The organism is Ignavibacteria bacterium, assembly GCA_016873845.1.
In the GTDB taxonomy this organism is placed as follows: Bacteria; Bacteroidota; Ignavibacteria; order Ch128b; family Ch128b; genus JAHJVF01.
The window spans coordinates 1-44,543 of the sequence record VGVX01000015.1 but is presented as its reverse complement, the minus strand read 5'-3'; the positions used below and the strand labels follow the sequence as shown (position 1 = coordinate 44,543).

Sequence of the window (44,543 nt, the reverse complement as noted above, 5' to 3'; positions counted from 1 at the left end):
TAGTAAAAAAAATGGAACAACGAGTTCTTTTAAATACAAATAAAATAATTGTCTATACCAGACAGCTTAAAGAACATTTGTTGATCAATTATCCCTTTTTATCTTCGGAGGATATTAAAATTATTCCACATGGATTTGATGAAGAAGATTTTCAATTCGAGTTTCAATCCACAAAGCCAAAAGATAAAATGCGAATAACTTACAGTGGAGTATTTTACGATGAGAGAACCCCGAAATATTTTGTTGAAGCAGTTAAGAGATTATTTTATGAATATCCCGAATTATCCAATAAAATTGAATTCTGTTTCGTCGGTAATTTTAAAAAGAAATATGATAAGTTGATTAATAATGTAGACCTTAAAAATTCTTTCAACATTGTTGGATATATAGATCACAAAGATTCAGTGAAATATTTGCTCGACTCAGATATTCTTTGGCTTATTATTCGTCATTCGAAAAATCCTCATCTTGTCGCAACGAGTAAATTGTATGAATATTTTGGGACCAGAAAAACAATTCTTGGCTGTGTGCCAGATGGAGCCGCATCTCAATTGCTCAAAGAATACCAATCTTCATTCATAACCCATCCTGAGGATATTAACGGAATTAAAAGTGCAATATTTTCTATTTACCAGCAATATTCGAAAAATCAACTACCTAAGCCAAAAGATGATTTTGTTAATAAGTTTAACCGAAAAACTTTGACACATGAATTAGTCAAAGAATTTCAATTTCAGCTAGAGGCATGAAGTTAAACGTTGCTGTTATAGGTTCGGGCGGTAGAGAAGATGCACTTTGTTGGAAGTTATCTTGTAGTCCATTACTCAATAATTTATATGCGCTTCCCGGCAATTTTGGCACATCGCGATGGGGAGAAAACTATGACATCGATGCATTGGATTTAAAAAAAATAGTAGGATTCTGTAGTGAGAAAAAGATCGATTTAGTTATTGTGGGACCTGAAGTTCCGCTTGTGCATGGAATTAAAGATGAATTAGATACTCATGGGATAAAGGTTTTCGGGCCGAGTAAACTAGCTGCAGAGATTGAAGGAAGTAAAGCATTCGCAAAAAACTTCATGAAGAAATACAATATTCCTACTGCAGAGTACACAATCTTTTCAAACGGACAAAAAGACCTTATTGATGATTATCTAGAAAAAATAAAATATCCAACTGTGATTAAAGCAGATGGATTGGCTGCTGGAAAAGGTGTGATAATTTGCGATGATAATAAAAATGCAAAAGATGAAGTAAATCAAATCTTTTTAGAGAAGAAATTCGGTAGCGCAGGTGAAAAAATTGTCATCGAAGAGTTTTTATCCGGAGAAGAAGTTTCAGTTTTTGTAATAACTGATGGAGAAAATTTTGTTCTGATGAATCCAGCTCAGGATTACAAAAAAATCGGAAATGGAGATACTGGTAAAAATACTGGTGGAATGGGAGCTTTTTCATTCGAAAGCATTTTAACACCGAGTGAAAAAGATGAAATTATTGCAAACATAATTAAACCGACTCTCGAGGGAATGAAGCGAGAAGGAAGAAAATATACAGGATGTCTTTATTGTGGATTGATAAAAACGAAAAGTGGAATAAAAGTAATTGAATATAATTGTCGATTCGGTGATCCTGAAACCCAAGCTGTTCTGCAAACACTTGAGTCTGATTTACTCCAATTATTTTATGAATCTACTATTGGAGGACTTAGCCAAGTTAAAGTGCAAAACATTGGTTCTGCAATCTGTCTTGTACTTGCATCTGAGGGCTATCCTGAAAAATTCGAGAAAGAATTTGAGATTAGCGGAATTGAAGAAGCTGAGAAACTCGAGAACATAAAAATATTTCACGCCGGAACCAAAAGAGTTAACAATAAAATTGTTACTAATGGCGGCAGAGTTTTGAACGTTACTGCTACGTCGCAATCTGAAAATTTTGAGAAGCTGATAAAGCAAGTATATGAAGCTGCCTCTATAATAAGTTATAAGAATAAATACAATCGTAAGGATATTGGAATCAAAGGAATAAATAAATTTCTATGATCTTAGAACTATTTCGCAAAATTAGTTCATGATCATGTTGAGAAGAATCTTCCTTGTAACTGAAATACTTTTATCCTGGAGGCCATGCCATAACTCGGCCGCCGATTAAATGCAAATGAATATGAAATACAGCTTGTCCTGCATCTTTCCCATTGTTAAAAACTAATCTATATCCATTTTCAATTAAGTTAAGTTTTTTAGCATACTCCTTCGCATGAAAAACAAGTTCTCCAATAATTGAATGATTAATGGGAGTCAAATCATCCATTTTTTCTATGTGATTTTTGGGGACGAATAGAACATGGTGAGGTGCTACTGGATTAATGTCGTTAAATCCGATCAAGTTGTCATTTTCGAACACAACAGTTGATGGAATATCATGCTGAATGATCTTGCAGAAAATACACTCTTTCATTTTTCCTCCTTTTCGATTCCATATTTTTTGATTTTGTTATAAAGATGGCTTCTTTGTATACCTAAAATTTCTGCCGTACGGCTAATATTCCAATTATTCTCGTTCAATTTTTTCAAAATGAACACTTTCTCAGATGCATCTTTGAAATCTTGAAAAGAGTCCATCGAATATTCTAATCCTGAAGATTCTTTGGAGTAGGTTACGATCTGAGATTTAACATCGTCTAGTTTATAGATCGAATTGGAATTCATAATCAAAATTCGTTCTATTAAATTTCGTAATTCACGCACATTACCTTTCCATTCTTGATTTACTAAAAATTGAACAGCATCATGAGAGAATTTGCGTACAGGGAATTTATTCTCAACACTGATCAATTTAGCGAAGTGCTCGATGAGAATTGGAATATCTTCTTTCCGTTCTCGCAATGGCGGGACATGAATTGGGATCACATTTAATCTGTGATACAAATCTTCTCGGAATTTATTTTCAGAAATTTCTTTGTTCAAGTTTTTGTTTGTTGCAGAGATTATGCGTACATCAACTGGAATTTTATTTTTCCCGCCGACTCGTTCAATCGAACCATCCTCAATGCTTCGGAGGACTTTTGCTTGAGCACTCAAAGACATGTCACCGATTTCATCGAGAAAAAGCGTTCCGAAGTTTGCTTGCTCAAATTTTCCAATTCGCTGACTTGTAGCACCAGTAAATGAACCTCTTTCATGTCCGAATAATTCTGACTCAATTAATTCATTAGGAATGGCTGCACAATTAACTTCAACAAATTGTTTATCTCTTCTTGCACTTTGATGATGAATCGATTTGGCAACTAATTCTTTGCCAGTTCCATTTTCACCGGTTATTAAAATTCGTGAATTCGTCAATGCTACTTTTTTAATAACTTCCAAGATATCAAAAATAGCTTTGCTCTGACCGATGATTTCAACTTTGCCCTCAACTTTTTCTTTTAGCATTTTATTACTAAAAAGTAGTTCGGTCTGACTTACGGCATTTCGAGCAGTGATTATTAGTTTTTCGCGGTCAATCGGTTTCTCAATGAAATCAAAAGCACCTTTTTTGGTGGCTTCAATTGCATTACCAAGACTTGCATGAGCTGATATCATAATTATTTGAGTAGCGTCGTTGATCTCGCGGAGTTTGCTGATTGCTTCAAGTCCATCCATTCCTGGCATTTTGATATCAAGGAAGATTGCACCGTAATTCTCATTTTTAATTTTCTCTATCCCTTCAAAAGCATCGTGAGCGATATCAACTAAATATTTTTCATATTCGAGAATCATTTTTACTGATTCGCAAATATTTTTATCGTCGTCAATTATTAATATCTTTTCCATAAACTAAACTCTTGTCTTTTAAAATAATCTCACTCGGCATTACTAGTCTCTCCGTCAAGAAAGCACCGAATTTTATTCCAATTTGATTTGCAGCAAGATCTCTATTGTCCACATTCGATTGGATTTTAAATCCTTCCTCAAAATGTTCAACAAATGTACTTATAATGTAAGCTGCATTTTTATTGGTTACATAGGACCAAAAAGCTGAAGAAAAAATATGTGTGATTTTGTCTTTATCCCCAAAATCATCTTGAGGTGAATCCCAAAAAATTCGTACTGGTAAATTTCTTTTCATTCCTTCAAAATCAGGTTCACTTATTTGATTAAATATAAAAACTTTAATTGGAAAATTTAAGGGTAGTAATTTTATTGAAAATTCTGAATAGGGAACTGTACCAATACTGCAGAAAAGCAACGCGTCAGAGATATTTCCATCGGAGAGTTTTAATGAATGAATAAAAATGGAATCGAGGAATTTATCAGGATGTGCTTGGCAAAATTCATAATCGAGTGAAGCTGCGTATTCAATTAATTTTCCACCAAAAAAAAACATGTCTTTATTTTGACCTAATATCGATGAAAAAGTAAACAATAAAAAAATCAGTATTAAATATCTCAAGTTTGAATCACACCGGTTATGAATGGTCTGGTAATGGGGGAGTGATTTGCAGTTTCTATTCCGAGGGAAACTATTTCACGCACTTCACTCGGATTTACGATTCCATCAACCCACAATCTTGATGCAGCATAAATCGGTTGACTATGCTCACCATACTGAGTTTGAATTTCGTTTAACAGCTTTTGTTTCTCATCCTCGGAGATTTTCTTACCTTCTTTTGCTAGCTGATTCACTCTGATGTTTAACAATGTGTTGCTTGCTTGTGCACCACCCATTACAGCAATTAAGGAATTCGGAAAAGAGAAGATCAAACGAGGATCATAAGCTTTTCCGCACATACCATAATTTCCAGCTCCATAACTATTTCCAACGATAAAAGTAAATTTTGGCACAATACAATTAGCAACTGCATTGACTAATTTAGCCCCATCTTTAATGATCCCGCCATGTTCAGCACGTGAACCGACCATAAATCCAGTTACATCTTGAAAAAAGATCAATGGAACTTTTTTCTGATTGCAGTTCATTATAAATCTAGTTGCCTTATCTGCGCTATCCGAATAAATTACTCCACCAATTTGGATTTCGCCTGATTTTGATTTAACCGGAAGTCGTTGATTCGCAACAATTCCGACTGCCCAGCCGTCAATTCTTGCATAGCATGTAATCAGCGTCTTACCATAATTTTCTTTGTACTCATCAATGTCGCCATCGTCAACGATGCAGCTTAATACATCGTACATGTCATAAGGACTTGTAGTGTCTGCAGGAAAAATTCCAAGCACGTCACTCGGCAAATTAATCGGCGGTTTAGATTCAACTCGATCGAAGCCTTCAAATTTTTGTCCTGAAATTTTGTCAATCAATCCTCTGATTTGGTTAATGCATTCTTCATCATTCTTTACTTTGTAATCAGTGACACCGCTGATACTGCAGTGAACATCAGCACCGCCGAGTTGTTCATTATCTATATTTTCTCCGATGGCTGCTTTTACCAGATGGCTGCCAGCCAAAAAAACGCTTCCTGTTCCTTCAACGATTAAAGCTTCATCGCTCATAATTGGTAAATAAGCTCCACCGGCAACACATGGACCCATAATAGCAGAGATCTGAGGAATTCCCATCGCAGACATTACGGCATTGTTTCTAAAAATTCTTCCAAAATGTTCTTTGTCAGGGAATATTTCTTCCTGCATAGGTAGAAAAACTCCGGCGCTGTCAACGAGATATATAATTGGAAGTTTGTTTTCGATCGATATTTCTTGAGCTCGGAGATTTTTCTTACATGTAATTGGAAACCACGCTCCGGCTTTTACGGTGGCATCGTTTGCCACAATCACACAAAGCTTCCTGGAAACTTTTCCAATTCCGACAACAGTTCCAGCAGCAGGGATATAATCATCATACATTTCATGACCGGTAAAAATTCCTATTTCGAAAAATTTTGTACCTGGATCAATTAGTTTATTAATCCGATCTCTGACAAACATTTTCCCTTTTTTCAGGTGGGATTCTAATGCTGATTTTCCACCGCCAAGTTTTATTTTTTCTTCTTTCGAATGAATAATTCTTAGTAGGTTCTTATGATGATCTTCCCTTTGAAAAAAAGATACATCTTTTTGAATTTTTTTTAATTTTTTCATAAAGTTTCCAAGATGCTTCTGGAAATAACAATCCTTTGAATTTCGGATGTTCCTTCACCGATTGTAGTCAATTTAACATCGCGGTAATATTTTTCAACTGGAAAATCTTTGGTAAAACCATAACCGCCATGAATTTGAATCGCTTGTTCGGTTATTTTCACCGCTGCTTCACTTGCAAATAACTTTGCTTGAGAGGCAGGTAAATTGATCGACTGACCGTTATCTTTCATCCACGCAGCTCGAAATACTAATAATCTAGAAGCTTCAATTGCGGTTTTCATATCTGCTAATTTGAATTGTATCGCCTGAAAATCTGCCAGCGGCTTTTTGAATTGAAATCTCTCCTTTGCGTATTTGACAGTTGCTTCGTATGCGCCTTGTGCAAGACCAAGCGCCATCGCGGCAATAGAAATTCTTCCGCCTTCAAGAACTTTCATTGCATTATGAAATCCTTCGCCTTCTTCACCTAGTAAGTTTTCGAATGGAACTTCTAGATTTTCAAAAGTTAGTTGACTGGTATCACTTGCACGGCATCCAAGTTTATTTTCTTTTTTCCCAATTAGGTATCCTGGATAATCTTTCTCAGCGATAAAAGCAGATATATTTTTTTTCTGTTTCTCCTTATCTGTTTTTGCCATGATCACTGCAATTTCACCGACAGTGCCGTGAGTTGCGAACGTTTTACTCCCATTAAGAATAAATTTATTTGCCTTCTTCTCTGCGTATGTTAATAAGCTGCTTGCATCACTGCCGGAAACTGCTTCAGTTAAGCACCAAGTCCCAATTTTTCTACCGGAGGTGAGGTCGGGTAAATATTTTTTCTTTTGAGTTTCACTTCCGAAAAGTAAAATATGATTAGTGCATAAGCCATTATGTGCAGCGAGAGAAAGTGAGACAGATGGATCAACTTTTGCGAGCTCTTCAACAATTAAGGCATATTCAGTATAGCCGAATCCGCTTCCGCCATATTCCTCCGGTACAAGAATTCCCAGAAAACCCATTTCACCTAACTTTTTGAAAATATCAATTGGAAATTCTTGAGTCTCATCAAATTTCATTACCACCGGACGAATTTCTGCTTCAGCAAAATCACGGATGGTTTGTTGAATCAGTAACTGCTGTTCATTTAGTTTAAATTCAAACATGTTATCCTCTAATAAATTACTGATGATTTAAAGTCGTCTATTAAATCTTTAACGACTTTTGCAGGAGATACTTTCCCCTCTAATACATTTTGAACTTTCGATTCCAAGATTAACTTTCGATCATCGTTCCAGAATTCTTTCCGTAAATTGCTAACAACGAGATCTTTAATTTTATTTTTTAATCTCTCAAGTCTTCTTGATTCGAACAATTTTTTTTCAGTTAGATGTTTTTTGTGTTTTACAATTTGCTCATTTAATAAATCGATACCTTTATTTTCGGAAGCAACAGTTTTTACGATTGGTGGGATCCAAGTATTTTCATCATGATTTCTCATAGACAGAATTACCTGCAGCGCAGTAACGGCCTGATCTGCACCAACGCGATCAGATTTATTAATTACAAATACATCACTGATTTCCATCAAACCGGCTTTCATTGCTTGAATTGAATCACCAGATTCAGGAACAAGAACTACAATCGTTGTATCAACAGATTTGGCAACATCAAGTTCAGATTGTCCGACTCCAACGGTTTCAAAAATCGTAAAGTCAAATTGAGCAGCATCAAAAATATCTCCTGCATCAGATGCTTTTTGACTTAAACCGCCAAGACTTCCTCGAGATGCCATACTGCGAATGAAAACATTTTGATTTATACCGATTTCACTCATTCTGACTCTGTCGCCGAGCAAAGCACCCCCCGTGAAGGGAGAAGTCGGATCAACAGCCACTATTCCAACTTTAAATCCTTTTTCGACTAAAAGTTTTGTTAACTGGTTCGTTAAAGAACTTTTTCCAGCCCCAGGCGGCCCGGTTATTCCGATGCGGTAGGAATGCCCGATTCTATATGCTATTCCTTCCAAAATCTTTTCACCGGTAGGAGTAGAATTTTCTACTTCCGATAAAGCGCGGGAAATCGCTCTTCTTTCCCCAGATAATATTTTTTCAAGTAATCCGTTAAAGTGCATTCGGATTTGTATTTTTAAAAAATTCTATAGTAGCTTTAATTCCACCTGAAAGTTGAGTGGAAGGTTTCCAACCAAATTTCTTGAACATTTTCTCAGATGTAATTACACTTCGCAGCTGTTCGCCGGCTTTTGCATCGCCATGAACTTCTTCAACTTTATTGCTGAAATTATTATTTATTAAATTGAACAACTGATTTACATCAGTTTCAATTGCTGTCCCAACATTATAAATGTCTGAGGTAGTATCCTCCAGAGTCATAAGATTTGATTTTACGACGTCTTTAACAAAAACATAATCTCTCGTTTGTTTGCCATCGCCGTTAATAATTGGCTGCTGATTTGCCAAGATTTTATCCAAGAAGATTGAAATGACGCCAGCTTCTCCGAGCGGATTTTGACGCGGACCATAAATATTCGCATAACGGAGAATTGTATAATTCAATCCGTGAGTTTGATTATAAAAGAATAAATATTTTTCCACAGAGAGTTTTGAAATGCCGTAGGGAGAGCATGGCTGCGCATTGTGAAGTTCATCGGCTGGAAAATAATCTTGCTCACCATAAACAGCTCCACCTGTGGAGGCAAACATAAATTTTTTCACTCCATACCTCACGCAATTTTGGAGAAGATTAATACTACCGAGGATATTGATATTCGCATCGAAAATTGGATCGGAAACTGATTTGCGCACATCAATTTGAGCCGCATGATGATTAACGATGTCAAACTTTTCTGCCCCGAACAATCCACCCAAGTCATCCGTAATGCTTCCTTTTATGAATTTTGCATTCCGATTTACGTTTGAAATTTTTCCAGTAGAAAGATTATCTAAAATTACAACTTCATGCCCAGCTTCGATTAAAGAATCTGCAACATTGGAGCCGATAAATCCAGCTCCGCCAGTAACTAAAATTTTCAAATATTTCTCCTCTTAGTATAAAGTTTATTTTTAATAATAAAATTTTCAATTTCCCTTTGGACAAGATACTTTATGGACTTTTTAGAAGCAATTCTCTGCCGAATGTCTGAACTTGAAATTTCAATGTTGGGAATTTGGCACTGCAAAATTTTTTTGCCTAAAAGTTTCTTTGGAATGTCAGTTTCAAAACCGCCGCGATTTGTTACCACAAGTTCAGCGCGTTTCAAAATTTCATTCGGCTCTTTCCAGCGAAAAAAGTCTCTGACATTGTCTGCACCAATAATAAAATAATATTTCGAATTCTCATTTTCTAATTCACGCAAAGTATCAATAGTATACGAAGTTCCCCGCCGAGCTATTTCAATTTTTGATACTTCAAATTTGGGATTTGACTTAATCGCCAAACTTAACATTTTAAATCTATCTTTCGGTTCAGCAAAGTTTTTGGAAGATTTTAAAGCAGGCAAATAGCAGGGAATGAAAAGGACTTTATCAAGATTCAGTTTCTCTAAAACTGTATTGGCAATTATCAAATGTCCCATGTGAACAGGATTAAATGAGCCGCCTAAAATTCCTATACGTTTCAAGATTGAAGTATGTTTTTGTAGTTTTCGGTTAAATGATTTATAAGATTATGCGTATAGCTGCCGAGAAATTTTTGCTGAGTGGATTTGTATTTGTTGTAAATGGTTTTAACATCTGTCAGATCGAAACAAATATCTGAATCTGCTTGCAATAATATTTCAATCTCTTCGTTAGAGAAGTGTTTGAGCAAATACTCACCCGATACGTTTTCTAACTTAAGCTCATTGAGATTACTTTTTTTCGGCATACTCATGCCAATGTAACAAACGTTATCTCTTCTATCAGTTCCAATAATTATTTTTTCGCTTTCCGAAGGCAAGGCATTAAAAATCGACTCAATTTTTTTATCATATATGTTGTACACATTTGAAAAAAGGATCAAGACTTTTTTGTATTCGTTTTCAGCGCTAGATTCAATTTGTCTTAAAATACTATCCATTGAATCTGGATTGGAATTTACATGAATTTTAGTAGTTATCGTATTATAGGAAGCGGGAATATAATCAATATCATTTTCGCTGAGGGAGAGATGAGTGTCGAACTTTTTGTTCTGGTGAATTATTTGGAAATTTTCGTTCAGGAGAGTTGAGAATAGGATTCTAGAAGAATTTTGAGATAATCCATCGATGATTAATCTCGGATTGGAATCTGAGAAAATATTCCATTTAGAGTAAAGAATAACAATTGGTTTCAATTATTTTTTTCCTCGATGATATTGTCCATCTGATCGATTTTTTCTCTAAGAAATTCAATTTCGTATTTACAAAGTTCTTTTCGCCAGCCAGATTTCAATTGTTTCCATTGCATTTTTCTGAAAGCTAGCATTGTTGCTGCTCTAATATATTCTTTTCTAAAACTTTCGTCAATCCAACCTTGTTTTCTTCTTACAGAATAATACGGAATGACCGACAAAAATTTTGAATTAAACAAATTATTATCAGCTTCTTCACGAAGCTCTCTTAAAATAATTTTTCGCTCCAGATAAATTGATGATAAAAACAACAAGAACATCAATGTTATTACACAAACACCGTAAACAATGCCCAGTATAAATGTGTTTGAGAAGCTCACAGATGCATTCCAAAATGCATGTAATAGTACTGCGCCAGCCAAACCACAGAATGCGATCAAATATTTTTGCGGAGTCGATCTAAATTTAGCATAGCCGAGGGCCAATCCAAACAAACCAGTTGAAGAGCAGTGAATCAGTGCTGTTAGAAATGTGCGAACGATTACGAGGTAAATCCATGATACGTAATCAGCTTGATATGAAATAAAATAAAGGAAATTCTCGGACATGCCGAATCCTATTCCAATCGCTCCTCCGTACACAAACCCATCGGTGACATTGTCGTAACTTTTATATGAAATCATGATTAAAAGGAAAATCCCTTTAGTAATTTCTTCCACGATTGGCGCAATTAATATTGTACCAGTTAATTCGTGTGCTGCTTCGTTTGGAATGTATAATTTCAAAATTCCATGAAGACTAATGCTCCAAATCAATCCCAAAATTACAGCCCCAACTGCACCCCAAATAAAATGAATAAACACAAATTTTAATGGTTCTCTCTCATTTCTATCCAACCACCAAATGATGATCAGGTAGGTTATCATTGGAATTACAGAAGCGAGCAGTGAAGCTAAGTAAAACATACAATCAAATTATTTACTTGCAATCCAATGAAAAATTTCTTTCAGCTTCGGAGCTTTGCCATAACTTAAAATTGCAACACGGAAAATTTTTCCTGCGATGAAAATTACAATTACGATACCCAAAATCATTATTCCAATAGTAAGAATAAATTCAACCAGACTGGGCTGAACGATGTGGATTTTCATCGTCATGATTGGTGCAGTTGTAAATGGGATGTACGAAAGTATTCTCACCAAGTTAGAGTTGGGTTCATTCATGATTTGAATTGAAAGCATAATTGGTATGACCAGAATTAAACTTATGTAACTCGTATACTGTTGAGCTTCCTGTTCGGTACTGGCAAGAGAACCGATTGCAACGAAAATCGCCGCATAAAACACATAACCGAGTGCAAAATAAATAAAAATTAAAATTAGATTCTCAAAATTGATGAAAGAAGCCCCGATTGGCCCGGAGAGTGCGATTCCAAGTAAACCCCATACAACAACTTGAGTCAATCCAAGCGCGCTTAAACCAATAATTTTTCCTGCCATTAATTGATTTGCTGTGCAGGATGAAACAAGAACTTCGATTATCCGATTTGATTTTTCTTCTACAACGCTTCTGACCAGCATACCGCCAGTGAAAATGATCATCATCATCAATAGAAGAATAAAAATGTACGACGACCAAAATGTTTCCATAAATGACGTCTCTTTTTCTTCTCCCGATTTAGATATTTTAACTGCTCTGATTTCGAATTTTTTCTTGAAGCTTTCGACAAGCTCGGGTGAGAGACCTGCGGCAGTGATCTTCCTTTCAGCTAAAATTTCATTTAGTTTTTTCTCAAATCTATTAATGTCCTTAATATTTGAAACATTTTCTCCCCGGAATTCTATCAATACAGAATCAGCAGAAACTTGTTTGATTAACACATAACCATCGATTTTCTGTTGAAATACAAAATTATCTGCTGTCGATTTGTTCCGCTCACATTCGCCATCTATCGAATCAAACTTTCTGAAAATATAACTTGGTTGGTTATTTGTTGTTTTATAATTAGCGAGAGACTCAACAAACTCAGCATAAATAGAAATATTGCATTCGAGGAATCCAAAAGCTTTTGTTTCCGATTCTTCGTCTGAATTCAAAAGAGCAGGAATAAAAGCCATTCCAACAATAATGACCGGAAATAAAATCATGAATATCAGGAAAGCTTTTGTTTTAACCTTTTCAAGATACTCCCATTTAGCCACGGAAAAAATTTTTTTCACTTTTTCACTCCTCCATTTATGTTCGAATTGGAGACTGTTTCAATAAAAATCGAATTGAGAGACGGCTCTTTTAAATCGAATCCTGTTATTTCATACTGCTCAATGAGCTGTTTAAGTAGGCGCTGCGAATCAATTCCAGGATTCAACACTACTTCAGAATAATTTTCATAAACATCTGCGCTTGAGACTTCGGAGAAATTCAAAATATCTTTTCCAATCTGAGGTGATTTAATTATAAGCGAAACTTTTCCGAAATTTTTCTTTATCTCACTTAATTTTCCTTTTAGAATTTCTTCACCTTTATTGATCAATAAGATTTGGCTGCACAATTTTTCTGCAACCTCCATTTGATGAGTAGAAAGAAGAATGATTTTTCCTTCATCAAGAAATTCGTTAATGAGATTTTTAATTAACTGCTGATTAATTGGATCCAATCCAGCGAAAGGTTCATCTAGTATTAAAATCGTTGGATTATTGATCACCGAAGCAATGAATTGGATTTTTTGTTGGTTGCCTTTTGAAAGCTCATTCACTTTTTTGTTAATGGAATGTTCAATCTCTAATTTTTTCAGATAGTATTTTGTTTGGCTTCTCGCGTGTGAAGCAGAGAGTCCGCGAAGTTCTCCAAAATAGCTAATTACATCTATCACTCGACTCTTTGAATAAAGCCCTCTTTCTTCAGGCAAATAACCGACTTTGTTGCGGAAAATTTCATCTGCTAAAATACCATTAAAATGAATTTCACCTCGATCTGGTTTGATAATGTCGAGAATACATCTAATTGTAGTAGTCTTTCCAGCTCCATTTGGTCCAAGTATTCCAAATATTCTACCCGGCTCAACATCAAATGAAACATCATTTACTGCAATTACATTTTTGAATTCTTTGTGGAGATTTTTAATGCTTAACATGGTGTTCAAATTAGGAGTTAAGATTGTTTATTTCAACTTTAATCTCCCTTCGCGTTCCGCTCCGGCGGACGATAAGATAGGGTTAAAGTCCCCGCAGCTTGCAGCGGGGAGGTTCATCTTCATTATTAAGGAAATAAGAGTAAATAAAATTGGAACTAAGTAGTCTTGTAGTTATTCTAGGTTTGAATTTGAACTTTTCAAGTTAAATTTTATGTTAGGGAAGTGTGAACACAAGTAAATTAGGAAATACGCAAAATGCCGAACCCAAACCGACTTATAAGTGAAACTAGTCCATACCTTCTTCAGCATGCTTATAATCCCGTCGATTGGTTCCCTTGGTGTGATGAAGCATTTCAAAAAGCAAAGCTGGTAGATAAACCAATTTTATTAAGCATTGGTTATAGTGCTTGTCATTGGTGTCACGTGATGGAAAAAGAAAGTTTCGAAAATGAAACGATTGCAGGCATAATGAACGACAACTTTGTGAATATTAAAATTGATCGAGAAGAAAGACCAGATATTGATAACATTTATATGAATTTTGTTCAACTAACAACCGGAAACGGCGGCTGGCCTATGACTGTTTTTCTTACTCCCGACAAAATCCCCTTTTATGGTGGGACGTACTTTCCACCAGAGGATAGATATGGCAGAGCGGGTTTCAAGAAAGTATTAAATTGGATCAATAAAATTTATCAGGATAAACGAAAGGAAATAGATGACAACGGTTTTGCGATACGAGAATCTCTTCAGCAATTGAATAATGTCAACCGAGCGAGCGATTCGTTTTCAAATGAATTTTATAAAGAAATAATAGACACAATCAAAAAAAATTACGATAGTAAATTTGGAGGATTTGGTTCGGCACCCAAATTTCCGAATTCGATGGTTTTAACTTTTCTTTTAGATTTTTATTGTATACAAAGAAATAATGAAATCTTGGAAATTGTTGAAACAAGTGTTCAACGATTGTCTAATGGTGGATTATACGATCATTTGGGGGGTGGATTTCATAGGTATTCCACTGATTCGAAATGGCTAGTACCTCATTTTGAAAAAATGCTTTATGATAATGCTCTTTTAGTAACCCTGCTGTCGAAACTTTTTATGATCACTCAGAATTTATTTTATAGAAATAAAACTGAAGAAACTCTCGAGTATATTCTGAGAGAAATGACCGGCGCTGAAGGAGAATTTTATTCAACTCAGGATGCAGATTCCGAAGGAGAAGAAGGAAATTACTATACTTGGACAAAACAACAAGTATTTGAAATCCTCAATCCCAAAGAAGCTAACATTATTACAAGTTATTTTGACATTACAGATGAAGGAAACTTTGAGGGGAAAAACATTTTACATGTTAAAAAGAAGATTAAAGATTTTGCAGCTTCCATTAATGTGAACGCTGAGATAATTGCTACGGTAATTGAAAAATGCAAAATTACTTTGTTGAAGGAGCGAGGAAAAAGAGTTAAACCACTCACTGATAATAAAATTTTAGTCGATTGGAATGGATTAATGATTACCGCTTTTTGCTATGGATATAGAATAACCAATAACAAAAAATATCTGCAAGCGGCAAAAAAAAATGCCGAATTCATTTTGAATAATTTGCAACATCAAGGAAAGCTTTATCACACACATCGGATGGGACAATCTAAAATCAATGGATTTCTTGAAGATTATGCAAATCTTTCACTTGGATTAATAAGTTTATATGAAGTTTCTTCCAAAGTTGAATATCTTATGGAAGCTTATAAATTTTCGAAGATTGTATTAGAAAAATTTTATAATGATAAAGAAAAATATTTTTATCAATCAAGCCTTCATGCAAATGATTTAATTATTCGCCCAACGCAATTATATGATAATGCTGTTCCTTCCGGCAATTCATCATCTGCTGCTCTCTTTTTCAAATTGGGTAAGATATTCGAGAATGAAAAATACATTAGAATATGCGAGGACTTAGTGAGAACAATGACTGAAAAAATGAAAAAAAATCCATTGGCATTCGGTTGTTTGCTGAGCGAGTCTTTATCTTTCACACAAGGTTCACGGGAAGTAATTCTTTTTGGAGGTGCTGATGAAAGGGAATCAAGAGAATTTCAGAAAGTTATCTTAAATAATTATTACCCGAATGAAATTTTAATTCATGCCGATGTACTGCTCGATCAAAAGTTTAATTATCTTAAGCATAAAGAAACAATAGAGAATAAAACCACCGTTTTCATTTGCAAGGATTTTGCTTGTCAATCGCCAATTGATAATCTGGAAGAATTGAAAAAAGTTTTTTTGTTTGCTCCGAATTAAAGTTGTAAATTTTTCTTGTGAGTCTACTTGAAATAAAAAATTTATCATTCAATTATCCTTTTCCGTCAGTTAAAGGAGATGTATTGAATAATATTTCCTTCCATGTAGAAAAAGGGGAATTTCTCAGCATCATCGGACCAAATGGTTCGGGCAAAACAACACTACTAAAAATTCTCGCAAAATTGTTAAATCCTGTAAAAGGAAATCTGAAATTAAATGAGCGGGATTTCGCTGAATACGATTTGAAGAAATTTTATAAGCTTGTTGCCTATGTGCCGCAAAAATTTTATTCAGTATTTCCTTACAGTGTGTTTGAAATAATTTTAATGGGGCGAACGCCGTATTTTAGTATATACGGATTTGAAAATATTCAAGATATTCAGTCAGTTGAAAATGTGATTAGAATTTTACAGCTCGATGAGTTGAAAAATAAGAGCATAAACGAAATTTCAGGAGGAGAACTTCAGAAAGTAATACTTGCGCGGGCACTCGCACAGGATTCTGAAATATTATTACTCGATGAACCGAGCACTCATCTCGATCTAAAACACCAAATTTCGATTTTTAATTATTTGAAGAAAATCAATGAGAACGGTAAGACGATTATCTCCGTTTCACATGATATTAATCTATCTGCCCTATACAGTAATCGAATAATTTTTCTGAAAGAAGGAAAAATATTAAAAGATGGACTAACTGCCGAAGTTTTCACCGAGGAATTGATTCGAAAGACTTTTGAAATAAAGAGTAAAGTAGTTTGGGAAAGAGGCGGCACGCTTCCGCAGATATTTTTGAATCCATTTGAGGCAGCAGATTGAAAAAAAGTAAAATTGATAATTCCCTCCGGAAAAAGTTCCTGTTCTTGCTTATGTGTGCTCTCGAAATATTGAATCTTGTTTATCTTTATTCTATAAAATACCGATCGCAGGGTTTAACATTATCAAACCTTGATATTGGCTTCACTGGAAATTTGTTGAATCTAATTATATCGTGTTCAATCATATTACTGATTCTTTTCCTGTTCTTTTTTGGCTCCCGAATAGAAATGTTTAGAGTGCAGATTTTATTAAATCTTTCCCTCTTTTCGTTTGTACCTCTTTTGTTAAATGACTTTTTCATTCAACTGGATTTACATAAGGTCCTAATTTATACTTTAGGTTTTGCACCTGACAAAATTTTTCGAGCATTGTTCTTTTTATTTTTTCTTATAGTAAAATTCATTCTCTTATTTAATATCATTTTCTTCACATTTGGGAAAACTCGAAATCCAATTTTTAAAAGTTTTATTTATTCATTTTTACTTTTTGTCCTTATCATGTTGTTTTCATTCACTTCGACTCTATCGATGAAAGATGAATCTACTAACATTATAAAACCGGGGGCTAAATATGATGCTGTTCTAATTCCCGGCGCTGCAGTGTGGAGTAAAAATCGCGCAAGCCCCGTATTTGCCGGAAGATTACGTAAAGCGAATAAACTTTATAGAAACAGAATTTGTAATAAAATAATTATTACCGGAGCTAATGCACCTGGTGAGATGACTGAAGCAGATGTAGCCGAAAGAGAATTGCTCAAAATGGGAGTTTCAAGTTCGGATATTATAAAAGAAGAACGAACAACGAACACACTTGAGCAAATCAGTTTTCTGAAAAATAAAGTTCAACCTGAACAAGCTTTTTCGAAGGTAATAGTCGTTTCGGATCAATTCCATCTAAGAAGAATTTCAGAAATCGCAAATTTTCATAACATGAATTTGACTTTAGTTCGTTCTGACAACAAATTAGATTTCATCTCTGAAATTTGGTTTAGGATAAGAGACACTGTTTCTTTAACTTTGTACTGGTTATTCGGAATCTAGAGAACCTTTGCAACGCTTATAAAGAATTGAAATTTGAAATAGATGACATCAACAAGACGACAATTACGAGAAAAAGTACTTCAAATCCTTTATGCACATGAACTCTCAAACGAATCATTAGATTTTCTTTTCAAAGAACTCACTCAGGATGTCGATTCCGAAGATACCATCAATTTTATAAAATCCCTCACATTAAGAACCATAGAACATACTGCAGAATTTGATGAATTGATAATCGATACTGCAAAAAATTGGGACATAAACCGAATTGCTGTAATTGATAAAATCCTTATTCGAATGGGTATCTGTGAGATGCTATATTTTCCGGATATTCCAACAAAGGTTTCGATTAATGAAGTTCTTGAGATCGCCAAGAGATTCAGCACAGATCACAGCGATAAATTCATTAATGGTGTTCTCGACGCAATACTTAAGAGGTTAAAGAATCAAAATAAAATTAGTAAAAAGGGGCGGGGATTAGTAGAAAATAATATAAATCCTAAAAATTGAGTATTAAAAAACTTTTCTCTAAAGCTTACCGAAAAATTTTTGTTTGGACTTTATTCGATTTTGCTAACACATCGTTTTCCATAACCATCGTTACTTTTGTTTTTGCGGTCTATTTTAAGGAGACTATTGCCGAGAATAAACCAATTGGGGATTTCTATTGGAGCTTAGGAACAAGTATTTCAATGTTAATTGTTGCATTGATTTCACCAATTCTCGGTGCAATCGCAGATCATTCTGCCGGCAAAAAAAGATTTTTACTTTTCTTTACTTTGCTCTGCATTCTCTTCTCTTCACTCCTCTATTTTGTTGAAGGAGGAATGATACTTACTGGTATTATTTTATTCATAATAGCAAACATTGGATTTGAAGCCGGTCTGGTATTCTATGATGCCTTCCTGCCAGAAATTACAGAGGAAAAGAATTTTGGAAGAACTTCGGGTTACGGCTATGCAATGGGTTATGTTGGTTCACTTGTTTCGCTCTTAATTGTTTATCCGCTAGTCGCCAATGAATTAGTCCGAATTACTTTTCCTATCTCAGCAGTCTTTTTTCTAATCTTTGCCATACCATTGTTCTTGTATTTGCACGACACTAAGAAACCAATTGAGGTCCAGAAATCATATTTCAAAATAGGAATTGATCGAGTTAGATTTACTTTAACTCACCTTAAACAGTATAAAAATCTGGCTGCATTTTTAGTTGCTTTTTTCTTTTACATCGAAGGAGTAAATACAGCAATTTATTTTTCTGGTATCTACGCAAAGACCACGCTTCAATTTTCTTTGACAGAGCTGACAATATTTTTTATGGTCGCTCAAACGACAGCAGTTTTTGGTTCGGTTGTGTTTGGTATCGTCGCTGATTCAATTGGACAGAAGAGGACAATCTTTATTACTCTTTTTCTTTGGCTTATCGTAATTGTAAGTGCGTCAGTAGTTGATTCTAAAGAAATATTTTTCGTTGTAGGAGCAGCAGCTGGCTTAGGAATGGGCTCAACTCAATCAGTCAGCAGAAGTTTGATGAGTAAACTTACTCCATCTGACAAAAAAACAGAATTCTTTGGTTTCTATTCTTTCTTCGGAAAATCTTCAGCTGTTTTAGGTCCGCTGGTCTTCGGTTTAGTTTCATGGTCAAGCGGCAGTCAAAGATTAGCTATTCTGTCAGTCGCTGTATTTTTTGTTTTTGGGATGATTTTATTAAAGCGAGTTAAGGAAGAATAAAAATATCTGAACTGCAAAAACTACCGTTGCCATGGAATATTTAATAATGCGAAGCAAAAAGTGATCTAATGTTATGAAATTAATTTCATTTACAAAAATGACAGGTGCAGGGAATGATTTTATTCTCTTCGATGATGAATCAATAGAACTGACTCCGGAAAAGATAAAGATACTTTGCAGCAGAAATTATGGAATCGGAGCTGATGGTATTTTGACAATTCACAAATCTCAATTAGTGAATTTTAAAATCCTTTATTACAATTCTGATGGCTCCGGAGGTGCACTCTGTGCAAATGGCGCTCGGTGTGCAGTAAAATATCTTTATGAAAAAGGAAGAATTGGTAGAAAAACTCAATTCGAATTTGTAGGGCAGATATTTAGAGCTGAAGTGCTCAACGAGCATTCTATACTGCAGTGGATTAATCCACCGTATAGTATCAAACTAAATTTCAAAGTTGAAGCAGCTGGGCAATTATTTAATGCAAATTATGTTGATATCGGTTCCAAGCATTTAATCATTGTTGTTGATGACATTCTCATTAATACATCATACAAACAATCTCTTGCAAAAGATTTAACTCAAGTTGATGTCAATTCACTCGGTAAAGAATTAAGGTATCATTCTGATTTCGCCCCCGATGGACTGAATGTGAATTTCATACAGATGATTGACAAAGACCAGATATCGATCAGAACCTATGAGCGTGGAGTGGAAGCCGAAACTTTGGCTTGTGGATCCGGCTGTGTATCCTCAGCCATAATTGCATTTTTAGTGAAAAATCTTAATAAACCAATAAAGGTAAAGACTTTTGGCGGGGAGGTTTTGCAGGTGGATTTCAAATATGATGAAGGAAAATTTACCAACATTTCTTTAATCGGACCTGCAAAACAGGTATTTGAAGGCAAAATAGATTTTTCCACTATTTAATTGGAGTTGAGGCAATACCTTCGTAAATTTGTTGCCAAAAAGGGGGAAAACAGAAGAAATATGGAGAATATATGGCTCGAGTAATTTTTAGTGCAGAATATCAGGTCAGTGATGACAAAATCGAAATTTATTTGGAAAAAATTTCGAAACTTAAAACCTTGATGGCGGGACGCGAATACGAATATGTAGTTTTTCGAGATGAAAAAAGAAAAAATTACTTTGAAGAAATTTACATATTCAAGAATTCTGAAGACTTTGAAAATTTTGATGATGTTCCGACTGAGGAAATTGGAAATTTAGTTTATGACATTACATCAACTTGTATTGCTGATAAAAAAGTACAATACAAAACTTTATATGAGGTCGATTAAAAAAAATGAAATTCAACTTTAAATATGTTTATATAATTGTCGCTGTTTTAGTAATCGCACTTTTAACGTACATAATTATTTCTAGATCGGATACACCGGGGGAAAAAGAATTTTCTGAGAGCAATATGCCAGAGGATGATATCCACGGCAATATGAAAGCACCGCATGGCATGCCTGGAAAAGCAAATGTTGCTCAATCTTTCCTTCAATTAATTGATTCTTTAAAAACTTACACAGAAAAAAATCCAAAAGATACTGCAGCTTTAGCTGAATTAGCCGAACTTTATACTGAGGCTCATAATATGAGTGAATCTGCAATCTATTTTGAAAAGATTTTGAAAATTGATCCAAATCGTAAAGATGTCATGTTTGCACTTGCTGAATTGAACTACAGAATGCAGGACATCCCCAATTCAGAAAAGTATTTGAGGTCAATTTTAAAACTCGATCCCAAAAATGAACTCGCTTCTTATAATCTTGGAATTATTTATGTAACTCAAGGCAATAAGACCGATGCAAAAAAGGTTTGGGAAAAACTCGCATTGTCTGAGTCTGATTATGGCAAACTCGCTAAAGAAGCATTGAAAAATTTGCAATAAGTCTCTTCGTTAGTTCCAGCTATGTACGAAATAAGTTCCGTAATTCATGTCCATTCCAAATATTCCGATGGTTCAGGGGAAATTCCCGAGATAGCGAGATATGCATCTGAAGTCGGTGTAAATGTCGTAATGATGACAGACCATAACACTTTGCGTCCTCTAAAAGATGGATTAGAAGGCTGGTACGATAATACTCTTGTTTTAATCGGTACTGAAATAAACGATCAAAAAAATGAAAACCATTACCTTGCTTTCGGGATCTCAAAATCATACGACAATAGAATCACAGCTCAAGAATATGTTAGGCGTATTAAGGATGAAGGTGGATTTGGATTTGTTGCGCATCCCTTCGAAAAAAGGAATCACATGGAAAAGCATCCACCCTATCCCTGGACAGCGTGGGATAGTGAAGACTTCACAGGAATAGAAGTCTGGAATCACATGTCAGAATGGATGGAAGGGCTGACCGAACAAAATAAGTACCAGCGTTTTATACATCCACTAAAATCTGTTTCAGCACCTGATGTGAAAGCTTTAAAGATTTGGGATAAGATTGCGCAGAAAAGAAAAATTGTTGGAATTGGCGGGGTAGATGCTCACGCTCATAAACAAAACGTGTTAGGTTTTTTCGAAGTAGAAATTTTTCCATATAAAGTTTTATTCAAATCTGTTAGAACGGTTATTCTCTGCCCTAAGGAATTGAATAAAGATAATTCTCCTGAAAGTATTGAGGCAAATAAAAATATGGTTTATTCGTCTTTAATTGAAGGAAGATGCTACATCGGTAATTTTTATCATGCCGAACCAAACGGGTTTAAATTTTTTGCTGAAGCAGGAAACCAAATTTTTCAAATGGGAGATGATATTCCCAAGTCTTTGAAAAAAACTCGATTCCGAGTAAACTTACCCAATGTGATTGGTGAAATAAAATTGGTAAAAAATGGTGAGATAATCGACTCAACTATTGGTTCGGAAGGAATTTGGGAAATTGTGAATCACGGTGTTTATCGTGTCGAAGTTTACTTGGATGGGAATGCTTGGATTTTCTCGAACCATATAAGATTTGGGCAAAGTCAATAGAAGCTGGAATGATTCCATCTTTTCAAATCACTATCAACAATGCCAAAAGATGGAATCATGTGCGAATCTTAGCTGTGAAGCTTTGAAAAGATAGAATCATTTAAAAAAGTTTTATTATTTTTGCAATCGAAATTTAATTAAGAAAAGGTTATAAAATGTTAGCTCCAAAAAAGAAAATAAGTAAGAGAGAGATTAAGCAAGATAAACTTGTTGAAAACTATTTTAAGGTAAAGAATTTTTATTTGAACTATCAAAAAGTTATTCTCGGAGCTGCTGGAGCAATTGTTTTGATAGCGTTCGTGATAATATTCTTAGCCAACAAGTCAAAAGAAAATGCTGAAGTTGCAAACACTGAACTCGCACGAGTATTGAAGTTATATGATCAAGCATCCTATCAACAAGCGATCGATGGAGTGCCGGGAAAAAACATACGAGGATTGAAAGCTCTTGTGGAAGACTATGGCAGCACTGAATCTGGTGAGACTGCTAAATTATATTTAGCAAATTCATATATGAGTCTCGGAAATATTGACGAAGCTAAAAAGTATTATGATGGTTACTCAGGAGATATAGACTTAATGAAAGCTGCCGCATATGCTGGAATTGCATCTTGCTATGAAATTAAAAATGACTTAAAAATGGCTGCTGAATATTTTATGAAAGCTGCAAATGTAGTTAAAAATGCTGCCGTTACTCCTGAATATTTAACTAATGCTGCAAGGACATATTCTTTAGTAGGTGATAAGGAGAGAGCAAAGAAAATTCTTGATCAAATGAAGAGGGATTTTCCTGAAACTCAATTCGCCCGCGATTATGATAAGTATGCAGCAGAGTTTCAAATTTAAACTCTTGCTTGCTTAACGGAAAAGATTCCATCTCTTACCAACCAAATCAGGATCTGGGGAGATGGAATCTTTTCTATCTTTAAGATGGCATCTTTTTGATTTGTATGTCCTGTGTAGTTGAGTAGTAATTAATAAAAAAACCCAATCTATTAAAAGATTGGGTTTTTATTTGAAGAACAATTTATTCGTTCTTTCTTCAGTATCAATCCCGAAAGGTCGGGATTTCTGACCTGTCTGCCGAAAGGCAGGTTCAACGATTTCATCATTTAATCATCATCATTTTAATTTCTTTGCTGAAGTTTCCGAATTTCAATTGTGCAATGTAAATCCCGCTTGAAACTTTACCGCCAAAATTGTTCATTCCATCCCAAACTACAGAATGCCTTCCGTTAATGTGCTCTTTTTCTGCAATAAGAGTTTTCACTTCCTGTCCGAGCTGATTGTAAATCTTTAAAGAAATTTTATCTGTAATTGGCAGGAAGAACGAAATTTCAGTTGATGGATTGAATGGATTCGGATAATTCTGATAAAGTTCATAGTCGTCAGGAGTTATAACAGTTAGATCCTTTGCCTCAACCCCAGTAGAAATTGTCCCTTCAATGATCCGGAAGCTCCATCGTTTTGGATTCGCTGCTCTAACAGACACAGAATCGAATTTGCTTGTACCAGAGTTCCATGTTAGCGTAATATGAGTCACACTATCTGACAAAGCCTGATAAGGAAGTAAAATATCCTCAAAACCGTCTTTATCAAAATCAGTATAACGAGCAAATATCTTCGAAGCGAAAGCGTTGTCTATCGTAAGTGTGGTATCCTTATTACCAAGTGAATCTTTTATGATTCGGGTTGTATATATAGTTGGATCACCTCTATATAATTTCGCAAATGTCCAATTTGCTAAATTTCTCTTATCACCACCTTGGAATTCTGCAGTTAAAACATTACAACCAGTACTCCCATAAGTGCTTGATGTGTAGATGTTCGGTTTTCCGTCTTTGTCTATATCGCCATAGCCAAAACCGAAAGTAACTAAAAGATCATCAAGGACCCCTGCGTCTTTGAAGTTCAAAGTAGTTACATTTGTTGAATCTATGATAGTAGTAGATTCTCCTGAATTGTAACTTATCATGTGAACAGTGCCCATATACGGACTTCCTGTTGCGTGATAATTTGGCAAGTAAACTTCCTCTCTGCCATCTTTATCAATATCAAATGTACCACCACCGAATAACGCTACATCATCGTAGGTTCCAGTCAGGAAGTAGTTTTGTTTTCCAATAGTAGTATCAGCTTCAAGATATGTGTTTGCTGTTGGGATTCTAACTGGAGAAACATTTTTGAAATTCCAAGCTTGGAACAAAAGTTCTTTGTTTCCAGCTCCGTCGAATTGTGCAATATGCATCGAGTAGGGTGTTCCTCCATTCATACCCCAATTGATAAGATCAACTCTGCTTTTTGAATACTCAGCAGTGAAACCTGAAAATCCAGGATCATTGGTATTCCAATCTCCAATTGCACTTATTATGAAAAATTTATCATTAGCGTTTGGAGAGGAGTTGTAAAATACGCATAATTCATTCTGGCCATCGGTATCAATGTCGTCGATTTCCATATACTCAGTACTTCCACTTACGCCTGTCATTTCAGGCAATGTGGTCGAGTTAATTACTTGTGAGGGGATCGTACCATAATTGTCACTACCGACTACTCCATCCCATTCAAATATGAAAATTCCATTACCGGAACTCTGGAATATGATCTCCTTTTTACCATCATTATCCAAATCACCGAATAATACATATCGAGGGGTGGAGCCTCCACCGGCACTAGCAACCTTTGGGGAAGACCAAACCAATTTAATTGAATCATTCCCAACTGTTTCAAACAAATGTACGTGTCCTTGGTCGAAATAATTGGTTAGACCAATTTCTGACTTTCCATCACCATCCATATCCGTTTCAAAGTAACAGCCACGGATACTTTTCAAACCGTTAAGAACAGAATCTACAGAAGATCCAGTCAGCAGCGGATAATCATAGGCTGTGGAATGTCGAACTTGTGTATAACTAAGTGAAGTAACGAGGAGAACAAGAAGAAGTGTAAGTATTTTTTTCATCATACCTCCTTAAGTATTTATGTTGTTTATTTTAAGCTAAAAAAATATGAATGTAATGTCAACCGTTCTATAATATTATTTTAATAATAACCAATAATCTCGTCATTATGAGTCTGGCTCTTCATAGTTGAGCTTTTATTAAACACTGACAATGATTTGCATTCTTGACATAAATTTTATTAATCAATATTTTGAATTAATGAAAAATTGGCATCATAAATGTTTTTATCATTGCAATACTCCAAAAAATTCATTCAGTAAAAGGGAATTAAGATGAAACGCTTGTTAATATACCTTTTGGTTTTTCTAATGTCTATGCTCCTGCATCCTATAACTCTCATCGCAGGCACAACCGGAAAAATCGCTGGGAGAGTTATTGACTTTAACACGAGGGACCCAATTCCGGGTGTTAACATTGTTGTATCGGGCACTGGACTCGGTGCGGCAACTAATCTTGACGGTTGGTATGTTGTCAATAACATTCCTCCAGGTAACTATTCGGTTGTAGTCTCTGCTGTCGGATATCAGAAAAAACAATTCAATGGGGTAAAAGTCTCAGTTGATTTTACTACCAAACTTAATGTTGAGCTTTCGGAAGAAGCGATTGCACTTGAAACTGTCGTTGTTGAAGCCTCTGCACCATTAATCAGACCAGATCTAACTTCCTCCCAAGCCACAATAGATGTTCAACAGATTGAAACCCTTCCAGTTGAAAGCATTCATCAGATTCTTGCCTTGCAAGCTGGAATAATACAAGGTGTTGGAGGCGAGCTTCACATTCGCGGCGGGCGCTCTAATGAGATCGCATATACTGTGAATGGTGTGTCGATTGCAAATCCATTTGACAATTCGCCTATGGTTCAAATCGCTACAAACGCAGTTCAGGAAATTTCAGTCGTGAGCGGTACTTTCAATGCAGAGTACGGAAATGCGCTGAGCGGAGTGATCAATACGATCACGAAAGAAGGTGGGAATAAATTAAAAGGTCAGATTTCTTTCTACACAGGGGATCATCTCAGTACAAGAAAGAAAACTTTTTTCAATGTTGAAGACATAAATATTTTCAGCAATAATGTTACAGAATTTACACTTGGTGGACCGGTTCCTTTTTTCAATAACAATGTGTCTTTCTTTCTATCGAGCAGATTAGATTACGACAGAGGGTGGTTATATGGAGTTAGAGAGCATAATACAACCGATTCGGTCTATATTAATCCAGCAAATCCGAATGATGTTCGAATTGCTGCGACTGGAGATTATGCAATTGTTCCGATGAATCCAAGCAATGAATTTAGCGCTACAGGGAAACTCACCATCAAGCCCATCCCGACAATAAAGATTAATTATGATGCAATTTTCTCAAATTCTCACAATAAGTTTTACTCGCATGATTTCAAGTATAATCCAGATGCAAACTATAATTACTATGAAAAAGGATTTATCACTTCACTCGATGTTAGACATGCAATTTCATCTAACACTTTCTATTCAATAAAAATGTCATATAACTTCAATGATTATAAGCAGTATCTTTATCCCCTTGAAGATGCTTCTGGAAAAGCAGTTGATTATTTTGCCGGTAAAGGTACGGATGGATTAAAAGCCAGCAATAGATATCAACCTGAAGAAAAACTCGTGCGCCCTACTTCGTACACTTTCTATTTTGGTGGAACAAGAAACGGTCATAACTATCAGCGTGCAAGAACTTATGGAGGCAAGTTCGATCTAACAAGTCAATTATCACAAAATCATGAATTAAGATTTGGTATGGAGACGGAATTCCATCAACTTGATTATGAAAGTTTTGTTGTGAAGCGCGATACAACGAGATATTTAGTCCCAACAATTCCTTCCACTGCTACAGCCGATCACGATTTGTACACAAAGAAACCATTTGAGTTTTCGGCTTACATACAGGATAAGATGGAGTATGAAAATTTTATTCTTAATATTGGTTTGAGATACGATTACTTCCATTCGAGATCGCAATACTCAACGAACATTACCTATCCTTCACCATATGATCCAACCTTGCCAGGATATGTTGATAAGACGAATCTCTTAGCCGATTCAAAACCAAAACATCAATTCAGTCCGAGATTAGGAATTTCGTTTCCAATTACTGATAGAGGTATAATTCATTTTTCGTACGGACATTTCTTTCAGATGCCGCCGTTCCAATACCTTTATTCTAATGCAAGCTTCAAATCGAGCTTCGCTACTTCCAATCCGCTTTTCGGCGACGCAAATTTGAATCCGGAAAAAACCGTCACTTACGAACTCGGATTGCAGCAGTTATTATTGGAAGACCTCGCATTTAATGTAACTGGATTTTACAAGGACGTTCGTGATTTGCTTGCAGTACAAACAATCCGAGTCTCGGGCGATAAAACATACACAAAATATGTAAATAAAGATTATGGCAATATCAAAGGAATTACCTTTTCGTTAACTAAAAGAAGATCAATCGATAGTCCTCTCGGTGTAACCGTAGATTATACTTTTCAATCTGGAGAGGGGAACGATACAAATTCTGATGCTTTCTTCCTCGATTTATCCTCTGGAAGGCAAAGTGAAAAACTCCCCGTTTATCTTTCCTGGGATCAAACTCATACTCTAAATACAACAGTAACATTCGGCGAATTAAATAATTGGAATGTTACGCTTGTCGGGAGAATTGGAACTGGACTTCCATATACACCGCAGATTACAGGACAGCAGGTTTACGTTCGTACAAACAGCGGGCGAAGGCCATCGCAAATGGTTTTCAATCTCTTCGCCGAAAAAGTATTCAATTTGTTCGGATTTAAATTTGTTGTATTCATGAAAGTTTTTAACCTATTCGACTCATTGATTGAGCGATTAGTTTACGACGATACAGGAAGAGCTACATATACTCTGCTTCAAACAAGCGGTGCGACTAAGTCGGTTGATGAACTTGCAAAACGGATTCCGGTAGTTCACACTGCTGAGGAATATTTTAATCGACCTCATTATTATTTACCGCCAAGAGAAGTTCGGCTTGGTGTTACAATTGGATTTTAATCGTCGGAGTATTGAAAATGAAAAAAAATAATTTCCTACGTTCTTTTATTCTCATCAATTTATTATTGGGCAGTTTAATTTCTGGTTTTGCTCAGACTTCTTCCGACAAAGATAAACGAACACAAGAGCATCAATCAATAAAGAATTTACTTCAAAGGGTAAATACTTCGATAAAATATTCCTCACAACTAAATGATAATCTTGAGAAGATAGCTTCACTCTCAAATCTAAAAAATAAATTCGCAAAAACGCTTGCCCACGCTGACCGTAAAAATTATTTCATGAATGGTAATAAGATCAGCACGGAAATATATAATTATGGTGGAATTGCACCGGGTTACGGACTTCTTCGAAATGTTAATAATCTCGTATGGAGAGGAGTCTCTTATGCATTTCAATTTTGTCCTTTTATTGCGGCGTCTGTTCCAAGTGGATTAGATAGTACACACAAGTTGCACATTATTTCAGATGGTTTGTGGGATTATCCTAATTTAAGGGAAGTCAATCCAACAGGTGATACTCTTTGGGGCTGGCAGCCGCTGAAGGGATTTGCAGACCCTTCACAAGGATTAATGGCGTCCAATCCAGCGGAAGATAAAGACGGTGATGGAAAGCCCGACAGCTGGCCAAGAGAGTGGTACAATCCTACACTTGGAAAATATGTTTGGCCTGGATATTTAGCACAGGATGCAACTAATGCCGATTTAGAAGTTTTTTGGGCGATGGACGATAGAGATAACGCTGAATTTCCATACTGGCCCTTTCCATCCGATTCATCGAGGCGAGGTCTTGGTGTGCAAGTCGATGGCAGAGCTTTACAATGGAGCAATGCTTTAGCAGAAAATACGATTTTCTTCGTCTATACGATCACTAATGTTAGTGAAAAGAATCTTGACTCAATATATTTTGGAATGTACGGCGATCCTGATGTTGGCGGTGGTTTACCCGTCGATCCTGGAACTGAAGTAAGAGATGATCTTGGATTTTTCGTTTCACCTTTTAACTATGATGTACCAGTTTATGCTCGAAGCATGGTCTACTTTTGGGACGAGGATGGAAAAGGGCACCTCGGTCTTCCGGTTGGATATTTAGGAGCTAAATATCTTGAAAGCCCAAGCAATCCGGAAAACGGCATTGATGACGATGGCGACGGAATGACCGACGAAACTCAAGATGATGGAATTGACAATGATAGAGATTGGAATCCAGTGACAGATGATATCGGAATAGATGGAATTCCAAACACAGGTGATCTTGGCGAGGGAGATGGTGTCCCAACTGCAGGAAAGAGACTCGCAGATGGAGCTCTTGATCCTTTATATCCAGGTGAACCAAATTTCGAATTAACCGATTTGGATGAGTCTGATCAGATTGGACTCACAAGTTTTAATTCGTGGACATGGAATACGGATAAAGTTTCAAACGACGAATCAATGTGGTTTAGGATTCAAGCTGGAAATTTCGGTGATATTCAACAACTCGAAGATATTGTTTTTATTTTCGGTTCCGGTCCGATTGCCTTGGCACAGAAAGAGATAAAACGATTTTCAATGGCATTATCGCTTGGCGAAAATTTAGATGATCTCTTAATTTCAGCGGAAACTGTGCAAAGAATTTACAATGCGAATTATCGATTCTTCAGACCCCCAACAAAACCAACTATAAGCGAAGTTCCGGGAGATAAAAAAGTTACTCTGTTCTGGGATACAAAAGCTGAAGAAAGTATTGACCCAATAACAGGACGCGATTTTGAAGGTTACGTAATTTATAGAAGCACAGATCCAACTTTTAATGATATTCAAACTATTACCGACGGCAAGGGTTCAAAATTTCTTTACCAGCCATTAAGAGATGTTAGTGGCGTGGAAGCAAAATGGGATGTGGCGATTCGTCCTGAACCATTCTCTGATTTGAACGGAAATACGAAATACGATATCGGCGAACCTTATGTAGATATGAATGGAAATGGAATTTGGGATGCTGCCGCACCTGACTATTGGAAAGGATATCATCCAGTTGAATATCAGGGAAGAGGTGTTCATTATTTCCTTGGAAACAATCGTGGTCTTGTGCATTCTTATGTTGATTCTAATAATGTTATCAATGGACAAACTTATTACTATGCGGTTGTTGCTTACGATCATGGCGACTCACTTGGAATTCCACCGACTGAGACTACCAAAAAAATTACAATCGATCCAGTTACATCGACTTTAACATTCGATGTAAATACGGTTCAGGTTATTCCAGGTCCAAGGGCAAGCGGTTATATTTCGAGTAACTCTTCTACAAAAGATCTTGTTCATGAGAAAGGAATTGGTAATGGAGAAATTTTAATTCAAATCATGGACGACCTTGCTGTAAAAGATAAGATTGATTATCGCATTACATTTGCGGATAGTTTTATCGTAAATAAGAAACCGGTATTAGGGAAAAATTATTCTGTCCTTCGCTTACAACCGGAATTGGAAACTGGAATAGCGTTTTACGATACTAACTTTTCGAAATTGAAAGCCGGGAATTTGAGTAAAGACAGCTTAATCCAGCTCAAAGACGATGCCGGTACAATTTATACAGAAAATTTAGATTATGTGATTGATTACTCAAGAGGCTTAATAAGAAGAACAAACATCAGCTCAATGCCGGTAACTAAAAAATATTCGCTTCAATATCGTTATTATCCCATCTATCAGAGCAGGACTTTAAGGGGTGAAGATGATAACGATGTTTTTGAGGGTATTAAATTAAAAGTGAAAGATTATGATGCTCTAAAAATAGATACAATCAAATCAAAATGGATTGAAGGAAAAACCAACTACACATTTAATATAGCGAAGGCAACAATTGGCGGTAAAATTATTCCAAGCCGTGCAGACTACGAAATTCGGTTCAGCAAATCTAATATCGATTCGGCTATGATTCTTATTGGCGGACGACTGATAAAATTCCCAGTTAAATATTCAGTTCGTGAAGTTACTACTGGAGTGCCGCAGCCTGCTTTAACATTTCTTAAGGAAAATGCTTTTTCACGAGATTCAGTTTGGAATCCGGGTGAAGAGATAATTATTTTCAAAGCAGGTTCTAGAGGATTAACTACAGATACTACTACATGGGGGATAATCATTACAAAGCCAACGAATCCAGCTGTTACTCCTATTGATCCGACCGATGGGGATGTATTGTTTGTCTCAACACAACGTCCGTTTTTATCATCAGACCAGTTTAATTTTAGATCAACGGCGTCCAGTTTCGATGCATCTCTAGCGAAAGGAAGATTGGATAACATCTACGTTGTACCGAATCCGTATGTTGCGATTAACGACTTAGAACCTTCAGTGAAACTTCCGGGTCAAAACAGAGGAGAACGAAGAATTTATTTCGAAAACTTACCACCGGAATGTACTATCAGAATTTTTACCCTTACAGGTGAATTAGTTCAAACTATAAATCATTATTCTTCACTTGCACATGGCAGAGAGTTCTGGAATCTACTCAACCGCGATGGATTTAGCGTTTCGTATGGAATTTATCTCGCTCATATCGATGCGCCCGGCATTGGTGAGAAATTAATAAAGTTTGCAATTATTAAGTGAGAATGAAAAATGAAGCGATCAGTAAATTCATCATCTTCATCAAAGGAGTTTTTTATGAAAAAGAATTTTATAATCGTCATCTCAGGTCTTATTATTTTTTTCAGTAATTCCGTCTACTCACAAATCGGTACAAGCTTAACAAAAACCGGCACTACATCAGCACAGTTCTTAAAAATTGGTGTTGGTTCGCGTGCACTTGGTATGGGAGGTGCCTTTACTGCATCTGCAACTGACGTTACCTCGATTTACTGGAATCCTGGCGGCTTAGCGTATGTGAATTCGAGAGAAGTGATTTTCAACCATGTTGACTGGCTGCTTGATGTAAAATTTGATCATGCCGCATTTGGAATGCAGGTCGGTGATATAGGAACGATTGGCGCTTTTGTTTCAGTTCTCTCTATGGGTGATATGCTCGTACGAACAATCGAAAAGCCAGAAGGAACAGGGGAATTATTTTCTGCAGGTGCGATGACAATTGGACTCTCATATGCACGAAGTTTAACAGATGATTTTTCAATCGGTTTCAATGCTAAATATATCCGTGAATACATTTGGAACGAATCTGCAATCGGATTTGCCGTCGACATCGGAACTCTTTATCGAATTCTGTTTTTAAATGAAACTCGACTCGGTGCAAGTATTTCAAACTTTGGGACTAAAATGAAATTGCAAGGGCGAGATATATTGAAATTGACTACTGCCGGACCAGGTGGGGGAAATGTAATTAACACTGAGCATCAATTAGATGCATTCGATCTTCCCTTGCTATTCAGAGTTGGAATTGCCGTAGATGTTGTCAAGACAGCATCATCACGATTGACAAGCGAAATAAACGCTATTCATCCGAATGACAATACAGAATATTTAAATACGGGGCTTGAATATTCGTGGAACGAAATGATATTTCTGCGTGCAGGTTATAAATCTTTATTTGAAAAGGATACAGAACAAGGTTTCACTCTTGGTGCCGGCGTCGATTATAGAATGTACGGCCTAATATCGTTAAAGGTAGATTATGCATATCAAGATTTTGGACGCTTGAAAAATGTACATTATTTCACATTGGGTGTGAGGTTTTAATCGGACAGAACCACGAATCAATCGACTGCATTAAATATTCGAGAAACAATCTGCTGAAAATAAAGCAATTGCATGAGACAGATTCCGTGTTAGCCAATGTTTTTCTATATTTGGCAAAGAGATGAGTAAAATTGGTGTCAGATTCTAAATTGAAAAATAAATCGCACCTTTGTGTAGGCATCGATATTTTACCCGAACTAATCCCAAATTCAATTAAAAAGAAAAAGAAACCGCTGCAATATTTTGTTGAATTAGTAATTAATTCGACAAGTGACTTTGCCGGTGCTTATAAGTTTAATTTAGCTTTTTTTGAGGCATTAGGTTCAGCAGGCTATAAGATTTTAGAGAGTACATTAAAAAAGTGTCCAAATCAAATTGAAAAAATTGGAGACGCAAAACGTGGAGATATTGATTCAACATCCAAGTATTATGCAAAATCGATCTTTGAGCATTTTGGATTTGACTCAGTTACATTAAATCCGCTGCTTGGTTATGATTCCATGCTGCCATTTTTTTCTTATAAAGGTAAAACAAATTATGTTCTGGCATTAACTTCAAATCGTGGCGCTGGTGATTTTCAAAAACTTAAACTTGAAAATGGGAAAATTCTCTCCAATCATATTTTGAAAAAAGTCAAATCATGGAATTTGATCCATCAAAATCTAGGTATCGTATTTGGTGCTACGCAGAAAGCGGAGTTCCATAATTTAGACCAGTCGATCAAAAAAATAAAAATTCTGATTCCTGGAATTGGTGCTCAAGGTGGAGATTTAGAATTTGTTTTGAAACATTTGAAAAAAAATAAATTGGAGTCATTCCTGATTAATTCAAGCCGCGGGATTTTATATTCAGGTATAGCCGACAATATGTCCAAAACTATTAATGAGAATGCACGTAAGCTGAAACAGTTAATTGATAATATCTATTACGATTGAAAAATCTTAAAAACATAAAAGAAAAATTCTTATACGAAATTTGGAAAAATCGAAATTATTCTGATAAGCTTTTTACAACCCATGGGGCTCAAATTAATATTATCGATCCTGGTGTTCAGGTCGATGGGGAAGAGGGGCCTGATTTTAAAAATGCACGAATTGAAGTCGGCGGAATAAAATATGTCGGTGATGTTGAGATCGATCCGTCAATAAGTGATTGGATCAATCATGGACACAATGCAAATGCGAAATACAATAAAGTGGTGCTTCATGTTTTTTTTATAAAGGATATCCGTGATTATATCCCTCGTACAGCCGCTGGCAGAAATGTACAATGCTTAATGCTTTCTTCTTTTCTTGCAACTGATATCCGCACTTCAATCCGTGATGCTATTTCTTCTGCACGCGATCATCGAGTTAAGGGAATAGCATGTATGTCTGCCAAGTCATCTGCAACGCAAGATCAAAAGATTCATTTTATACGCGATCTTGGATTAAGGCGATTTGAAAAGAAGTGCAGCAGAATACTTGACAGACTCAAAGAAATTCATTATGAAGAGATGCTTCGGAACCGAATGCGTGAACCGAGCATTAATTACTCTCCGAATGAAGATTTTTATAATAATGATGTTAGTCGGTCAGAATATCAAAATGAAAAAATTTGGCAGCAATTATTTTATGAGCTAACATTTGAAGCACTTGGCTATTCTAAAAATAAAGACAGCTTTAGGAAAATTGCACAAGAAATTGATATCGATTTTCTTCAAAAGAATACAACAAAGGATAGTTTCGTTAAAAATGCAGAATTTCTATATCTATCGATATCCGGATTGAAGCCAAATATTAATGATGTAAAATTCGATGAATCTAAAAACTATATTCGCTCAATGAATGGCTACTGGGACACAGTCAAGAAATACTACAGCGGCGAAATAATGGATAATTCAAAATGGCACTTCTTCCAATTGAAACCGCAAAATTTTCCTACGATTCGAATGGCTGGAGGTGTCAGGATCATATATGAAATTCTTCATAATAATCTTCTTGGACGCATCATGTCGGCTTTTGAGCAGATTGAAATTTCATCGCAAATGACTCGCGAACTCCGCTCTCTCGTGATTGTTAAGGCAAGCGGTTTTTGGCGGAATCATTATCACTTTGATAAACGTGCAAAAACTCCATTTCAATATTTTATTGGTAGTTCACGCGCTGAAGAGATTGTCATCAATGTTGTGCTGCCATTCATTAAAGTATTATCGGACGTTTTTGGGAGACAAAAAAATTCTTTGAAGGTTATCTCAGTTTACAAAACAATGATGCAGAGGACTGACAATAGAGTAACTGTTGATGTAGCGAATGCTCTATCATTGCCAGATATATGGAAACAAAGTGTTTTTTATCAAGGATTGATCGAACTGTTTCGTGAATATTGCAGTAAGAAACGCTGCAATGAATGTGGAATCGGGAATCCGGAAAAAATAAATCAAATCCCTGTTGGATCTTAAAAAAAATCTATCTTTTTTTACGTTGATTAAATTTTGAAAGATGGAATCTTTCGGAGTTTCCCTTAGTTTTCACCAGATAGTCTTTTTAATTCATCTCGAATCTTTGCAGCCCTTTCATATTCTTCCTTATCAAGTGCTTCTCGAAGCTGAGTCTGTAGCTGGACGATTTTGTTTTCACGAGTAATTTTCTTCGGAGGAGATTTCTTTTCGATCGGAAGTCCGTGTGTTACTTCATCGTCATCCGCATTTGGTATGAATGCTGCTTCTTCGAGTACTTTTTCATTAGCGAAAATTGGGCATCTGAATCTTACTGACATTGCAATTGCATCACTTGGTCTTGCATCAATTTCCTGGCTTAATGTGGAAAGCTCAAAGATCATTTTTGCAAAGAAAGTGTTATCCCGAAGTTCATCAATAACGATTTCAATCAATTGACCGCCGAGTGATTCAATAATCGTTTTGGTTAAATCGTGCGTTAGAGGCCGCGGCGGTTTTATCCCTTCCAATTCGAGTGCAATTGCCTGTGCTTCAAATGCACCTATTATGATAGGCAATCGTCTCGTTCCATTGACTTCTTTTAAAATCAAAGCATATGCGCCACCGGAAGTCGGTGTCGCAGATAATGCCGATATCTCAACTTGAATTTTGTGCAAATCTTATCCTACAACTTTTTTTAATTCTTCGTTCATCACTGGAAGTATTTCAAATACATCTCCGACTAATCCATAATCTGCAATTTGAAAGATAGGTGCATCTTTATCTTTATTAATTGCTACAATGCACTTTGCTGAAGACATTCCTGCCAGATGTTGTATAGCTCCGGAAATTCCACAAGCAATATAAAGCGATGGGGAAACTGTTTTGCCTGTTTGACCAACTTGTTCGCCATGAGGACGCCAACCAGCATCGACTACTGCGCGTGAAGCACCAACAGCGGCTCCTAGTGTATTTGCCATTTCTTCCAAAAGATTAAAATGTTCTGGACCTTTCATCCCTCTGCCGCCTGATACTATGACATCCGCTTCGGCAACATCCAATTTCTCAGATGCTTTAACAAACTCTGTAACTTTTGCTCGAAGATCTAACTCATCATCGCTGACATCCAGGACGGTGATGTTTGCTTGGGTATTGAACCCATCTTCATTGAGAGGAATACTGTTTGGACGGATTGTTAAAACAGTATTTGCAGAACTCAATGAAAATTTTAAGTTAGATTTGCCAGCGTAAATTGGGCGAATAGCATTAATCGAACCATCTTCAGAAGAGATATCAGTACAATCGGCACTATATCCGGCATTTAATTTAACAGCAATGATTGGAGCCAAATCTTTTCCGAGTGCAGTATGAGATAATAGGATTAAATTTGATCCTTCCTTCTTTGCCGTGTCAGCGATTAACTTTCCATACGCAGTACTTGAATAATTTTGTAACGATTTATTTTTTAAGTGTATTACTTTAGTTAGACCATGATCGTTCAATGCATTTAAATTTGAGATATCATTACCGAGTATTAGCCCAATAACTTCACCATTTAATTCCTTAGCGAGCTTGACACCTTTTCTCGCTGGTTCGTAAGATTGTTTTTTTATTTCTCCATCTCTTTGTTCAAGAACTACTAAAACTTTTACCGACATTTTTTCCTCCAATTAAATAACTTTTGCTTCTTCTCTTAATAACTTGACCAATTCTGGAACAGCAGAAGCATCAGTTCCAACGATTTTACCTTTTCTTTTTCCTTCAGGCATTTTTAAATCAATTACATTTAATCGGTTTAAATTCCCATCAAATTGTTTTTCTTCAATAACTTTTGATTTCGCTGCCATAATTCCTTTTAAGGATGCATATCTCGGCTCATTCAATCCTTTTTGAGCAGTTAATACAAGAGGAAGTTTTGATTTTACAATTTCTTTCCCGCCTTCAATTTCCCGCTCCGCAGTTACTTCATTCTTTGTTATATCCAATTTAACTACGGTACTTATAGATGGATAACCAAGAAGTTCAGCAAGCATTTGACCTACAGCTGAACTGTCATAATCGACCGATTGTTTACCGCAAAAAATGACATCAGCATTTAAATTTTTAATTTCACCTGCGAGCGCTTCTGCAACAGTCAGAGAATCAACATTGACAGGACCTTTGATTAAAATTCCTTTGTCGGCACCCATTGCGAGTGCTTTCCTAATTGACTCTTTGGAAGCATCTGATCCATAACTTATGGCAGTAACTTCACCACCGAATTTTTCTTTTGTTTTTAGTGCCTCTTCAACAGCAAATTCATCATATGGATTAATGACGAATGTAATCCCTGCTGGATCTATTGCATTCCGTTCGGAGTTTATTTTGATTTTAGCCGCAGTATCGGGCACATGACTTACACAAACAATAATGTTCATCAATTATTTCCTCTGCATTTTTTTTCGAAAATAATTTACTATTCCAACGATAAAATAGCAATTGATTAAATAAATGATTGTGACTAAATTTTTCCCAGAAATATTTTTTATGACTGAAACTACGGTAAAATATGAACCCGGCATTGATGATGGAATTGATGTCGGACTTCCTGCTAAAGTAATTTTATTTAATGATGAAGTACATACTTTCGACGAAGTGATAGCACAAATTATTAAAGCTGTTGGATGTTCTTTTGATAAGGCTGAAGCAATGACGTTGGAAGTACATCTGCGGGGTAAAGCAGTAGTGTTCTTTGGCGAAATAAGTGAATGTTTGAAAGTCAGCGGCGTATTAGAAGAAATTGCTCTGCACACGCAAATAGAATCTTAGAACTTGATGTAATAATAGAATTATTTTATCGAGAATTTTATTTTTTTAAAATAAAAAAGCCGCTGAACTCAGCGGCTTGCAAAATCCAAATTTGTATTTTACTAATACTTTAATTCAATCTCACGAATTACCATATTCTCATAATTCCCTTTACCTTTCACAACTTCCATTTTCTTAGTCACTTGTGCCAATTCTATCAGGATTTGACTGTCTCGGTTTACTTTGAATTCCCTGTCGAAGAATTGATAATGCGGATGAATGATTTTTATTCTATAACGTTTATACCTCTCTATACCAAAATAATGACCTTTGGCGAAAACTTCCTTTTTGAAAATCGGTGTTCCCAGCAAATTAGCATAAAGATTATAATTGGTCTTCAGCATATCATTCGTGGTCCAATAGACTTCTCCGTCACGGGTAGTCTTAGTTTTAAGTTCGCTGGTGATTAACGACCATGGATTAATACCATAATCCGTGAAGTATGTGAAGAGTTTGCTCTGCATAGAAAATTTATCGAGAACTTTTTCCGATGCACAATTTTTGAATCCATAAAACCCGTAGTCAAAATTAGGTGCACGAAGTGCAAAGTCTGAGAATCTTTCGAATGCTTCAACGCCTAATTCTGTGCCATCGATTGGGGTAATTGTAACCAAAGCCCCTTCAACTGGAAAATGAGTTTCATTGTCGCGGACTAAAAATGATACATTCGCTAAATAATCTTTTATATAATCTAACCTGTCGAAATAGTAGTAGTCTGCAAAGTTGTCCATTCCGGTTGATATGTCCTTGTACTCAAGTGTAAGGTCATCGAAAGGTGTTTCACTGAAAGTTTGAAAACCTGGATTCTCAGAGATTTCTAATGGGAACAATTTTCCCGATTGAGTTTTAAATGTCGATGGTATTGCAAGGTTTCTGCAAAATTGTTGTTCGAATCTTATAAATTTGCTGGGTGAAAAATCGAGAACATAATCAAATGTTTCCGAAGGCCAATTTTTGTGGTAGTAGTTTAAATTTGGAACCCAAAATTTATTATCCTCAACAATACATTCGAAATGAATCCCGTTTACCTTTAACATGTTGCGGTCTGCTTGATATTCAAGCGGGAATGCAGCTATGTATCCTTCTGAAGATTTATAATGCAGCCATAAATCACAGTAGGAATTATTTTTTAACGGTTTACCAAGACTGAATAACTCAGCATTCACACCGTAATAATAATCAGAAATCCCTCTTGGAAGGCAACATCCATGAAAAACCTTTGAACAAAAACCCTTTGAGACAAGATCAACTTTGTTGTCCTTAAGAGCTTGATTCAGTCTTTCATTTGAGTCACCCCGAAAAATGATTGCAGTTGGACCTTTCTCTTCGATTACAACTGTCTGATCTTTAACCTCTTCTGGTTCAGAAGCAGAGCAGCTAAAAAAGATGAAAGGAACAAATAAAAAGAAAACAAGATGTAAAATTCTATTTTTCATAAGGCCCATCTTTGTTTGTGGTCGATAATTCATGCAATTTGTCGAAAGTCTATGCAAATTTTTTGAAAAAGTAAAGAAAATTTTCTTGTTTTTTGCATTTTTTTTCAATGCTTAAAATAGCTCTCAAATAGATCTTCAAGAAAATCTCCAACTTCTGGTTACAATATGATGTGCGGCCATCATATAAGTTGGAACTTCACACTTCAGTAAAATGTTTTAGTACATGAATAATCATTACAACAAAAGAAAAGAAAGGACTCAAATGGATATTTTAAACACAGTTACGTCTGCACTTGGCGGAGGAAAAGATGATTCGCAAAGTGATTTAATGGGAACAATAATGGGATTAATCGGCGAGCAAAGTGGTGGATTAAATGGTCTCATTCAACAATTCTCATCGAAAGGTCTTGGCGACGTGGTCTCTTCTTGGGTACGAACTGGAGCAAATCTTCCAATCTCAGCAGAACAAATTCAAGATATTCTCGGTTCTGATACCATAAGTAATTTAGCTTCGAAGCTTGGTATGGATTCAGATTCACTATCTAGGCAGCTATCCAACTTAATTCCTCAAGTAGTTGACAAATTAACTCCCGACGGAAAAGTTTCAGAGGGGGATATATTAAGTCAAGGTATGAATCTTATCAGTGGACTTTTTGGCAAATAAAAAGATTAATCGCTAGATCATAAAAACCACGAAATAGGCTTTCGTGGTTTTATAATATTCGCATGTAATTTAATACTGTTAAATATCATATCTGATAGAGAGAACAGAAGCAATGATTCTTTATTCTGTCCTTACATTAACTGATGTTCGAGACTCAGTTTCACATTTCTTATTCTATTTCTACTGATGTTATATCGATAAAGGATTTTTAGCTCCGTTTGGAGCTACATACTCTTAGTATATGAACACACTAAATTATTAGTCCCACAGGGACGGAATATTATTTCTCACTATTTTTATTCGCAGTACATAATTTGGTGAGAAAAATTATAATCGAATTTTGAGATTTCCATAAAAATCTTACAGAATCTAAATTCCTAGGTCAGAATTAAGGGATTGAATAAATGTCATTGAGCATCGTCGATAGAAAAATTATTTATATATTTGTAACCAATAGAGAGTGATTTAATTTCTTCTAAGTTCTTGGATAAATGCTCTCTTGATATTGATAATTTATAAAGATGCTGAGACGATTGAGCAGAGCGGTCACGCGGCGAAGCCGTCGCTTCAGGAAAACCGTTGCAGTTTGAAATTATTTTTTTTGGAGAGATGCCGGAGTGGTTGAACGGGGCGGTCTCGAAAACCGTTGTGCACTTATGTGCACCCAGGGTTCGAATCCCTGTCTCTCCGCTAATGTACTTTATATAAATTTAAAGAGAGCGAAGGATGGAAAGTAATACTAACTCGCATATCTAATAGACAGCAACGACTTCAACAGCATAATGCTGGAAAATTTCGTTCAATCAAATCCCACGGTCCACTGATACTTCATTATAGAGAATTTTTTTCAACAAAAAAAAGCTATCCAACGCGAGAAATATTTTATGTGGATATAAAAACGAGTCGTGTCATTAAAATGATTACATTGCTGCTGTCACCGACTGGTCGGTGACAGCATTTAAATAATTGATCAACCGGAATCCAACCATAACCTTCGAAGTATGCTTCGCACCAATCGTGTAAATTTACTTCGGGAGGATGAAGCATCCATCCGCTTTGCCACTTTGTTGGAATTCCATTGTATCTACACAAAGTCATAAACAGAAGGGTTTTTATTCCACAGTCGCCATGCATGTTTTTAAGACAATAATCCGAAATATTCTCTATAGTAGAATATTCTCTCGCACTTGCCCAAGGAATGTTTTCATCAATCCATGTGAAAATTTTTTTTGCCTTAAGAAACGGATTTTTCTCATCGTTAACAATTTGCTTCGATAGATTTTTTATTTCGCTGGTGAATGCTATGTGAGGAAATCTTTCTGATGTAAATTTTTTATAAGTGTCTGAATCTTTCAGATATGGTTGAATTAATTTTGGGTCAATCTTATACATATCACTGAAGGCTGTATACGAAACCACAAAATTAAAAACAGTCGGCACACCTTTCTCCGCAGTTTTTTCTATGTAAATTGTTCTTTGAAGATTTTTATTATCAGCAACAACATATTCTTTACTGTTTACTGAAAGAAGTTTTATTGATTTCTGTCTTCCAATCTCACGAGGAAACGGCAACCAGCATCTTATTACCTCACCTTCGGGAACGACATCAGGTTTTACCGTAACTGTATAATTTAATTTTAGGTTAACTGGTTTTACCAATCGGCTATTTCCTTTTTCAACTTCTTCAAAAACTTTCGGGAGATATTCTTTTAAATATTCATCGAGAGCATCGGGTTTATCGCCGTCAATTTTCTTTTTCTGATTCTTTGCAATTTTATTTATTCTAAAAAGATTTGCATCGGCGTTATTGAAATAAAATTTTTTTCCGTCTATTATTTTGAATTCAAGCGAACCGTCAGCTTCCCATTTGCTAATCATGTTATCATTTACATCAGGATAATATTTTTTTATAAATTGAATTACTTCTTCGCGCGTACCTTGAAAATCTTTTCTGATTCTATCCATAACTTCTTTCTGAAATTCCAGATTGAGAATTTCAGTTTTTGGTAAATTTCCTTTTTGAATTGTTTCATCGATTAATTTTGCTGCAATCGTGAAATTCCCTTTAGAAATTTCTTGGTTGATGTTTGGAAAATTTGTTTGCGAAAATATTTTTACTGCGATCAGCAAAATCATAAATGATGTTAAGAATTTCATTTTCTTCACTTATTTATTTAAGATAAACTAAGTTTCGTTCTTGAGTATTGTTATTATATTTCATCGCTATAATATACATTCCGCTCGGAATGTTATCCGGAATCCATTCTAATTTCTGTATTCCGATATTTTCAACAGTTTTTTCAAGTAAAGTTGTGATTTTTTCTCCAAGCAAATTATAAATTGAAATATTAACATCTCCGGGATGAAAAATATTAAAACTAATATTTACCTGACCGTTGAACGGATTAGGATATGGAGGATATAAATTAAATCCACGACTGATTGAATTATAATCCTCGTTTATCAATTCTTCTTCAATCTTTGTTGGTTCTTGATTTTCATAATAAGGATTTCCAAGTTCTATCCATCGCCAATATGAAAAATCCGGTGCATGAATCACATTAATGTCACAAGTCATGTGAAGTTTGTTATCAGCACCATTCGGCAAAGTATTGAACGAACCATTTTCAGTAATGTAAACTATTCCTTGCCTGCCTGACGAGTGAACGGTTCCAATTCCTGGAAAACCTAATTCGACCAAATAATAGCTATCGATATAATTCTGCGCAAAATAATTATAGAAAACTCCCGTAACAGCATTTAACAAACCTTGATCCATCAAACTCAATGGAATATCGAGAGAAGTTACAACTCCGGATTTAAAAGGTTTTGAATATGGCGATGGGAATTCTTTTGTCCTCCAGTTGTGCGGAGTAACTAAAACATTTCTAAATTCTTTTGAAACAGTAATTCGATGAGATTCAGGCGGATTGCCTTTATAGTTGCTTGGATTAATTGCGAACCTGACAGATGGAATCAAATGCCCTTGTGAATTTTCTCTTTGAATTTCTTCAATATATTCTTTTCTGATTTCTGCTAAATTTTCACCTTGTACTACTTGAATCCAAACTCCAGGGCGCCAAAGAGCTTCATCCCATCTGTTTGCTCGTTTAAATTGAATTTCACCTGAGTTTCCGCTTCCGGCATCGTAAGAAAAATGATACCAATAGTTTCCACTAACATTATTAATTTTTGTGATGAAATGAGTTTTGCAGCTATCGTCAAAGTAGTATTCAATCGGAATATTATTTTTCCGTGCAACTGCAAGAATTACATCGAACATTGAATAGTAACTTGAATCGAAAATATCAGGACGAACTGTAGTTATTGAATATTGGTTTGGATAGAATGAAAAATTATTACTTAGAATTCTAACTTGAGAAGTTTGCACAGTAGATGCCGAATGAGCTGAGATCAAAACACTTGGAGTTCTAAGTTGAGTTAAATTCATGCTTGCCGGGAAATGATGGCATCCTCTGCAATTGTTATCGGACGGAATTGCCGTATGCAATTTTGGAAATAATTTTGTTCGAGTAACAGAACCATTACCACCTGTAATGTGACATGTGTTGCAGCTTTTCAGTTCAGGAAGTTTATGCCACGTTCGGCTGAGATAGTTCCCTATTTTAATCTGATAGAGTCCATCCTGAGTTGTGAGTGAGTATATATTCCCGTTTGAGTTTGAATTATCAAGCGTTATTGTGTTTCCATCGGATTTTACTAAAGAAATCGGAATTCCCGAAGCAATGGAAATTCCCAAAGTATCTCCGAATATTGTACCACCAAGCTTGAAGTTTGAGTGACACGAAAAGCAATCTGATCCAGGATTATGCTGGGCGAATATTCGTTGAAAGAAAACAATTGAAAATGAGAGAATGAATATGACTCTAATAAATCTCATTGTTTTTACATGAATTTAGTTAAAAATTAACAAATTTTCTTAACTAAAGATATTCTAATATATCGGCTTTCAAATAAGTAACTTTGAAGGGTAATTAGTCAAACTTAGTTGAAAATATTAAGAGAGGCCATTTCAATTCAAGCTACCTTTCTTTGATGTAACTTCAATTCTGATTGAATCGCTGATCTTAATAAATTTAATTTTTTATGATTACTT

Annotated in this window: 38 protein-coding genes and 1 tRNA gene; 20 read left to right on the top strand and 19 right to left on the bottom strand. The window is 35.6% G+C overall.

Annotation, left to right across the window (positions count from 1 at the left end):
• The first annotated feature begins 11 nt into the window (after positions 1–11).
• Complete coding sequence (locus FJ213_05165; protein ID MBM4175549.1) at positions 12–749, top strand: glycosyltransferase family 4 protein; 738 nt, start codon at positions 12–14, stop codon at positions 747–749.
• Entirely contained in the window at positions 746–2,038 is a 1,293-nt protein-coding gene (purD, locus tag FJ213_05160) for a phosphoribosylamine--glycine ligase (GenBank protein ID MBM4175548.1), read from the top strand. Before FJ213_05165 ends, purD begins: the two co-directional genes overlap by 4 nt.
• A gap of 70 nt (positions 2,039–2,108) precedes the next feature.
• Here purD and FJ213_05155 read toward each other — a convergent pair whose 3' ends face one another.
• From FJ213_05155 to FJ213_05100, 12 genes are all read right to left on the bottom strand, one after another.
• A complete protein-coding gene (locus tag FJ213_05155; protein ID MBM4175547.1) occupies positions 2,109–2,453 on the bottom strand; it encodes a histidine triad nucleotide-binding protein in 345 nt (114 codons plus the stop codon).
• Complete coding sequence (locus FJ213_05150; protein ID MBM4175546.1) at positions 2,450–3,808, bottom strand: sigma-54-dependent Fis family transcriptional regulator; 1,359 nt, start codon at positions 3,806–3,808, stop codon at positions 2,450–2,452. Before FJ213_05150 ends, FJ213_05155 begins: the two co-directional genes overlap by 4 nt.
• Positions 3,786–4,361, bottom strand: coding sequence for a hypothetical protein (locus FJ213_05145; GenBank protein ID MBM4175545.1), 576 nt, complete (start codon positions 4,359–4,361; stop codon positions 3,786–3,788). Before FJ213_05145 ends, FJ213_05150 begins: the two co-directional genes overlap by 23 nt.
• Before the next feature lie 62 nt (positions 4,362–4,423).
• Positions 4,424–6,070 (bottom strand): acyl-CoA carboxylase subunit beta, encoded by a 1,647-nt coding sequence (locus FJ213_05140; GenBank protein MBM4175544.1) that lies wholly within the window; start codon positions 6,068–6,070, stop codon positions 4,424–4,426.
• Positions 6,067–7,215 carry an acyl-CoA dehydrogenase gene (locus FJ213_05135; protein ID MBM4175543.1) on the bottom strand — a complete coding sequence of 383 codons (1,149 nt, stop codon included), beginning with the start codon at positions 7,213–7,215 and terminating at the stop codon, positions 6,067–6,069. Before FJ213_05135 ends, FJ213_05140 begins: the two co-directional genes overlap by 4 nt.
• Before the next feature lie 8 nt (positions 7,216–7,223).
• The gene (gene meaB / locus FJ213_05130) at positions 7,224–8,183 is read right to left on the bottom strand and encodes a methylmalonyl Co-A mutase-associated GTPase MeaB (GenBank protein ID MBM4175542.1); all 960 of its coding nucleotides are present in this window, start codon (positions 8,181–8,183) and stop codon (positions 7,224–7,226) included.
• Positions 8,173–9,102, bottom strand: a complete 930-nt coding sequence (locus FJ213_05125; protein ID MBM4175541.1) for an NAD-dependent epimerase/dehydratase family protein — start codon at positions 9,100–9,102, stop codon at positions 8,173–8,175. Before FJ213_05125 ends, meaB begins: the two co-directional genes overlap by 11 nt.
• Entirely contained in the window at positions 9,099–9,689 is a 591-nt protein-coding gene (locus FJ213_05120) for a nicotinate-nucleotide adenylyltransferase (protein ID MBM4175540.1), read from the bottom strand. The genes FJ213_05125 and FJ213_05120 overlap by 4 nt, the downstream gene beginning before the upstream one ends.
• A complete protein-coding gene (locus tag FJ213_05115; GenBank protein ID MBM4175539.1) occupies positions 9,686–10,381 on the bottom strand; it encodes a hypothetical protein in 696 nt (231 codons plus the stop codon). The genes FJ213_05120 and FJ213_05115 overlap by 4 nt, the downstream gene beginning before the upstream one ends.
• On the bottom strand, positions 10,378–11,343 hold the full coding sequence (locus FJ213_05110) for a PrsW family intramembrane metalloprotease (protein ID MBM4175538.1): 966 nt from the start codon (positions 11,341–11,343) through the stop codon (positions 10,378–10,380). Before FJ213_05110 ends, FJ213_05115 begins: the two co-directional genes overlap by 4 nt.
• A 9-nt stretch (positions 11,344–11,352) precedes the next feature.
• Complete coding sequence (locus FJ213_05105; protein MBM4175537.1) at positions 11,353–12,597, bottom strand: ABC transporter permease; 1,245 nt, start codon at positions 12,595–12,597, stop codon at positions 11,353–11,355.
• On the bottom strand, positions 12,594–13,508 hold the full coding sequence (locus FJ213_05100; protein MBM4175536.1) for an ATP-binding cassette domain-containing protein: 915 nt from the start codon (positions 13,506–13,508) through the stop codon (positions 12,594–12,596). Before FJ213_05100 ends, FJ213_05105 begins: the two co-directional genes overlap by 4 nt.
• A gap of 255 nt (positions 13,509–13,763) precedes the next feature.
• Between FJ213_05100 and FJ213_05095 the strand changes: the two genes are divergently transcribed.
• The 10 genes from FJ213_05095 (at position 13,764) to FJ213_05050 (ending at position 23,229) form a co-directional block, all read left to right on the top strand.
• Entirely contained in the window at positions 13,764–15,818 is a 2,055-nt protein-coding gene (locus FJ213_05095; protein ID MBM4175535.1) for a thioredoxin domain-containing protein, read from the top strand.
• Positions 15,819–15,826: 8 nt separating this feature from the next.
• The gene (locus FJ213_05090; GenBank protein MBM4175534.1) at positions 15,827–16,636 is read left to right on the top strand and encodes an ABC transporter ATP-binding protein; all 810 of its coding nucleotides are present in this window, start codon (positions 15,827–15,829) and stop codon (positions 16,634–16,636) included.
• Positions 16,633–17,676 (top strand): YdcF family protein, encoded by a 1,044-nt coding sequence (locus tag FJ213_05085; protein MBM4175533.1) that lies wholly within the window; start codon positions 16,633–16,635, stop codon positions 17,674–17,676. Before FJ213_05090 ends, FJ213_05085 begins: the two co-directional genes overlap by 4 nt.
• 42 nt (positions 17,677–17,718) lie before the next feature.
• Positions 17,719–18,186: a transcription antitermination factor NusB gene (gene nusB / locus FJ213_05080; GenBank protein MBM4175532.1), complete on the top strand. Its 468-nt coding sequence runs from the start codon at positions 17,719–17,721 to the stop codon at positions 18,184–18,186.
• A 2-nt stretch (positions 18,187–18,188) separates the two neighbouring features.
• A complete protein-coding gene (locus FJ213_05075; protein ID MBM4175531.1) occupies positions 18,189–19,406 on the top strand; it encodes an MFS transporter in 1,218 nt (405 codons plus the stop codon).
• A 73-nt stretch (positions 19,407–19,479) separates the two neighbouring features.
• A complete protein-coding gene (locus FJ213_05070) occupies positions 19,480–20,334 on the top strand; it encodes a diaminopimelate epimerase (protein ID MBM4175530.1) in 855 nt (284 codons plus the stop codon).
• A gap of 71 nt (positions 20,335–20,405) precedes the next feature.
• Positions 20,406–20,705 (top strand): hypothetical protein, encoded by a 300-nt coding sequence (locus tag FJ213_05065; protein MBM4175529.1) that lies wholly within the window; start codon positions 20,406–20,408, stop codon positions 20,703–20,705.
• A 5-nt stretch (positions 20,706–20,710) separates the two neighbouring features.
• Positions 20,711–21,304: a tetratricopeptide repeat protein gene (locus FJ213_05060; GenBank protein MBM4175528.1), complete on the top strand. Its 594-nt coding sequence runs from the start codon at positions 20,711–20,713 to the stop codon at positions 21,302–21,304.
• A gap of 21 nt (positions 21,305–21,325) precedes the next feature.
• Positions 21,326–22,384, top strand: a complete 1,059-nt coding sequence (locus FJ213_05055) for a histidinol-phosphatase (protein MBM4175527.1) — start codon at positions 21,326–21,328, stop codon at positions 22,382–22,384.
• Between the two features lie 155 nt (positions 22,385–22,539).
• The gene (locus FJ213_05050; protein ID MBM4175526.1) at positions 22,540–23,229 is read left to right on the top strand and encodes a hypothetical protein; all 690 of its coding nucleotides are present in this window, start codon (positions 22,540–22,542) and stop codon (positions 23,227–23,229) included.
• Between the two features lie 262 nt (positions 23,230–23,491).
• Here the strand turns inward: FJ213_05050 and FJ213_05045 are convergent, their stop codons facing one another.
• Positions 23,492–25,348 carry a T9SS type A sorting domain-containing protein gene (locus tag FJ213_05045; protein MBM4175525.1) on the bottom strand — a complete coding sequence of 619 codons (1,857 nt, stop codon included), beginning with the start codon at positions 25,346–25,348 and terminating at the stop codon, positions 23,492–23,494.
• Between the two features lie 270 nt (positions 25,349–25,618).
• Here FJ213_05045 and FJ213_05040 point away from each other — a divergent pair, with 270 nt between their 5' ends.
• From FJ213_05040 to FJ213_05020, 5 genes are all read left to right on the top strand, one after another.
• The gene (locus FJ213_05040; GenBank protein MBM4175524.1) at positions 25,619–28,390 is read left to right on the top strand and encodes a TonB-dependent receptor; all 2,772 of its coding nucleotides are present in this window, start codon (positions 25,619–25,621) and stop codon (positions 28,388–28,390) included.
• 17 nt (positions 28,391–28,407) lie between these two features.
• Positions 28,408–31,983 carry a hypothetical protein gene (locus FJ213_05035; protein MBM4175523.1) on the top strand — a complete coding sequence of 1,192 codons (3,576 nt, stop codon included), beginning with the start codon at positions 28,408–28,410 and terminating at the stop codon, positions 31,981–31,983.
• A gap of 9 nt (positions 31,984–31,992) precedes the next feature.
• The gene (locus tag FJ213_05030; protein MBM4175522.1) at positions 31,993–33,063 is read left to right on the top strand and encodes a PorV/PorQ family protein; all 1,071 of its coding nucleotides are present in this window, start codon (positions 31,993–31,995) and stop codon (positions 33,061–33,063) included.
• 131 nt (positions 33,064–33,194) lie between these two features.
• The gene (gene pyrF / locus FJ213_05025; protein ID MBM4175521.1) at positions 33,195–33,998 is read left to right on the top strand and encodes an orotidine-5'-phosphate decarboxylase; all 804 of its coding nucleotides are present in this window, start codon (positions 33,195–33,197) and stop codon (positions 33,996–33,998) included.
• The gene (locus tag FJ213_05020; GenBank protein MBM4175520.1) at positions 33,995–35,503 is read left to right on the top strand and encodes a DUF2851 family protein; all 1,509 of its coding nucleotides are present in this window, start codon (positions 33,995–33,997) and stop codon (positions 35,501–35,503) included. Before pyrF ends, FJ213_05020 begins: the two co-directional genes overlap by 4 nt.
• A 62-nt stretch (positions 35,504–35,565) precedes the next feature.
• Here the strand turns inward: FJ213_05020 and FJ213_05015 are convergent, their stop codons facing one another.
• From FJ213_05015 to FJ213_05005, 3 genes are read right to left on the bottom strand one after another with little or no spacing between them, the layout of a single operon-like run.
• Positions 35,566–36,156, bottom strand: a complete 591-nt coding sequence (locus tag FJ213_05015) for a hypothetical protein (protein ID MBM4175519.1) — start codon at positions 36,154–36,156, stop codon at positions 35,566–35,568.
• A 3-nt stretch (positions 36,157–36,159) separates the two neighbouring features.
• Complete coding sequence (locus tag FJ213_05010; protein MBM4175518.1) at positions 36,160–37,137, bottom strand: electron transfer flavoprotein subunit alpha/FixB family protein; 978 nt, start codon at positions 37,135–37,137, stop codon at positions 36,160–36,162.
• Positions 37,138–37,149: 12 nt separating this feature from the next.
• Positions 37,150–37,896: an electron transfer flavoprotein subunit beta/FixA family protein gene (locus FJ213_05005; protein MBM4175517.1), complete on the bottom strand. Its 747-nt coding sequence runs from the start codon at positions 37,894–37,896 to the stop codon at positions 37,150–37,152.
• Positions 37,897–38,005: 109 nt separating this feature from the next.
• Here FJ213_05005 and FJ213_05000 point away from each other — a divergent pair, with 109 nt between their 5' ends.
• Entirely contained in the window at positions 38,006–38,287 is a 282-nt protein-coding gene (locus FJ213_05000) for an ATP-dependent Clp protease adaptor ClpS (protein MBM4175516.1), read from the top strand.
• A gap of 101 nt (positions 38,288–38,388) precedes the next feature.
• Here FJ213_05000 and FJ213_04995 read toward each other — a convergent pair whose 3' ends face one another.
• Positions 38,389–39,762: a hypothetical protein gene (locus FJ213_04995; protein ID MBM4175515.1), complete on the bottom strand. Its 1,374-nt coding sequence runs from the start codon at positions 39,760–39,762 to the stop codon at positions 38,389–38,391.
• A 262-nt stretch (positions 39,763–40,024) separates the two neighbouring features.
• Between FJ213_04995 and FJ213_04990 the strand changes: the two genes are divergently transcribed.
• Both FJ213_04990 and FJ213_04985 read left to right on the top strand, forming a co-directional pair.
• Positions 40,025–40,426, top strand: coding sequence for a DUF937 domain-containing protein (locus FJ213_04990; protein ID MBM4175514.1), 402 nt, complete (start codon positions 40,025–40,027; stop codon positions 40,424–40,426).
• A 603-nt stretch (positions 40,427–41,029) separates the two neighbouring features.
• Positions 41,030–41,119, top strand: a tRNA-Ser gene (locus FJ213_04985).
• Between the two features lie 189 nt (positions 41,120–41,308).
• Here FJ213_04985 and FJ213_04980 read toward each other — a convergent pair.
• Positions 41,309–42,583, bottom strand: coding sequence for a transglutaminase domain-containing protein (locus FJ213_04980; protein ID MBM4175513.1), 1,275 nt, complete (start codon positions 42,581–42,583; stop codon positions 41,309–41,311).
• A 13-nt stretch (positions 42,584–42,596) separates the two neighbouring features.
• Complete coding sequence (locus FJ213_04975) at positions 42,597–44,327, bottom strand: T9SS type A sorting domain-containing protein (protein ID MBM4175512.1); 1,731 nt, start codon at positions 44,325–44,327, stop codon at positions 42,597–42,599.
• Between the last annotated feature and the right edge of the window lie 216 nt (positions 44,328–44,543).

What these genes read in the sequence shown, in the direction of transcription:
- FJ213_05165 (MBM4175549.1), top strand. Translation starts at nt 12, where the DNA reads ATGGAACAACGAGTTCTTTTAAATACAAATAAAATAATTGTCTATACC.
- purD (MBM4175548.1), top strand. Translation starts at nt 746, where the DNA reads ATGAAGTTAAACGTTGCTGTTATAGGTTCGGGCGGTAGAGAAGATGCA.
- FJ213_05155 (MBM4175547.1), bottom strand. Translation starts at nt 2,453, where the DNA reads ATGAAAGAGTGTATTTTCTGCAAGATCATTCAGCATGATATTCCATCA.
- FJ213_05150 (MBM4175546.1), bottom strand. Translation starts at nt 3,808, where the DNA reads ATGGAAAAGATATTAATAATTGACGACGATAAAAATATTTGCGAATCA.
- FJ213_05145 (MBM4175545.1), bottom strand. Translation starts at nt 4,361, where the DNA reads ATGTTTTTTTTTGGTGGAAAATTAATTGAATACGCAGCTTCACTCGAT.
- FJ213_05140 (MBM4175544.1), bottom strand. Translation starts at nt 6,070, where the DNA reads ATGAAAAAATTAAAAAAAATTCAAAAAGATGTATCTTTTTTTCAAAGG.
- FJ213_05135 (MBM4175543.1), bottom strand. Translation starts at nt 7,215, where the DNA reads ATGTTTGAATTTAAACTAAATGAACAGCAGTTACTGATTCAACAAACC.
- meaB (MBM4175542.1), bottom strand. Translation starts at nt 8,183, where the DNA reads ATGCACTTTAACGGATTACTTGAAAAAATATTATCTGGGGAAAGAAGA.
- FJ213_05110 (MBM4175538.1), bottom strand. Translation starts at nt 11,343, where the DNA reads ATGTTTTACTTAGCTTCACTGCTCGCTTCTGTAATTCCAATGATAACC.
- FJ213_05100 (MBM4175536.1), bottom strand. Translation starts at nt 13,508, where the DNA reads ATGTTAAGCATTAAAAATCTCCACAAAGAATTCAAAAATGTAATTGCA.
- FJ213_05095 (MBM4175535.1), top strand. Translation starts at nt 13,764, where the DNA reads ATGCCGAACCCAAACCGACTTATAAGTGAAACTAGTCCATACCTTCTT.
- nusB (MBM4175532.1), top strand. Translation starts at nt 17,719, where the DNA reads ATGACATCAACAAGACGACAATTACGAGAAAAAGTACTTCAAATCCTT.
- FJ213_05070 (MBM4175530.1), top strand. Translation starts at nt 19,480, where the DNA reads ATGAAATTAATTTCATTTACAAAAATGACAGGTGCAGGGAATGATTTT.
- FJ213_05065 (MBM4175529.1), top strand. Translation starts at nt 20,406, where the DNA reads ATGGCTCGAGTAATTTTTAGTGCAGAATATCAGGTCAGTGATGACAAA.
- FJ213_05060 (MBM4175528.1), top strand. Translation starts at nt 20,711, where the DNA reads ATGAAATTCAACTTTAAATATGTTTATATAATTGTCGCTGTTTTAGTA.
- FJ213_05055 (MBM4175527.1), top strand. Translation starts at nt 21,326, where the DNA reads ATGTACGAAATAAGTTCCGTAATTCATGTCCATTCCAAATATTCCGAT.
- FJ213_05050 (MBM4175526.1), top strand. Translation starts at nt 22,540, where the DNA reads ATGTTAGCTCCAAAAAAGAAAATAAGTAAGAGAGAGATTAAGCAAGAT.
- FJ213_05045 (MBM4175525.1), bottom strand. Translation starts at nt 25,348, where the DNA reads ATGATGAAAAAAATACTTACACTTCTTCTTGTTCTCCTCGTTACTTCA.
- FJ213_05040 (MBM4175524.1), top strand. Translation starts at nt 25,619, where the DNA reads ATGAAACGCTTGTTAATATACCTTTTGGTTTTTCTAATGTCTATGCTC.
- FJ213_05035 (MBM4175523.1), top strand. Translation starts at nt 28,408, where the DNA reads ATGAAAAAAAATAATTTCCTACGTTCTTTTATTCTCATCAATTTATTA.
- FJ213_05030 (MBM4175522.1), top strand. Translation starts at nt 31,993, where the DNA reads ATGAAGCGATCAGTAAATTCATCATCTTCATCAAAGGAGTTTTTTATG.
- FJ213_05010 (MBM4175518.1), bottom strand. Translation starts at nt 37,137, where the DNA reads ATGTCGGTAAAAGTTTTAGTAGTTCTTGAACAAAGAGATGGAGAAATA.
- FJ213_05005 (MBM4175517.1), bottom strand. Translation starts at nt 37,896, where the DNA reads ATGAACATTATTGTTTGTGTAAGTCATGTGCCCGATACTGCGGCTAAA.
- FJ213_05000 (MBM4175516.1), top strand. Translation starts at nt 38,006, where the DNA reads ATGACTGAAACTACGGTAAAATATGAACCCGGCATTGATGATGGAATT.
- FJ213_04995 (MBM4175515.1), bottom strand. Translation starts at nt 39,762, where the DNA reads ATGAAAAATAGAATTTTACATCTTGTTTTCTTTTTATTTGTTCCTTTC.
- FJ213_04990 (MBM4175514.1), top strand. Translation starts at nt 40,025, where the DNA reads ATGGATATTTTAAACACAGTTACGTCTGCACTTGGCGGAGGAAAAGAT.
- FJ213_04980 (MBM4175513.1), bottom strand. Translation starts at nt 42,583, where the DNA reads ATGAAATTCTTAACATCATTTATGATTTTGCTGATCGCAGTAAAAATA.
- FJ213_04975 (MBM4175512.1), bottom strand. Translation starts at nt 44,327, where the DNA reads ATGAGATTTATTAGAGTCATATTCATTCTCTCATTTTCAATTGTTTTC.